57 protein-coding genes and 1 rRNA gene (1 of these 58 running past the window's edge) are annotated in these 57671 nt (G+C 52.3%); 57 read left to right on the top strand and 1 reads right to left on the bottom strand.

Translation table 11 applies throughout. From position 1 onward, the window contains the following. The 5 genes from purR to BM412_RS30665 form a co-directional block, all read left to right on the top strand. Positions 1-683 carry the 3' portion of a pur operon repressor gene (gene purR / locus BM412_RS30685; RefSeq protein ID WP_091225516.1) on the top strand. The gene continues 157 nt to the left of window position 1, outside the view, so 683 of the gene's 840 nt are visible here — the last part of the coding sequence; its start codon lies off the left edge, out of view; its stop codon occupies positions 681-683. Between the two features lie 36 nt (positions 684-719). After that, a complete protein-coding gene (locus BM412_RS30680; protein ID WP_090985915.1) occupies positions 720-1112 on the top strand; it encodes a RidA family protein in 393 nt (130 codons plus the stop codon). 129 nt (positions 1113-1241) lie between these two features. Next, entirely contained in the window at positions 1242-1529 is a 288-nt protein-coding gene (gene spoVG / locus BM412_RS30675) for a septation regulator SpoVG (RefSeq protein WP_091225515.1), read from the top strand. Between the two features lie 230 nt (positions 1530-1759). Beyond that, positions 1760-3151 carry a bifunctional UDP-N-acetylglucosamine diphosphorylase/glucosamine-1-phosphate N-acetyltransferase GlmU gene (glmU, locus tag BM412_RS30670; protein WP_091225534.1) on the top strand — a complete coding sequence of 464 codons (1392 nt, stop codon included), beginning with the start codon at positions 1760-1762 and terminating at the stop codon, positions 3149-3151. Between the two features lie 83 nt (positions 3152-3234). Continuing rightward, on the top strand, positions 3235-3885 hold the full coding sequence (locus tag BM412_RS30665; protein ID WP_091225514.1) for a 50S ribosomal protein L25: 651 nt from the start codon (positions 3235-3237) through the stop codon (positions 3883-3885). A 45-nt stretch (positions 3886-3930) separates the two neighbouring features. Here the strand turns inward: BM412_RS30665 and BM412_RS30660 are convergent, their stop codons facing one another. After that, positions 3931-4131 carry a hypothetical protein gene (locus BM412_RS30660; RefSeq protein ID WP_091225513.1) on the bottom strand — a complete coding sequence of 67 codons (201 nt, stop codon included), beginning with the start codon at positions 4129-4131 and terminating at the stop codon, positions 3931-3933. Positions 4132-4260: 129 nt separating this feature from the next. Between BM412_RS30660 and pth the strand changes: the two genes are divergently transcribed. From pth to BM412_RS30405, 52 genes are all read left to right on the top strand, one after another. Then, a complete protein-coding gene (gene pth / locus BM412_RS30655) occupies positions 4261-4821 on the top strand; it encodes an aminoacyl-tRNA hydrolase (protein WP_091225512.1) in 561 nt (186 codons plus the stop codon). 55 nt (positions 4822-4876) lie between these two features. Continuing rightward, the gene (locus BM412_RS30650) at positions 4877-5107 is read left to right on the top strand and encodes an anti-sigma-F factor Fin (protein ID WP_090985905.1); all 231 of its coding nucleotides are present in this window, start codon (positions 4877-4879) and stop codon (positions 5105-5107) included. A 167-nt stretch (positions 5108-5274) separates the two neighbouring features. Beyond that, positions 5275-8805: a transcription-repair coupling factor gene (gene mfd / locus BM412_RS30645; RefSeq protein ID WP_091225511.1), complete on the top strand. Its 3531-nt coding sequence runs from the start codon at positions 5275-5277 to the stop codon at positions 8803-8805. Next, complete coding sequence (locus BM412_RS30640; RefSeq protein ID WP_091225510.1) at positions 8792-9886, top strand: peptidylprolyl isomerase; 1095 nt, start codon at positions 8792-8794, stop codon at positions 9884-9886. Before mfd ends, BM412_RS30640 begins: the two co-directional genes overlap by 14 nt. Positions 9887-9960: 74 nt before the next feature. Next, positions 9961-11010: a lactonase family protein gene (locus BM412_RS30635; protein WP_177246169.1), complete on the top strand. Its 1050-nt coding sequence runs from the start codon at positions 9961-9963 to the stop codon at positions 11008-11010. A 1162-nt stretch (positions 11011-12172) separates the two neighbouring features. Next, positions 12173-13417, top strand: a complete 1245-nt coding sequence (urtA, locus tag BM412_RS30625; protein ID WP_091225507.1) for an urea ABC transporter substrate-binding protein — start codon at positions 12173-12175, stop codon at positions 13415-13417. Positions 13418-13538: 121 nt separating this feature from the next. Then, positions 13539-14447: an urea ABC transporter permease subunit UrtB gene (urtB, locus tag BM412_RS30620; protein WP_091225506.1), complete on the top strand. Its 909-nt coding sequence runs from the start codon at positions 13539-13541 to the stop codon at positions 14445-14447. A 35-nt stretch (positions 14448-14482) separates the two neighbouring features. Further along, positions 14483-15574, top strand: a complete 1092-nt coding sequence (gene urtC / locus BM412_RS30615) for an urea ABC transporter permease subunit UrtC (RefSeq protein WP_371264884.1) — start codon at positions 14483-14485, stop codon at positions 15572-15574. Further along, positions 15534-16322 (top strand): urea ABC transporter ATP-binding protein UrtD, encoded by a 789-nt coding sequence (gene urtD, locus BM412_RS30610; protein ID WP_091225504.1) that lies wholly within the window; start codon positions 15534-15536, stop codon positions 16320-16322. Before urtC ends, urtD begins: the two co-directional genes overlap by 41 nt. Next, on the top strand, positions 16300-16995 hold the full coding sequence (gene urtE / locus BM412_RS30605; protein WP_091225533.1) for an urea ABC transporter ATP-binding subunit UrtE: 696 nt from the start codon (positions 16300-16302) through the stop codon (positions 16993-16995). Before urtD ends, urtE begins: the two co-directional genes overlap by 23 nt. A gap of 298 nt (positions 16996-17293) precedes the next feature. Then, entirely contained in the window at positions 17294-18307 is a 1014-nt protein-coding gene (locus BM412_RS30600) for an ABC transporter substrate-binding protein (protein ID WP_091225503.1), read from the top strand. A gap of 5 nt (positions 18308-18312) precedes the next feature. Then, positions 18313-19128 carry an ABC transporter permease gene (locus BM412_RS30595; protein ID WP_091225502.1) on the top strand — a complete coding sequence of 272 codons (816 nt, stop codon included), beginning with the start codon at positions 18313-18315 and terminating at the stop codon, positions 19126-19128. Between the two features lie 75 nt (positions 19129-19203). After that, entirely contained in the window at positions 19204-20046 is an 843-nt protein-coding gene (locus BM412_RS30590) for an ABC transporter ATP-binding protein (RefSeq protein WP_091225501.1), read from the top strand. Positions 20047-20081: 35 nt separating this feature from the next. After that, positions 20082-20237, top strand: a complete 156-nt coding sequence (locus BM412_RS32305; protein WP_177246168.1) for a hypothetical protein — start codon at positions 20082-20084, stop codon at positions 20235-20237. A gap of 242 nt (positions 20238-20479) precedes the next feature. Next, entirely contained in the window at positions 20480-21019 is a 540-nt protein-coding gene (gene spoVT, locus BM412_RS30585; protein WP_091225500.1) for a stage V sporulation protein T, read from the top strand. Between the two features lie 189 nt (positions 21020-21208). Beyond that, the gene (locus BM412_RS30580) at positions 21209-22981 is read left to right on the top strand and encodes a polysaccharide biosynthesis protein (protein WP_177246167.1); all 1773 of its coding nucleotides are present in this window, start codon (positions 21209-21211) and stop codon (positions 22979-22981) included. A gap of 61 nt (positions 22982-23042) precedes the next feature. After that, positions 23043-24524: a bifunctional methyltransferase/pyrophosphohydrolase YabN gene (gene mazG / locus BM412_RS30575; RefSeq protein WP_091225498.1), complete on the top strand. Its 1482-nt coding sequence runs from the start codon at positions 23043-23045 to the stop codon at positions 24522-24524. A gap of 178 nt (positions 24525-24702) precedes the next feature. Further along, entirely contained in the window at positions 24703-24975 is a 273-nt protein-coding gene (locus BM412_RS30570) for an HU family DNA-binding protein (RefSeq protein ID WP_090985878.1), read from the top strand. Positions 24976-24977: 2 nt separating this feature from the next. Then, on the top strand, positions 24978-25262 hold the full coding sequence (locus tag BM412_RS30565) for an RNA-binding S4 domain-containing protein (protein ID WP_090985876.1): 285 nt from the start codon (positions 24978-24980) through the stop codon (positions 25260-25262). A 181-nt stretch (positions 25263-25443) separates the two neighbouring features. Continuing rightward, complete coding sequence (locus BM412_RS30560; protein ID WP_091225497.1) at positions 25444-25677, top strand: hypothetical protein; 234 nt, start codon at positions 25444-25446, stop codon at positions 25675-25677. Between the two features lie 90 nt (positions 25678-25767). Continuing rightward, complete coding sequence (gene yabP, locus BM412_RS30555) at positions 25768-26052, top strand: sporulation protein YabP (protein WP_090985874.1); 285 nt, start codon at positions 25768-25770, stop codon at positions 26050-26052. Then, positions 26049-26690 (top strand): spore cortex biosynthesis protein YabQ, encoded by a 642-nt coding sequence (gene yabQ, locus BM412_RS30550; RefSeq protein WP_256256677.1) that lies wholly within the window; start codon positions 26049-26051, stop codon positions 26688-26690. Before yabP ends, yabQ begins: the two co-directional genes overlap by 4 nt. A 23-nt stretch (positions 26691-26713) precedes the next feature. Next, a complete protein-coding gene (locus BM412_RS30545) occupies positions 26714-27043 on the top strand; it encodes an FtsB family cell division protein (protein WP_090985872.1) in 330 nt (109 codons plus the stop codon). 323 nt (positions 27044-27366) lie between these two features. Further along, on the top strand, positions 27367-27951 hold the full coding sequence (locus BM412_RS30540) for a S1 domain-containing RNA-binding protein (protein ID WP_091225496.1): 585 nt from the start codon (positions 27367-27369) through the stop codon (positions 27949-27951). 414 nt (positions 27952-28365) lie between these two features. Next, a complete protein-coding gene (spoIIE, locus tag BM412_RS30535; protein ID WP_091225495.1) occupies positions 28366-30864 on the top strand; it encodes a stage II sporulation protein E in 2499 nt (832 codons plus the stop codon). A 146-nt stretch (positions 30865-31010) separates the two neighbouring features. Continuing rightward, a complete protein-coding gene (locus BM412_RS32300) occupies positions 31011-31178 on the top strand; it encodes a hypothetical protein (protein WP_177246166.1) in 168 nt (55 codons plus the stop codon). 337 nt (positions 31179-31515) lie between these two features. Beyond that, entirely contained in the window at positions 31516-32241 is a 726-nt protein-coding gene (locus tag BM412_RS30530; protein ID WP_091225494.1) for a vWA domain-containing protein, read from the top strand. Further along, positions 32225-33163, top strand: a complete 939-nt coding sequence (locus tag BM412_RS30525; protein WP_091225493.1) for a protein kinase domain-containing protein — start codon at positions 32225-32227, stop codon at positions 33161-33163. The genes BM412_RS30530 and BM412_RS30525 overlap by 17 nt, the downstream gene beginning before the upstream one ends. A 29-nt stretch (positions 33164-33192) precedes the next feature. Beyond that, positions 33193-34641, top strand: coding sequence for a tRNA lysidine(34) synthetase TilS (tilS, locus tag BM412_RS30520; protein ID WP_256256676.1), 1449 nt, complete (start codon positions 33193-33195; stop codon positions 34639-34641). Positions 34642-34693: 52 nt separating this feature from the next. Then, positions 34694-35233 (top strand): hypoxanthine phosphoribosyltransferase, encoded by a 540-nt coding sequence (gene hpt, locus BM412_RS30515; RefSeq protein WP_091225491.1) that lies wholly within the window; start codon positions 34694-34696, stop codon positions 35231-35233. 104 nt (positions 35234-35337) lie between these two features. Beyond that, positions 35338-37359 (top strand): ATP-dependent zinc metalloprotease FtsH, encoded by a 2022-nt coding sequence (gene ftsH, locus BM412_RS30510; RefSeq protein WP_091225490.1) that lies wholly within the window; start codon positions 35338-35340, stop codon positions 37357-37359. A 378-nt stretch (positions 37360-37737) separates the two neighbouring features. After that, on the top strand, positions 37738-38676 hold the full coding sequence (gene nadA / locus BM412_RS30505; RefSeq protein ID WP_091225489.1) for a quinolinate synthase NadA: 939 nt from the start codon (positions 37738-37740) through the stop codon (positions 38674-38676). 41 nt (positions 38677-38717) lie between these two features. Then, positions 38718-40334 carry an L-aspartate oxidase gene (gene nadB, locus BM412_RS30500; protein ID WP_091225488.1) on the top strand — a complete coding sequence of 539 codons (1617 nt, stop codon included), beginning with the start codon at positions 38718-38720 and terminating at the stop codon, positions 40332-40334. Beyond that, complete coding sequence (gene nadC, locus BM412_RS30495; RefSeq protein ID WP_091225487.1) at positions 40327-41226, top strand: carboxylating nicotinate-nucleotide diphosphorylase; 900 nt, start codon at positions 40327-40329, stop codon at positions 41224-41226. The genes nadB and nadC overlap by 8 nt, the downstream gene beginning before the upstream one ends. Next, positions 41223-41990, top strand: a complete 768-nt coding sequence (locus tag BM412_RS30490) for a type III pantothenate kinase (protein WP_091225486.1) — start codon at positions 41223-41225, stop codon at positions 41988-41990. Before nadC ends, BM412_RS30490 begins: the two co-directional genes overlap by 4 nt. A 16-nt stretch (positions 41991-42006) precedes the next feature. Beyond that, positions 42007-42909 carry an Hsp33 family molecular chaperone HslO gene (gene hslO, locus BM412_RS30485; RefSeq protein WP_091225485.1) on the top strand — a complete coding sequence of 301 codons (903 nt, stop codon included), beginning with the start codon at positions 42007-42009 and terminating at the stop codon, positions 42907-42909. A 17-nt stretch (positions 42910-42926) separates the two neighbouring features. Next, on the top strand, positions 42927-43895 hold the full coding sequence (locus BM412_RS30480; protein ID WP_091225484.1) for a peptidylprolyl isomerase: 969 nt from the start codon (positions 42927-42929) through the stop codon (positions 43893-43895). A gap of 108 nt (positions 43896-44003) precedes the next feature. Next, entirely contained in the window at positions 44004-44942 is a 939-nt protein-coding gene (gene cysK, locus BM412_RS30475; protein WP_091225483.1) for a cysteine synthase A, read from the top strand. 123 nt (positions 44943-45065) lie between these two features. After that, positions 45066-46391 (top strand): spore germination protein, encoded by a 1326-nt coding sequence (locus tag BM412_RS30470; RefSeq protein ID WP_091225482.1) that lies wholly within the window; start codon positions 45066-45068, stop codon positions 46389-46391. Positions 46392-46398: 7 nt separating this feature from the next. After that, positions 46399-47511, top strand: coding sequence for a GerAB/ArcD/ProY family transporter (locus BM412_RS30465; RefSeq protein WP_091225481.1), 1113 nt, complete (start codon positions 46399-46401; stop codon positions 47509-47511). Between the two features lie 5 nt (positions 47512-47516). After that, complete coding sequence (locus BM412_RS30460; protein WP_091225480.1) at positions 47517-48593, top strand: Ger(x)C family spore germination protein; 1077 nt, start codon at positions 47517-47519, stop codon at positions 48591-48593. 138 nt (positions 48594-48731) lie between these two features. After that, positions 48732-50297: an anthranilate synthase component I family protein gene (locus tag BM412_RS30455; RefSeq protein WP_091225479.1), complete on the top strand. Its 1566-nt coding sequence runs from the start codon at positions 48732-48734 to the stop codon at positions 50295-50297. Positions 50298-50316: 19 nt separating this feature from the next. Next, positions 50317-50898, top strand: coding sequence for an aminodeoxychorismate/anthranilate synthase component II (gene pabA, locus BM412_RS30450; protein WP_091225478.1), 582 nt, complete (start codon positions 50317-50319; stop codon positions 50896-50898). After that, entirely contained in the window at positions 50895-51773 is an 879-nt protein-coding gene (locus BM412_RS30445) for an aminotransferase class IV (RefSeq protein WP_091225477.1), read from the top strand. The genes pabA and BM412_RS30445 overlap by 4 nt, the downstream gene beginning before the upstream one ends. Further along, the gene (folP, locus tag BM412_RS30440; protein WP_091225476.1) at positions 51770-52654 is read left to right on the top strand and encodes a dihydropteroate synthase; all 885 of its coding nucleotides are present in this window, start codon (positions 51770-51772) and stop codon (positions 52652-52654) included. Before BM412_RS30445 ends, folP begins: the two co-directional genes overlap by 4 nt. Positions 52655-52686: 32 nt before the next feature. After that, a complete protein-coding gene (folB, locus tag BM412_RS30435) occupies positions 52687-53079 on the top strand; it encodes a dihydroneopterin aldolase (RefSeq protein ID WP_091225475.1) in 393 nt (130 codons plus the stop codon). Further along, on the top strand, positions 53051-53632 hold the full coding sequence (gene folK / locus BM412_RS30430; protein WP_091225474.1) for a 2-amino-4-hydroxy-6-hydroxymethyldihydropteridine diphosphokinase: 582 nt from the start codon (positions 53051-53053) through the stop codon (positions 53630-53632). The genes folB and folK overlap by 29 nt, the downstream gene beginning before the upstream one ends. Further along, a complete protein-coding gene (locus BM412_RS30425; protein ID WP_091225473.1) occupies positions 53584-53793 on the top strand; it encodes a helix-turn-helix domain-containing protein in 210 nt (69 codons plus the stop codon). The genes folK and BM412_RS30425 overlap by 49 nt, the downstream gene beginning before the upstream one ends. A gap of 54 nt (positions 53794-53847) precedes the next feature. After that, complete coding sequence (gene dusB / locus BM412_RS30420) at positions 53848-54885, top strand: tRNA dihydrouridine synthase DusB (protein WP_091225472.1); 1038 nt, start codon at positions 53848-53850, stop codon at positions 54883-54885. Between the two features lie 253 nt (positions 54886-55138). After that, positions 55139-55615, top strand: coding sequence for a transcription elongation factor GreA (gene greA, locus BM412_RS30415; protein WP_091225471.1), 477 nt, complete (start codon positions 55139-55141; stop codon positions 55613-55615). Positions 55616-55757: 142 nt separating this feature from the next. Beyond that, on the top strand, positions 55758-57266 hold the full coding sequence (gene lysS, locus BM412_RS30410) for a lysine--tRNA ligase (protein ID WP_177246165.1): 1509 nt from the start codon (positions 55758-55760) through the stop codon (positions 57264-57266). A gap of 316 nt (positions 57267-57582) precedes the next feature. Next, positions 57583-57671, top strand: a 16S ribosomal RNA gene (locus tag BM412_RS30405); the annotation flags it as partial.

Here is a 57671-nt window from a genome sequence, read left to right as displayed (position 1 = left end):
AAGAAGAAGGACTCGGTGAGCTGCATACGCTGGCAGGAGCTGCCGGAGGCGTGAAATATACGCCGAAGATGGGTCAGGCCGAGGCACTTGGCATCATGAACGGCATTTGTCGTCAGTTGGAGCAATCGGAGCGGGTACTGGCCGGCGGCTACTTGTACATGACGGATATGCTGGGACAGCCAGGGCTGCTCGCAGATGTTGGACGAATGTTTGCAACCGCATTCGCAGCTTCGGATATCGATGTCATCATGACGGTCGAGACGAAGGGGATCCCTCTTGCTTATGCAACGGCGGCTTGTATGAATCTGCCCGTTGTCATTGTACGTCGCGATAATAAAGTGACGGAAGGCTCTGCTGTGAGCATCAATTACGTATCGGGCTCCAATAAGCGTATTCAAACGATGTCGCTTGCACGCCGTGCTTTGAAGGAACATGCACGCGTACTGATCATCGATGATTTTATGAAGGCCGGCGGAACGATTCAAGGCATGATGGATTTGCTGTTCGAGTTTAACGCAAAGGTAGCCGGAGTTGGCGTATTCGTGGAATCCGGCGAATTGGATACCGAGGATCGACTGCTGGAGGATTATGTGTCGTTAGCGAAGCTGACGGCTGTAGATATGAAGACCAAACACACAACCGTTGTACCGGGCAACTATTTCACAACCGGGGCTACTATTTAGCCTAATTAGCAACCAACCGAGGAGGATTACTCGTTCATGAAAGCACAACCTCAAATCGTGGCGACTACTCAAGCGCCTGCAGCAATTGGACCTTACTCGCAAGCCATTAAGCTTGGCAACCTGCTGTTTACCTCCGGACAAATTCCGCTGACGGCGGAAGGCGTTCTTGTTGAAGGCGGCATTGAAGAGCAAACGCATCAAGTATTCCGCAATCTTCAAGCTGTACTAGCTGAAGCGGGAGCAACATTCGCAGACGTGGCGAAGGCGACTGTGTTCATTAAAGATATGAATCAGTTCGCAGCGCTCAACACGATTTATGCTTCTTACTTCGGCGACCACAAGCCGGCTCGCTCTACCGTTGAGGTTGCGCGCCTGCCGAAGGACGTCCTTGTCGAAATAGAACTGATCGTGGCGATTGAAGTCGAATAAAATAGGATAATATTCAGATCGAAAAAATATTTTCAAACTATACAGATATTTTCCAGAATCATGAAGGAATTCGCATTGAAACGTGGAAGTATACACCAAGTCCTTGATAGGCAAAGGTGGTGAACACAGATGCAAATTACCGATGTTAGACTCCGCCGAGTAAATTCCGAAGGCCGGATGAAGGCAATCGCCTCAATTACCATTGACAATGAGTTTGTCGTTCACGATATTCGCGTGATTGACGGTAACAATGGAATGTTTGTGGCAATGCCAAGCAAGCGTACTCCTGATGGAGAATTCCGCGATATCGCACACCCTATTTCTTCGACGACACGGGAGAAAATCCAAGCCGCCGTCCTAGCAGAATACGAACGTGCAGCGACGGAAGAAGATGTAGTAATCGAAGAAGGCGCCTAAATCAAGGTATTAAGACGTCTAGTGAAGAGAGCCCGCTGGGGCTCTCTTTTCTTTTGCCTACAGATACGCTATATTCAGTAGAGCATTTAAGCAAGGTGAATCGGCCGCGGCTATCCGATATGGTGGCGCCGGCGAGGTTCATTTCGGAGAAATATGAGCCGTGGTTAAGGTTTATATTTTGAATAACATAGGGTATAGAAGCTGGGGAGGGACATCCTTTGAAGAAAGTAATGGCAATCGTATTGGCAGCGGGACAAGGGAAACGAATGAAGTCCAAACTATATAAAGTGTTGCATCCGGTCTGCGGGAAGCCAATGGTGGCGCATGTGCTGCAGACGGTACAGGATGCGGCTTGCGAGCGCACGGTCGTCGTTCTTGGCCATGGCGCGGAGACGGTTCGCACGTATCTCGGAGATGGCGTGGAGTTTGTGCTGCAGGAGCAGCAGCTTGGCACGGGCCATGCCGTCCAGCAAGCAGAACCGCTGCTCGGCGAAGAAGCGGGCACGACGGTTATTCTATACGGCGACACGCCGCTCGTGACTTCAGAAACGATTGCGGCGCTGCTTGAGCTGCATACGAAGACCGAATCGGCAGCAACCGTATTGACGGCGATTGTGCCTAATCCGCAAGGACTCGGACGTATCATCCGCGATGAGGCCGGCAATGTTCTGCGAATCGTGGAGCAGAAGGACTGCACCCCTGAACAAGCGGCAATTACGGAGATCAATACAGGCATGTATTGCTTCGACAATAAGAAGCTGTTCCAGGCGCTTAAGAAGGTTACGAACAACAATGCACAAGGGGAGTTCTACCTCACCGACGTGATGGAAATTTTGAAAAATGCGGGCGAGACCGTTGGCGCGTATTGCACGCCGGATTATGCGGAAGGCATTGGCGTCAACGACCGTGTCGGCCTTGGCGAAGCGGAGGCGCTTATGCGTGCCCGGATTAACCGCAAGCATCAAATTAACGGCGTAACGATTATCGATCCTGCTGCAACCTACATTGAAGCGGATGTGGTTATCGGTTCGGACACGATTGTTTACCCGGGCACAGTATTGCGCGGTCGTACTGTAATTGGAGAGGATTGCGTGATTGGTCCTCATGCGGATATTACGGACACGGAGATCGGCAATGGGGTAACGGTGAAGCATTCCAACGCGGTGGAGTCGGTTATTGGCGACGAATGCGCAGTGGGTCCATATGCCTATTTGCGTCCGGGTGCCAAGCTTGGAGCAGGCTGCAAAATCGGTGATTTCGTTGAGATTAAGAACGCCGAGCTCGGCGAAGGTACGAAGGTTTCCCACCTTAGCTATGTAGGGGACGCGAAAGTCGGCAAAGACGTGAATATCGGCTGCGGCGCGATTACCGTCAATTATGATGGCTATAACAAGTCGTTGACCGAAATTGGCGACCGTGCATTTGTGGGCAGTAACGTCAATTTGGTCGCGCCGGTTAAGATCGGCGAAGGCGCTTATGTGGTAGCGGGTTCCACGATTACGCAGGATGTGCCGGACAATGACGTGGCCATTGCTCGCGAGCGTCAGGTTAACAAACCGGGGTATGCAGAGAAGCTGCGCGGACGTGCGAAAGCGAAGAAGGATAGCAAGGCGAAAGGCTGATTGTGAGAAGTTGTTCGTTTATTTCCGGGCCGGAATGGGTATGAATATATGGAAATCACTACACTCTCAGGAGGTTTCCGACTATGGCGATACCATTTCGAGCAGAAGCACGGACGACAGCCACGCAAGGCCAATTGAGACAAATGAGACTGCAGGGCAACATCCCCGGCGTCGTATACGGCACGAAGCTAAGCAAATCGATTTCGATCTCGGTCAATGAGAAGGAGCTGGCGCATCTGCTGCGCTCCCACCCCCATGCCTTGCTTGAACTTGATATTCCGGGCGAAGGCAAGCAGCCGGTTATGCTGACCCAAGTGCAGCGCGAGCCGCTGACGCGCGAACTGCTCCATATTGATTTCCATCAGGTGAACATGAACGAATCCATCAAAACGCCGGTTCGGCTGGAGATGGTCGGCGATTCTACCGGCGTACGCGAAGGCGGAATTCTGCAGGCGATGCTGCATGAGCTTGAGGTGCATTGTTTACCGGATCGTATACCGGAGGTCATCGAGGTTAACGTATCCTCACTCGGTATTGGAGAGAATCTGCTAGTAAGCGATTTGCAGCTGCCATCCGGCGTAACGACCAAAGTGGATGCAGACCAAGTCATCGTGACCATTCTGGCGCCTCAGAAAGATCTGACGGCGGAAGAAGCAGAGGATGCGGCGGTAGAAACGAAGGAAGCGGAGCAGCGTGCACATGAAGCGGAGATGCATGCGGTGAAGTTTGAATAAACGTACGATCGGGGCTGCGGGTAAGAGGCAGCCCTTTACTTTTTTTCAATAGCCGGGTCTGGAAACAAAGGTAAACTGCTTGCGGCTGTAGAAAATATTATTCATCTTGATGTACGAAGGGCTGAAATATTCGACGTAGCCAATATCATGGTGTTCTTTGCCCCAATAGATTTGGACAGGAACTTGATGCTCGTGGTGATCCTGGAAATGATAATCGTCGAAGATATGCTGACCGTTTACATACATCGAAAAATACGCTCCTTTATGTACGAAGTTCGGCTTTTCTGCCGAATCTATATGTATGACAATTGAGGGCGAAGATTCGTTGCATAAAGAAAAAAGAAATTTTGTTGTAGCAGGAGTTGAGGATTCAGCATGAAATGGATAGTCGGATTAGGCAACCCCGGCACCGCGTATCAAGGGACGCGGCATAATGTAGGATTCATGGTCGTGGATGCGCTGGCAAAGCGTTGGGGGATTAGCGTAACGCAGAGCAAATGCAAGGGGCTTATTGGCGAAGGCAATGTGGCGGGAACGAAAGTTGCACTCATTAAACCGATGACCTTTATGAATTTATCCGGTGAAACGGTAAGAGGCTTTATGGATTATTTTAAAGCCGACTTGGAAGATGCCATCATCGTATATGATGATTTGGATACGGAAACAGGCAAAATCCGTCTGCGTTACCAAGGCAGCGCCGGCGGCCATAACGGGATTAAATCCATCATCCAGCATACGGGTACCCAAACGTTCGATCGGATCCGAATCGGCATCTCTCGGCCGCAGCCGGGCATGAGCATTTCGGACTACGTGCTTTCGAATTTTCCGAAGAACGAGCAGGACCTGCTGAAGGTGATGGTGGAAGAGAGCTGCGATGCGGTCGAATTCGCATTGACGAATCCATTCGAACGCACGATGGCCAAATATAACCGTTAAATTTCAGTCGATGCGGGCATACTGAGGGTATAACGACTACTCAGGAGGCATACATATGGCTGTAAATTATATTTGCCGGCATTGCAAATCGCAGATTGGGTCGATCGACAACGCCCAAATTTCAGAAACACAGCTCGGTTTCCATTTCTTGACCCCCGAAGAGCGCAGCGATATAATAGCGTATAATCCGAACGGCGACGTAACGGTTAACGTGGTTTGCGACTATTGCCGCGAGGCGATCGACAGCAACCCGGAGCTGCTGCTTGTATCGAACCCGCTGCAGTAAGTCGGCAGCAGGGAATGAATGAAGAGCCTTGGCGTACGGCTGAGGCTTCTTTTTGTAGTGATTACGAATGGAAAATGGGAATAGCTCCTTTGCTAGAGGACGGCAGGTGCCGTTTCTTATAGATAAAAGTGTTGTCTGGTGTGGAAAGAAACGAGGTGCCGCTAACGTTGAAAGCATTACTGGAAGCTTACGCTGCGGATACGGATTTTCAATCTATCGTATCCGGAATCAAGAAAGGGATGCAGGAGCAGCTGGTATCAGGGCTCGCCGGTTCTTCGAGGCAGGTCATGATCGCTGCACTGAAGCAGGAGTTTGACAGGCCGATGCTCGTGGTTACTCACAACATGTTCGCCGCTCAGAAGATTGCGGAGGATCTGGTGGAGTGCCTGTCCGAGAACGAAGTCCTGCTGTATCCCGCCAATGAATTAGTCGCTGCGGAAGCGGCGATATCGAGCCCGGAAACGCTGGCGCAACGGATGGATGTCCTTATCCGACTGTCGCAAGGGTTTCGCGGGATTGTTGTCGTGCCGTTTTCCGGCGTTCGTCGTTTCCTGCCGATAAGCAGTGTGATGGCCGGTGCTCGTATCGAGCTGCGTGTTGGCGAGACACTATCGTTGGAAGCGTTTTTACGCCAAATGGTAGAGCTTGGCTATGTGCGCGTCGATAAGGTAGAGGGCAAAGGCGAAATGAGCGTGAGGGGCGGAATTGTCGACTTCTTCCCGCTTACATCCGCGCATCCATACCGGGTGGAGTGGTTCGACGACGAAATCGATTCGATCCGTTCCTTCGATCCGACCGACCAACGCTCCATTGAGAAACTGGAGACGTATATCGTACCGCCATGTCAAGAAATTCTGGCCGATGCGAGAAGGTTTGAGAACGCGGCTCAGCATGCCGCGGAGCTGCTGGAGCAGCAGCTGCAGAAGATGACCGACCGCACGGCGAAGGATCGTCTGCGTTCGGAGATCGGTTCCGAGCTTGAGAAGCTGCGGGAGCATGTATATTTTCCGGAAATCTATAAATATATTTCGCTGCTCTATCCGGAGCGGCATACGTTATTTGACTATGTACCTAAAGATACGCTGCTTATTTATGACGAGCCGACAAGGCTGATCGAAACCGGTCGCCAGCTGGAGCGGGATGAATCGGAGTGGGCGCTGCATCTCTTGACGAACGGCAAAGCGCTGCCTTCGCTTGCCCTTGCGCGTCCTTCTGACGACGTGCTGTTCCATCGTCCGTTTCCAACGCTGTTTCTCTCGCTCTTCTTAAGGCAAATTCCGCATACGCAGCCGCAAAATATTTTGAACGTGGTATGCCGCTCCATGCAGAATTTCCACGGTCAAATGAACGTGCTGAAAGCCGAGATGGAACGTTGGCGCAAAACAGGCGCCACGGTTATGATGCTGGCCGGAAACGCGGAGCGGATGGACCGCATGCGCCGGGTGCTGCATGACTATGGCATCGAACCGCCTGTCATCATGGAAGGCAATCTGCAGACGGGCTTCGAGCTGCCTTCGATTCATTTGATTGTGATCACCGAAGGCGAGATGTTCTCGCAGAAACAGCGTAAGGCACGCCGCCTCGATAAGAAGATGGACAATGCGGAGCGGATTAAGAGCTATACGGAGCTGAAGGTCGGCGATTACGTCGTCCATCAGAACCATGGTATCGGCAAGTACATGGGGATCGGTACGCTTGAAATTGCCGGTATCCATAAGGACTACATGCATATCTTGTACGCAGGCGGCGATAAGCTGTCTGTCCCGATTGAACAGATTGACCTGATTCAGAAATATGTCGGCTCCGAAGAGAAAGAGCCGAAGGTATATAAACTTGGCGGCAGCGAATGGACGCGGGTGAAGAGCAAAGCGCAATCGTCGGTTAAAGACATTGCCGATGAGCTCATTAAGCTGTATGCCGATCGCCAGGCTACGACCGGCTTCGCATTCGGTACGGACACTTCGTATCAACAGGATTTCGAGGCGATGTTCCCGTATGACGAGACCGTTGATCAGCTGCGCGCCATTTCCGAAATCAAGAAGGATATGCAAACCGCTCGTCCGATGGATCGCCTGCTCTGCGGGGATGTCGGCTACGGCAAAACCGAGGTAGCGGTAAGGGCGGCTTTCAAGGCTGCTATTGAGGGCAAGCAGGTTGCTATTCTCGTGCCTACGACGATTCTGGCCCAACAGCATTATGAGACCTTCCGCGAACGTTTCTCGGGATTCCCATTCAATGTGCAGGTGCTGAGCCGATTCCGTTCGAAGAAGGATCAGACGGCTACGATGAAAGGGCTGAAGGCGGGCACGGTCGATGTGGTCATCGGCACGCATCGTCTGCTTTCGCAAGATATTATTTTTAAAGACCTGGGACTGCTTATCGTGGATGAGGAGCAGCGCTTCGGCGTGTCGCATAAAGAGAAGCTGAAGCGGCTGAAAACAAACGTCGACGTGTTGACGCTGACGGCTACGCCGATTCCGCGTACGCTTCATATGTCGATGCTCGGTGTGCGGGACTTGTCCGTCATTGAGACGCCGCCGGAGAACCGTTTTCCGGTTCAAACCTACGTGGTGGAATACAGTCCGTCTCTGGTACGGGAGTCCATCGAGCGGGAGCTTGCGCGCGGCGGCCAAGTGTATTACTTATATAATCGCGTACAAGGGATCCACCAGATGGCCGAGCAGATCCATGCGCTTGTGCCGGATGCGCGGGTGGCGGTCGGTCATGGTCAAATGTCGGAGCAGGAGCTGGAGAAGACGATTCTGGACTTCCTGGATGGGGAATCCGACGTGCTTGTCAGTACCAGCATCATCGAGACAGGCGTTGACATTCCGAACGTGAATACACTCATCGTCCACGACGCGGACAAGATGGGGCTATCCCAGCTGTATCAGCTGCGGGGCAGGGTTGGACGTTCCAACCGGATTGCTTATGCATACTTCACTTATCAACGTGATAAGGTACTGACAGAGGTGGCGGAGAAACGGCTGCAGTCGATCAAAGAATTTACGGAGCTCGGCTCCGGATTCAAGATTGCGATGCGCGACTTGTCGATCCGCGGAGCGGGGAACCTGCTTGGCGCGGAGCAGCACGGATTCATTGCTTCTGTTGGCTTTGATCTGTATTCGCAAATGCTGGCCGATGAGATTAAGAAGCGCAAAGCGGACATGGGCGGCGGCGAAGTCGAAGAGCCTGTCAAAGAAGTCAGCACGATCATTGATATGAGCATCGATGCCTACTTGCCGTCTTCCTATATTTACGATAGCATACAGAAGATAGAGATTTATAAGAAAGTGGCCTCGGTTCGTGCCTTCGAGGAAGTGGAAGATTTGCGCGAGGAGCTGATTGACCGGTTTGGCGATTTGCCTCAAGCGGTCGACAACCTGCTTTCTGTAGCTCGTTTGAAGGTGTACGGCGCGATCTGCGGCATTGAGCAAATCGGCGGAAAAGGCGAGGATATCGCCTTGCGTTTCGCGGAACGTGAGAAGCAGCGGTTCGACACGAAGAAGGTTGACATGTTATGCCTGCAGCTGGAAAACCGGTTCAAGCGTTCGACCGGACAAGAGCCTTATCCGCTTATGCAATTAAGGGGCAAAGGGTTGTCGGTCGAGCAGAAGCTTGAGCTGCTGGAACGTTTTTTGATGCACTATAAAGACACCATTCAATCGAAAGGGGAACTACAGAATGTTACGCACTAACTATTGGAGAAAAGCGACTCTGCTCGCACTGGCTGCTGTGCTGGTTGTTGTATTGGCAGCAGGCTGCGGCAAGAAGAAAGAGGAGGGCGCGGCTCCGGGGACGGGCGAAGGCAAGACGATCGCTACGTACACAGACGGCACGGTAACGGATAAAGAGTTTACGAAGTATTCGACATTCTTTGGCATCGTACAGCCTCAAACGGAGATGTATCTCAGCATTCCACAGCTGCAGGAACAATTTCTGCGTGAATATATCGGCTACAAAGTGTTGTACAAGCGTTTAGGCGATGTGAAGCAAGATGATGCAACGAAGAAAGAAGTCGACAATTTCTATACGCAAATGAAGCAGCAAATCGACGGCACGCCGGAAATCAAGAAGAAAGCCGATGACGCTGGTTTGACTGAGACCGATATTAAATACTTCTACTCCATGATCTCTTCCATCATGAAGGATCAAGAGAAGAAAGTTACTGACGATCAAGTGAAGAAGGAATACGATACGACAAAAGACGATTACAATATGATCAGCGTTCGCCACATTCTGATCGGCACGGTAGATCCTACAACAGGTGCCGAGAAGCGTAAAGACGAAGAAGCGCTAAAAATCGCTAAAGAAGTAAAAGCGAAGTTGGATGCAGGCGGCGACTGGAAAGCACTTGCGAAGCAATACTCCGACGATACGGGCTCCAAGGATAACGGCGGTCTGTACGAAGATCAGCAAGCAAAAGGCTGGGTTGCGGAATTTAAAGACGCTGCCAATAAGCAAGAGATCGGCAAAGTAGGCGAACCGGTTAAATCCCAATTCGGTTACCATGTCATGAAGGTTGAGAAACGCACGCCTACGGCATTCGATAAATTAACCGCGGAAGACAAGACGCTGCTGAAGCAAGCGGTTGCCTCGGCTAACCTGAATAAATTCATGACGGACGAGCTTCCTAAGATGATTACGAAGATCGACCTGCCTAAAGCGGAAACGCCTGCTGCAGATGATTCCAAAACGGATGATTCCAAAACAGACAACGCGGACAAAGCAAACAACGATAAAGCGACTGACGATAAAGCAACTAACGACAAGAAGTAAGAAGCAACACAACAAGCTCAGCCCCATGGCTGGGCTTGTTTTGAACATATCAGCGAAAAATGGGAGGCGTTTCAATGGGACAGCAGCTATTTTTTGTGGGATCTTATTCAGCGAAAGAGCAAGAAGGCATCTCGGGTATGGTCTTACATACGGAGGACGGCGCAATTTCTCGGCTTTCCGGTCAAGCGGGCATTTATAATCCATCTTTTCTAAGAAGCAATGAAGCGGGCACGAGACTTTATGTGGTCAGTGAGACAGGGGCAGAGCCGGGCAGCATTCACAGCTTTGCAATCCATGCGGATAACGGGGAACTGAAGGCTATTAATGAAGTAACAACGCAAGGCGGTTCGCCCTGCCATGTTGAATTCGATGCCACAGGTAAGCTGCTTGTGGTGACCAACTATACAGGAGGCAATTTGGCTGTCTACGGCATCGAGAGTGAGGACGGGGCTCTCGTTCAGGCGGATTTCGCTGTTCATGAGGGAAGCGGGCCGCGGAAGGATCGACAAGAAGCGCCGCATCCGCATTCCTCCATTATTGATCCGGCCAACCGTTATGTGCTGATTGCCGACCTCGGTATTGATCAAATCGTCCATTATGAAATCGATCATACGGCGCAGAAGCTGATTAGACGAAACGAGACGGCGATGCCGGCGGGCGCGGGTCCGCGTCATATGGCATTCCACCCTCAGTCACCGGTGCTGTACGTTATCAATGAGCTGGACAGTACAGTAGGCGTGTACAACTATGAAGCGGAGCAGTCCCAACTGACGGTGAAGCAAATCATATCCACGCTGCCGGAAGAATACGACGGAGCGACGACATGTGCCGACATTCATGTAACGGCTGATGGCCGCTTCCTGTATGCCTCCAACAGAGGGCATGATAGTATTGCCGTATATCGCATCGTTGCCGATGAGAAGCTGGAACTTGTCGAGATTACGCCAAGCGGCGGCAGAACACCGCGAAACTTTGCGATTTCGCCGGACGGACAGTACCTACTGGCGGCTAACCAAGATTCGGATAACATCGTGACCTTCCGCATCGATGAAGCGACGGGCGGGCTGACGCCTACGGGTAACGTCATCGAGACGAGCAAACCGGTTTGTATTTCTTTTGCATAAGTAGAAGCGACGTAAAGTCGGATGGGCACATGGTGCCTGTCCGGCTTTTTTTTGTTTGCGGTGAATTGGGAGGGGCGGAAAAAAGGGGGCGGGATACGCGGGCGGGCACGGGTTCATAGTGTAACCTTTGCTGGCCAGCCGATGTTGCGGACACGGGGTATGACTGACTCCGCACGCTGGATGAGGGTTGCGGTAGGAGCTGGCGAACTGTACGCGCAGGATGTGGATTGCAGAAAGCGCTCTAAAGACCCCTCTGCACGGGGATGCGAGTTGCGGGAAGGTGCGCCAACCAACGATCCCATGCACGCGGGAATATGGTTTGCGGGATGTGTTGGCGAACCGTAACACGCAGGAAGGGAGTTGCGAAATGCGCTAACGAATCGTACAGGGCTTATTTGGGCGAAAAGAGCCTCAAAAAAATTCTAACGAATCATGGAGGTCTTATTTGATGGTTTTGAGGGAGTAGAGAGCTCATTTCGCTCAAATAAGACTCCTACGATTCGTTAGAATTACTAAGCTGCGAAATTGGGTCCAAATAAGACTCCTACGATTCGTTAGAATTTCGCGGAAGGTGGCAAGCGAGTTGAAGGGTGGTGGCAGCACGCGAAATCGCAGTATGAGGCAAGCGGGACGATAGGTGGGTAAGCGCATGAAATCACAGCAGGTGGAAGGGTGGGGTTAAAGAGGCGTGAGCAACGCGCGTGCTCGCCGTTCACGGCAAGTTGATCGGAAGAGTTGGAGCGGAGTGCTGAATCGACGTATGAGTATCACGCGAAATCCAGGCATGATGATGCGAAATATGACATGCGAACGTTTAGCTACGTGAGAGGTGATCGGTAATATATGCACAAAATGCGAGTGCAGGGTAAACCCTGCGCCGTTTTTGATTTTGGACGAGTTGGTATTATCGCGTTATATATATGTTACATATACGGCGGTTTAAACCACGTGTTTTGATTTTTTTAATCATTTAAGTGAGTAAATATAACATAAAATCGACCGATTTCTGAATGTATACGATACCATATTAATATTTCCATCATTTATGTAATCTTTGTTGACATGAAACTTGGGCTAATCTTATAATGAAACCACGAACGATGGTAACTTAATCCAGTAAAACGTTCGGAATAGAGATAAAAAATGGATAGGGAGTGGGAGAATGAGGAAGAACGTATGGAAAAGTGGGGTTTTCATCCTGTTTGCCTGTTGTTTGGTGCTGGCAGGCTGCAGTAAGAACGACAATAAGGCCGCATCGACGAATGCAGCCGGGTCTGGCAGTGACGGCGAAATCAAAGTCGGCATTCTTCATTCTCTTAGCGGCACCATGGCAATCAGCGAAGTATCGGTTAAAGATTCGGAAATGATGGCGATTGACGAAATCAACGCTAAAGGCGGTGTATTAGGGAAGAAAATCGTTCCCGTCGTCGAAGACGGCGCGTCCGACTGGCCGACATTCGCGGAGAAAGCGCGGAAGCTGATCTCGGAGGATGAGGTTGCGACTGTATTTGGCGGATGGACGTCCTCCAGCCGTAAAGCGATGCTTCCGGTGTTCGAAGAGCTGAAGGGCTTACTCTGGTATCCGGTTCAATATGAAGGCTTGGAACAATCCCCGAACATCATGTACACCGGCGCAACGACAAACCAACAAATCGTTCCGGCCGTAACCTGGCTGCTTGAAAACCACGGCAAGAAATTTTTCCTCCTTGGCTCTGACTACGTATTCCCGCGCACCGCTAACAAAATCATCAAAGAACAGCTGAAAGTTGAAGGCGGCGAGCTCACCGGTGAAGAATACACCCCTCTTGGACATACCGACTATACAACCGTAATTGCGAAAATCAAAGAAGCGAAGCCGGATGTGGTATTCAATACGCTTAACGGCGACAGTAACGTAGCGTTCTTCAAACAATTGAAGGATGCAGGCATCTCCTCGAAAGACCTGACGACCTTATCGGTATCCGTAGCCGAAGAAGAAATTCGCGGTATTGGCGTCGATGTGCTGGCCGGTACATATGCCGCCTGGAACTACTACCAAACAACAGACACCCCGGCGAACAAAACCTTCGTTGAAAACTATAAGAAAAAATACGGCGAAGACCGAGTTACGGCCGATCCGATCGAAGCAGGTTATGATGCGGTTTACCTCTGGGCGGCAGCTGTTGAGAAAGCAGGCTCCACGGATGTAGAGAAAGTGAAAGAAGCAGCTAAAGAGCTTGAGTGGGATGCGCCGGAGGGCAAAGTGAAAATCGACGGCGAAACACAACATCTGTACAAAACGGTTCGGATCGGTGAAGTTCAAACAGACGGACAGTTCAAGGAAGTGTGGAACTCCGGCGAGCCGGTTAAGCCAGACCCTTACCTCAAAGGCTACTCATGGGCTGCCAGCTTGAGCGAAAGCAAATAGCAATTCAATAGTCGGGTATTAACGCGAACTGCGCCGCCGCCAGACACAACAAGGCCCGGCAATCGGGCAGCGCTTGGTGTGTTTAGGACGGCGCAGTTTGCATAAGGGGTGAACGCAATCGATGGATGTCATCATACTGCAGTTGTTTAACGGGATCAGCGTAAGCTCGATTCTGCTGCTTATCGCGCTTGGGCTGGCAATTACCTTCGGCCTGATGAAAGTCATTAATATGGCGCATGGCGAGCTCATTATGATCGGCGCCTACACCGCATACGTCGTACAAAACCTTTTTACCTCCTATATGCCTGAATCGGCATTCGGCTGGTACTTTGCGCTTGCCATACCGGTAAGCTTCTGCGTTGCTTTTGCATTCGGCATGGTGCTGGAGATGACGCTCATCCGGTTTCTCTACGGACGGCCGCTCGACAGCTTGCTTGCCACCTGGGGTGTCGGACTGATGCTGCAGCAGATCGCTCGGAGCATCTTCGGTGCGCCGAACGTCGGCGTAACAAGTCCCGAATGGCTCAATGGCGGCATGACTGCGCTTGGGGGCGTTGTATTCCCATACAAGCGATTATTCATTATCGGTCTGGTACTGGTCTGTCTGTTCGTGATGTATCTGTATATCTATCGAAGCCATTCCGGACGCAGAATGCGGGCGGTTATGCAAAATCGTGAAATGGCTGCTTGCCTGGGCATTTCAACGCGCCGAGTAGATGCCATGACCTTCGCGATTGGCTCCGGTATCGCAGGTATCGCAGGCTGTGCGCTAACGCTAATCGGACCGATTGGTCCTTCGATTGGAACGTACTACATCGTGGATGCTTTTATGGTTGTTGTACTCGGTGGTGTAGGGAAGCTCGTAGGTACGGTATTCGGTGCCCTCGGCATCGGGCTGTCGAATACGATCTTCGAATATTGGACGACGGCTTCGCTCGGCAAAGTGCTGGTGTTCCTGTGTATCGTTGCTTTCCTTCAATGGAAGCCGATGGGGCTTGTGGCGATGCGCTCGCGTTCGCTTGATAACTAGATGGGAAAAAGTCGCCCTTGAAAGGTGGAACCATGATGCAGCTTCGAACGATGACGCCTGAGCGAATATGGCTGTTGGCGGGATATGCGGTTGCCGCTGCTGCGTTATTTTGTGCACCGCTTGTATTAAGCGATTTTCGGTTAAATTTGCTGGCGAAGTTTCTGGCCTATGCCATTGTGGCGCTGGGGCTTGATCTAATATGGGGCTATACCGGCATTCTCAGCCTTGGGCACGGTGTGTTCTTCGGCTTAGGCGGTTATGCGATGGCGATGTACCTGAAGCTGGATGCTGGTGGCGGCAAGCTCCCCGATTTTATGGATTGGAGCGGCCTTACGGCGCTGCCTTGGTTCTGGAAACCGTTCGGATCGCTGACCTTTGCCTTGCTGGCGGGGATATTAATTCCGGCGCTGCTGGCGTTGATACTCGGTTACTTTACGTTCCGCAACCGAATTCGCGGCGTGTACTTTACGATTCTGACGCAAGCGCTCGTCATCATTACCGTTACGCTGTTCATTGGACAGCAAGCATATACGGGCGGCACGAACGGCGTGACCGGTTACAGTAAGCTGTTCGGCTTAGCGCTGGCATCGCCGGACACGAAGCGGTACCTGTACTGGGTGACAGTGGTGCTGCTTATCGGGGCTTATCTGCTCTGCCGGTTCATCGTGAAGAGCCGCTTCGGCAAGGTATTGCGAGCGATAAGGGATGGCGAGAATCGGGTACGGTTCATCGGCTATAATCCGGCTGTCTATCAGATGGTCGCTTTTAGCATCTCGGCTGGGCTTGCCGGACTCGCAGGTATGCTGTTCGTGCTGCATGTCGGTATCATATCGCCTTCTATGATGGGCATTGTGCCGTCTATTGAGATGGTGCTTTGGGTAGCCATCGGCGGCCGTGGAACGCTGGCAGGCGCGGTGCTTGGCGCAATTCTGCTCAATTCCGCGAAGAGTGCTTTCAGCGAGTCCTATCCGGATATATGGATTCTGTTCATGGGTGCCTTGTTCGTCGTGGTCGTGGTCTTCTTACCGAAGGGAGCGGCGGGCCTGTTTGGACAATTCAAGTGGTTTAGAAGGAGGAAGGCTGCCGATGAAGGAGCAAAAGGAATCCCCAGTAGTCCTGCAGTGTGACGAGGTAACCGTCGACTTCGACGGGTTTAAAGCGGTACAGGGGATGAATTTCTCCCTTACCCGCGGGGAGCTGCGATTTCTGATCGGGCCAAACGGAGCGGGCAAAACGACGATGCTTGATGTCATCTGCGGCAAAGTAAAGCCGGAGGGCGGAAAGGTGCTCTTCAGCGGAAGCGTGGATATTACGCGGAAGAAGGAGCACCAGATCGCGGAACTCGGTATCGGGCGCAAGTTTCAAACGCCTTCCATCTTCGCATCCCTTACGGTGATGGAGAACTTTGAGATTGCAATGAAGCAGAATCGAGGCGTATTTGCGGCGATGAGAGCGAAGATGCGAGCTGAAGATCGGGATCGGATCCAAGCTCAGCTGGAACTGGTGGGGCTATCGGGAAAAGCGGATTGGCGAGCAGGCGGTCTCTCGCACGGGGAGAAACAATGGCTAGAAATCGGAATGATGCTGCTGCAGGAGCCGGAGATTTTGCTGCTGGATGAGCCTGTTGCCGGGATGACCGATGGCGAGACCGAGAAAACCGGAGAGCTGCTGCAGCATATTCGCAAGACGCAGTCGATTGTGGTTGTGGAGCATGATATGGAGTTTGTGCGCAGCTTCGCGAGCAAGGTGACGGTTATGCATGAAGGGAAACTGCTCAAGGAAGGCTCGATGGAAGAGGTGCAGCGCGATGACCGCGTAGCGGAAGTGTATCTGGGGAAAAGGCGGGATGTCGATGCTAGCCGTTCAACAGCTTGAAGCGGGGTATGGAGAGAGCGTTATTTTGCGGCAGGTTACGCTTCAAGTGCGGCCGGGGCAGGTCGTGTGTTTGCTTGGACGTAACGGAGTCGGCAAAACAACGCTGATGAAGAGCATTATGGGAGTGCTGAAGGCGCGAAAAGGAACGGTGACCTACAAAGGAGCCGATCTGACGAAGCGGGCACCGGGCGAGCGCGCGAAGAAGGGGATCGGATATGTGCCGCAAGGGCGCGAAATCTTCCCGCAGCTTACCGTATTTGAAAATGTGCTGCTTGGTTTGGAAGCGTGCAAAGAGAAAAAACGCGCCATTCCGGAGTCGGCCATTGCGAAGTTTCCCGTGCTGCCCTCGATGTATGATCGCAGAGGCGGCGACTTAAGCGGTGGGCAGCAGCAGCAGCTGGCATTCGCCAGAGCGCTTGCCTCCGAGCCGGAGCTGCTTCTGCTCGACGAGCCGTGTGAAGGCATTCAGCCGTCCATTGTCGATGATATCCGCGATGTTATCCGGTCGATAAAGGCAGGAGGCGAGACGGCAATTCTGCTGGCGGAGCAGAGTCTGGAGTTTGTGAAGAGTGTCGGAGACTATTTCTACATCCTCGAAAAAGGCTCGATTGCATGGGAGGGCGGATTGTCCGATTTGAACGATGAAGTCATCCGTCATTATCTAACTGTTTAACATCTATGTAATAAAACCTGACATAAACATTGACACATTGGCTGTTTCGCTCTTACAATACAAATAAATGTAAGGTTGGCTAACAATTGAATAGCAGTTCTCGGCATTTCTCGGGAACGACAATGCTGTCTAGGGTTCCGTGGTGTCATAACCAGGCTGGTCCAAGAGGCGGCGTATGGAGAATGGCTCACATCACTTTTGGGCCGCGATCTCCGTATAACACGGAAGGACAAAAGCCTGGGAGATCTCTCCTGAGGCTTTTTCTACTTTATAGAGAACTTGATGGGAGTGGGGAGAAATGAAGAGAACGAAACGGACGACGGTTACACTGCTTTTACTTGCCGCAATGCTCACGGCACTGACCGGCTGCGGGGGTTCCAAGGAAGCTTCGTCAGGTGCGGATGACTCACCGATTACGATTGCGCTTAGTCCTTGGCCGGGTTGGTTCTTCTGGTACCTCGTCGACGAGAAGGGGTTCTTCGAGAAACATGACGTGAAAGTCGATCTGAAATGGTTCCCGGTTTACAGCGATTCTCTTCAAGCGCTCTCTACGGGCAAAGTGGATGCCAACAGTCAAACGCTCAGCGATACACTCGCTCCCGCATCCAAAGGAATTGGCCTGAAGGCCGTTCTTGTTAACGACAACTCCTACGGCGGCGATGCAATCGTCAGCAAGTCAAATATCGGCTCCATTGCCGAGTTGAAAGGCAAAACCGTAGCAACTGAGCTAGGTACCGTCGATCACCTGCTGCTGCTGACCGCGCTCGATCAGAACGGAATGTCTGAGAATGACGTCAATTACGTCAACATGACGGTCAACGATGCAGGTCCCGCATTTATATCCGGCAAAACAGATGCTTCCGTGCTATGGGAGCCGTTCCAAACGAAAGCCGTTAAAGAAGGCAAGGGCAAGGTGCTCTTCTCTTCCAAAGATACACCGGGTCTCATCCCCGATCTGCTCGTCTTCCGCGATGAGGTCGTAAAGAACCGTCCGGATGATATTCAGAAGATCGTGGACGCGTGGTTCGAAGCGCTGAATTATTTTAAATCCCATCAGGATGAAGCCATCAAGCTTATGGCGGAGAAAGCGGAAACGACACCGGAGGACTTTAAGCTTGGTCTCGACAGCATTAAACTGTTCACGCCATCGGATAACGTAGAAGCATTCGGTAAGCGCGATGATTACACGTCATTGCCTTACACCGCTCAGAAGACGGCGGATTTCTTGAAGAAGCTGGATATGGTGGATGAAATCAAAGACTTCGATGTCCTCTTCGACTCACGGTTTGTAGAAAAAGCAGCTAAGGAGTGATCGCGATGAAGGCAAATGAGCTTAAAGCCGGGCTTAAGCGTCGGCCGTATCGGTTTCAAATCTTCAAGGATATCGGCGGGAGGCCATTTGCCTTCACCGCAGGATTCTCGTTCGCGCTCTTGTTCATCGTTTGGTCGGCGCTGAGTTACACGGAATCGGTTAACCCGGTCTTCTTGCCAACACCGGATAAAGTATTTGTCGAGATGTTCAAGATGTTGGGTACCGGCGAGTACTGGCATCATATCGGAATTAGCGTGTTCCGTGTATCGGCAGGTTTCCTCCTTGCATGCATCATCGGTATTCCGATCGGTATCTTCGCAGGAACATTCAAGTACGGCGAGGCCTTCGTAGAACCGCCGATGGAATTTATCCGCTACATGCCGGCTGTAGCTTTCATTCCACTCATTATGGTGTGGGCCGGTATTGGGGAATGGGCGAAAATTCTGCTCATCTTCATCGGCTGCTTCTTCCAGCTGGTCTTAATGGTGGCGGACAATACGCGCCGCGTCTCCCAAGATCTGCTTCAAGCGTCTTTCACGCTTGGAGCAGGCCGCTGGAAGGCGATTGAGACGGTGCTTATCCCGGCCATTCAGCCGCAGTTGATGCATACGCTTCGCCTCATTCTTGGCTGGGCATGGACCTATCTCGTTGTTGCCGAGCTCGTAGCAGTCAACAGCGGTCTCGGTTATGCGATTATGAAGGCGCAGCGGTTCCTGAACACGGATCAAATTTTTGTCGGAATTATCGTCATCGGTCTTCTCGGACTCATTAGCGACCGGATTTTCGCTTTCTTAAACCGCAGGTTGTTCCCTTGGGCTTAATCTTAATAAAGTAGGCTCGAGCGGTCTCTTGTGGCAGGCAGGTGCAATGAAATCAGTACAGGGAGTTGATCGCGGATGGAAGCCGTTAAACGTGAAGCTAACTATGATGAGCAATCGGCAAACGCGAAAGGGAGTACTCGTGCCAAGGAGCTGGCGGTAGTGCCGCGCGGTGAAATCGTGATTCGCGGCTTGCAAAAGGTGTATGAAACGAAGAAAAGCCAATTCGAAGCACTGAAGAATATCGATCTAAGCATCGGTACCAATGAGTTCGTCACCATTGTCGGTCCCTCCGGCTGCGGCAAATCGACGCTGCTCCGCATCGTTGCGGGACTTGATGAGCTGACAGACGGATCGGTCACGCTGGATGGCGACGAGGTTGTCGGACCCGGCGCGGAGCGGGGGATGGTCTTTCAAGGGTATACGCTGTTTCCGTGGCTCACAGTACGTGAGAATATTGAATACGGCCCGAAGCTGAAAGGAATTTCGACGTTAGAGCGCCGCGCGATCAGCAATCATTTTCTGAAAGTTATTAAGCTCGAAGCATTCGCAAGCGCCTATCCGAAGCAGCTCTCCGGCGGGATGAAGCAGCGGGTGGCGATTGCAAGGGCGCTTGCGAACCGTCCGAAGGTGCTGCTCATGGATGAGCCGTTCGGCGCTCTCGATGCGCAGACCAAGCTGGAGATGCAGGAGATGCTGCTTGAGGTGTGGGAGAAGGAGAAAACGACCGTTCTCTTCATCACGCATGATATCGACGAAGCGATTTTCCTGTCGCAGCGCATTGTGGTGATGGGCGCCGGTCCGGGACGCATTCTGAAAACCTTCGATGTGGGGCTGCCCGACAAACGGACACCTGAAGTACGCGAGCTGCCGGAATTTCTGGCACTCAAGCGGGAGCTTGGACAGCTGCTGAAGCACTAGAAGCAAGGCAATCATGAGGCGAGGAGCGATCCGGGATGGCGACGCGTGATTCGAAAGAACCTACCGCGAAACGCGGCAGGGTGGAAGGTGCAAGCGGCGGCGATCCGAATCGCTTCAGCAGGAGGCTGCTGGCCGTACTTGGTTTTATCGTGAGAATGATGTTCTTTCGGCATCCCGAAGCTCTTCGTTAGAGCTGCGGGGTGCTTTTTTTTCTGATGGAGCGGGTTATGTGGAAGATACCCCCAACAGCGGTGATTCAAGGCTTTTGTCCCTTTTCCACGTGAATAAGAAAATGGGAGCGGATGAATACTATGGTCAGATCGAAAATCACCTTATTCAAGGATCCTCTCCTCTTGAACGATAGAAATTTAGCAGTTTGCAGTTTGCGTCCAGTCCAATTCAAAACCTTCAAGGAAAGTGGGGCAACTAGAACATGAAAGCAACTGGAATTGTCCGTCGTATCGATGATCTCGGCCGGGTCGTCATCCCTAAGGAAATCCGCCGAACACTGCGCATACGCGAGGGCGACCCGCTGGAAATATTCGTTGATCGCGATGGCGAGGTTATTTTGAAGAAGTATTCCCCTATTGGAGAGCTTGGCGATTTTGCCAAAGAATATGCGGAGTCTTTATCCGAAAGCACAGGCCATATTGCATTGATCACGGATCGGGATAATATTATTGCGGTCGCGGGAGCATCCAAGAAAGATTATTTGGAGAAGCAGATCGGCTCCATGCTGGAGAGCTGTATGGAGAACCGCAAAGCGATCATCGAATCCGGCGGCTCTTACGAGATCGTCAAAGATATCGGAGAGACCTTCAGTGCTTTCGTGGCCGCTCCAATCGTAGCCGGCGGCGATCCAATCGGTACCGTTGTGCTGCTCAGTAAAGACGAGAATGCAAAAATGGCGCAAATGGAAACCAAAATGGCCGAAACCGCAGCGGGGTTTCTCGCCAAGCAAATGGAGCAATAGCAGCGTAGAAGCTTCCTTGAAGAGCATGTCTTCATGGGAGCTTTTTTCTGTAGAGGTCCATTCCGGGACGCGGTTTGGGGTATAATGGGAGCAGGAGAAGAGAGTAGGGCAGGTGCACAGGTTTTGAAAAGAGGGCAAGAGGAGCATGCTGGGACTACGGATGCGGATGAGCGGCGTGCGGAGCTCGGTGTGGGGATTGAAGGTAAGAGTGAGGGCAATCGCTCGGGAAAAGGCGATGGCTTAGGGAATAGCAATGATAAAGGCACAGGAAGCGAAGAAAATGCTAATAGTAAAGATAAAGGCGTAGAAAGCGAAGAAAAAGCTAATAGCAAAGATAAAGGCGTAGGGAACAGGCCTTTGCTGCTTCGCGGCGCAGCGCTCATGGGCGTTGCCATGCTTATTAGCAAGACGCTGGGCACGCTGCAAAAAATCCCGCTGCAAAATATTGCCGGCGATCGTGTCTTTGGGATCTATAACGCGGTTTATCCGCTGTATCAACTGCTGCTTGTGATGGTAACGGCGGGGTTTCCCGTCGCGGTTTCGCTGCTCGTAGCCGAGCGTGAAGCACGAGGGGATACGGGCGGCGCAAGGCGTGTGCTTGGCGCAAGCGCCGGGTTGTTGTTTGCGAGCGGCGCAGTGGGATTTGTGCTGCTGTGGCTGGGGGCTGACCGAATCGCCTTCTGGATGGGCGATGAAGCAACGGCATCCGCGGTGCGTACCGTTTCGCTGGCGCTATGGTTTGCGCCCGTCATGGCTGCGCTGCGCGGCTATTATCAAGGACGGGGACAGATGCTGCCATCGGCTGTGTCCCAGCTGTCCGAACAGACCGTTCGCGTGGCGGGGATGTTGATTCTGCTTGCCATCGGCTGGCATTCTAACTGGTCTGATGCTAAGCTTGCTGCCGGCGCAACCGCCGGTTCGGCCATTGGCGGCGCGGCGGGCCTTGCAGTCATCGCGGCATTCTGGCTGCGGGAGCGGGGCGGCGCAGCGAAACTTCGCCATGCATCAGCAGCCGCCGGCCGGGAAAGTATGGCGGCGCTTATGCGCAAACTGGCGCTACTCGCGGTTCCCGTCACGCTCGGGGCGCTAGCTGTGCCTGCGCTTGGCGTTGTCGATGCGTTCACCGTTCCGCGGCTGCTTCGCGGAACGGGCGTTTCGCAGGCCGAAGCGATGTCGCTCTTCGGCCTGTACAGCCGGGGCCAGCCGCTTGTGCAGCTGGTCGTCCTGGTTGCGGGCGCGATGGGCGCCGCGCTGGTTCCCGCGCTGGCGGCCGCACGCGTGCGCGGTGACGAAACCGCCGTGCGTCAGCAAGCGGCTCTCGTGCTGCGGGCTGCGTGGGGCATCGGCGCCGCCGCGGCTTTAGGGCTCGCGCTGCTGGCCGAGCCCGTCAATGTCATGCTGTACGCGGACGATGTCGGATCGCGCACGTTTGCCCTTGTCGGGTGCACGGCGCTCGCGGGCACCGTTAGCACAATCGCGGCTGCAACGCTGCAGGGGCTGGGGGCCGTCCGTGCCCCTGCGCTGTACATGCTGGCCGCGGCCGCGCTGAAGGCGGCGTTCAACGCCGCCCTTGTGCCGGCGTACGGCACGGCCGGCGCAGCCTGCGCCGGCATCGCTGCGCTCACGGCGGCCGCCCTGCTCGGCACGGGCGCCGTCCGCCGCGCCGCCGGCGCGGCCATGCCCGCGCGGCGCGCCGCGGGCATCGGACTCGCACTCGCGGTCATGGCCGCGGTGCTCGTCCTGGTCGAGCGCGGCGGCGCCCCGCTGCTCGACCTTGCGCTGCCGCCGAGGGCGGCAGCTTGCGCGCTCGCGCTCGGGGGAACCGCCCTCGGCGGAGCGCTCTTCGCCGCCGCCGTGCTGCGCTTCGGCGGCGTGACCGCGCGCGAGCTGCGCGCGCTTCCGGGCGGCGATGAGCTTGCCGCCCGATTGCAGCGTTGGCGCCTGCTGCCCGGCGCCAACTAATCGCCTAGGCGCAAGAACCCGCCGCCGACAATCGCATTCCATAAAGGAGGAACATACATACATGCAAAATCCAACCATAACCGTAGTCGGACTGGGCTCCGGCGACGAAGACCAGCTGACGCTGGGCGTTTGGCGCAGACTGCAAGAAGCGTCCAATCGCTATGTTCGTACGGACAAGCATCCGATGATGAAGCTGTTCAGCGATCATCAATTAGCATACGAGTCCTTCGATTTTCTATACGAGCAGATGGATTCGTTTCCGGATGTTTACGAAGCCATCGCCGAGCAGCTCATCGCGAACGCCTGTACGAAAGGCAGCTTGATCTTTGCCGTGCCCGGTCATCCCATGGTAGCCGAGCGGACCGTTCAGCTGCTGCGCGAGCGTTGCCCGGAGCACAACGTTGAGCTGACCATTCTTGGCGGCGAAAGCTTCCTCGATCAAGCTTTTACAAGGCTGGGATTCGATCCGATCGAAGGCTTTCAGCTTCTGGATGCCGCTGAATTAAAACCTTCCTTGATTCGCACGGAGCTGCATACCGTCATCGGTCAAGTGTATGACGAGTTTACGGCTTCGGATGTGAAGCTGACGCTCATGGAGCTGCTGCCCGATGATCACCCGATCACAATCGGCCACGCGCTCGGCGTACCCGGCGAAGAGCAAATCATCACCGTTCCGCTCTACGAGCTGGACCGGACGCCGGGCTATGGCAACCTCTCGCTGATTTGGCTGCCGCGTTCCACGGACGATATGCTGCGCAATCGCTCCTTCGAGCGTCTGCATGAAATCGTAGCGATATTGCGGAGCCCCGAAGGCTGCCCTTGGGATCGGGAGCAAACCCATCAATCGATTCGCAAGAATTTCATCGAAGAGACCTATGAAGCCATTGAGGCGCTGGATAACGATGATCCGGACGGAATGCGCGAGGAATTCGGAGATGTTATTTTACAAGTGATGCTGCACAGCCAGATGGAAGAAGAGGTCGGTACCTTCTCCGTCTATGATGTCATTCAATCTCTGAACGAGAAGCTGTTGTTCCGTCATCCGCATGTGTTCGGCGATACGAGCGCGGGCAATTCCGAGGAAGCGCTGCGCAATTGGGAGCAGATGAAGGCTGAGGAGAAGCGCCGCAAGGGCATTGATCCTGCCACAGCCTCGCAACTCGATGGCATTCCGCCCGATCTGCCTGCTCTGATGAAAGCTTACAAGATTCAGAAGAAAGCGGCCAAAGTCGGCTTCGACTGGGATCATATCGGCCCGGCGCTCGACAAGGTTGGCGAGGAGCTTCAAGAGCTGCGCGAGGCCATTCAATCCAAGGACGCTGAGGAGCAGGCGGACGAGCTCGGGGACTTGTTGTTTGCGGCAGTCAACGTATCGCGCTTCATCCACGCCGATCCGGAAGAGGCGCTTTCTCGCACCAATTCGAAATTTAAGAAACGATTTTCATATATTGAGGAGCAGCTTCGTATAAGCGGCCGAACCTTTGACCAAACTGATTTAACAGAGATGGATCGTTACTGGGAGGATGCCAAGAAGCTTCCCTAGTAAAAAGGATTGTAGATTCGTCAAAATTCGGCTTATTTCCTCACAAAACGTGAAAATAATTTTCCATTCAGCAGGATTTATTTGCTAATAGGCAGAAGTAGTAGCTGAGGAAACTAAGCTATGCGGCAGTCTAAACACTGCCTACAAGTATAATTGAACTTTTAGGAGGCCATTAACCATGAACAAAACAGACTTGATCAACAACATCTCGGCAAAAAGCGGTTTGACTAAGCGTGATGTAGAATCCGTATTGAACGGCTTTCTGGGCGAAGTAACAGATGCTCTGGCAGGCGGCGACAAAGTACAATTGATCGGTTTCGGTACATTCGAAACTCGTAAGCGTTCCGGCCGTACAGGTCGCAACCCGCAAACGGGCAACCCGATCACAATTGCAGAATCCAAAGTTCCAGCGTTTAAAGCCGGCAATAAATTGAAAGACGCGATCAAGTAATAATGCGTCTGGATAAATTCCTCAAAGTATCGCGTTTAATCAAGCGGCGTACTGTCGCAAAGGACGTGTCCGAACAAGGCCGCGTCTGGATTAACGATCGTGAAGCCAAAGCGAGCAGCACCGTCAAAGCCGGCGACGAGCTCAAAATTCAATACGGCCAGAAGATCGTCACCGTCCGCGTCGAGCGGATCTTGGAGACGACCAAGAAGGACGAGGCTAGCGGGATGTATACTTTGTTGAAAGAAGAAGCGCGCCAGCAAGAGAACAAGCTCGACTGGCAAGCGTAAGCAGCTATTACAGGACAGCCTCAATCGGGGAATACCCGGCGGAGGCTGTTTTTCTTATGCCCGGCAATCTATTGTCCAAGACCCCTACGATTCGTTAACGATTCTGTATCCATATTTTGAATAAAAATGCTATAATCTCACAAACGGCGTATTCTATTTTAGCTAACGAGGTGAACAGACGATGTACGCTCATAAAAACGATGTATTCGGCATTCTGGCCGGGCTTGCGCTGCTTTGTATGAACGATTCGTTGTTCGGTGCCGTCTTTTTAACACTGGCAGAGTCATCGAGCTGCTACCTATTCATCCGAACGGCTATACGAATCATTAGCGCCATCGGCGGAATATGCGTCTTATTCTTTGCGTTTGCGTTGCTCGTTCAAGTCATCAAATCTATGATCCTGCCAAAAACGTAACGCTCTAATCTCGCAGTTCGCAGTTCTAAAACCTGTCCATCCCCCATAGGCTAGTCTCAGTGATAGATGTGCTGAGGAGGGGGACGAGCAATGATCGAGCAAGCGAAGGGACAGAAGCGCCAGGAAATCAAAATGCTTAACCGCAAGATCCTTGAGATTACCGGCGTAATGAATGTGGAGAGCTTCGACAATGAAGAGTTTCTGCTGGAGACCGAGCTGGGCTTTCTGGCGATCCGCGGGCAGAACCTGCATATGAAGCATCTCAGTCTGGAGCAGGGACTGGTCGCCATTGAAGGGCTGGTTCATTCGCTCACTTACTTGGATGGCAATACGGGCAGCAAGTCGAAGGGCTTGTTCGGGAAGATATTCAAGTGAGTCTGACCGTTCAGTGGTGGACCATGATTACGATGCTGCTCTCTGGGATCGGGATGGGCGTCGTATTCGATGGGTATCGTGTCGTATCGGACGAGCTGCGAATCAGCCGGCTATGGATTCCGATCTTCGACTTGCTCTACTGGATTGCGGCTACATTGGTTGTCTTTCAGGTGCTCTCCGCGAGCAACGAAGGAGAAGTGCGGGCCTATGTGTTTATCGGGCTGCTGCTGGGCATCGGCTGTTACTACTGGTTGTTCAGCAAAATCACGATGCAGCTGGTGCATGTCCTGATTCGCACCGTCCGCGCGGTTATCAAATTTGTGATCCGTGCTTTTGATCTGTTGATTATTCGTCCTCTGCTGCTGCTCTATCGAATTGGGAAGCTGCTCTTCGCGTTTTTGAGAGCATTTGCTATTTTCCTTTTCAAAATTGTGGTACAATTGGTACGTCCATTTTGGCTGCTTGCGGCATGGATGACCAAGCCGATTTGGAAGCCGCTGCTTCGCTCTTGGAAACGTTGGGTAAATCCCCTTATAACCAAGTGGCGAATACCGGAACGAGTCACTGCACTTCGGACCGGATTGAACAAGCTATGGCAGCGCTGGAAGAATCGGAAGCAAGAGAAGAAAGACGATTAATCTAACGTCAGGAGGTCCGTGATATGGCGACAACTACAACAAGCTCTCATTCATCCGCTGCGGCGCAATATGCAGGAACGAAGCGCCGGTTGAAGATCTGGGTTGTTTTTATCGTTCTCTTCATGGGCTGGGCGCTATATACGCTGATCTCTCAGCTTGATCGGCAAGGACAAGCTGAGATCAAGCTGGCGAATGCCTCCCAGAAAATCGACGCGGCGGCCAAGCAGGTCGAAGAGCTGAAGCTTGCAGTCGCGCGATTGAGCGATAAGGAGTACATCGGTCAGCTGGCAACGAAGGAACAAGGTATGGTTCGCAAAGGCGAGAAGCGGATTGAGGTCGTTACTCAGCCGTAGATGATTGGTTTGGGGAAGACCTTCGGTCAACCCAGCATTCATCTATGATGATTGGTTTGAACAGACCTCCGGTCGGTTCAGCATTCATCTGTGCGAGATTGGTTTGGGGTGAACTCGGCCAACCCGGCATTCCTCAAGGATGGGCGTAACAACGGGTATCCGTCCTGTTGCCTTGCTTCTCCCATTGGAGTATAATCAGCTTAGTAACCATATTTTTATCGGCTTACCGTAGTCATATCATTATTTTTTTGCTCGCAGCCTCAGGCTGAGAGAACTCGAAGCTAATGGCTTCGCATAACGGTTAGGGAGGAACATTTTTACCTATGGCAATTGAAGTGGGCGCCAAGTTAGAGGGCAAGGTGACAGGCATTACGCATTTCGGAGCATTCGTCGATTTGTCGGGAGGTGTCACAGGGCTAGTTCACATCTCAGAGATTGCCGATAACTACGTCAAAGATGTTAAAGACCATTTGAAACTGGAAGATGTCGTTTCAGTGAAGGTCATTAATGTAGATAAAGACGGGAAAATCGGGCTTTCCATTAAGCAAGCAATCGACCGACCAGAAGGCTCAGCACCTCCTCAGCGTGAACGCAGTGGAGATCGTGGACCAGGCGGAGGCAGCTTCAACCGGACAGGTGCAGGCGGCGGCGGTGGCTTCAATCGTACAGGCGGGCCAGGCGGCGGTGGAGATCGCGGACCAAGCGGTGGCGGTGGTGGTTTTAATCGTCAAGGCGGCGGTGGTGGCGGACGTCCATTCAATAAAGCTGGCGGCGGTAAACCTGCTTACGGCAAACCGTCCTTCGAGGATAAAATGTCACGCTTCCTGAAGGATAGCGAAGAGCGTATGTCTTCGCTGAAGAAGAACACGGAATCCAAACGCGGTGGCCGTGGTGCTAAGCGCGATTAATAGCATAGTATGAGAATCAGGCAGTGCCCCTTGAGGCACTGCCTTTTTTGCTGTCTTTTTCGGTATGAAGGGGCTGTCAACGGTTTATTATGCAGATCGGCTCCGATTTATACCCGCCCATCTCAAAAACTTTTCTCTTGTTCTCACGCAATCCCGACAGGTTCGGACGGCGATTCGTCACGCGCCGGCTTAGCGGAATGAACATTTTTTGTTGAAACGGTGGGTGACGAGATGGCGCATAAGTATGTCGACCCCTTGATAGCGCTAGGATGCCGCAATCCCGACAGAGGGCCGCCCACGACGCGCGAAAATGTCGGAAAAAACTTTTGCATGACAACGCTTTCTGACAAACATTTCTAAAATCGTAAATCTATAATGGGGATACAAATTTGGAATAAGGCGGTGTCATCAGGCATGGTGGACAAACCTAAAGTTGTCATGTTCCCAGGTGTTCAGAAAACAAGCTTCGTCCAATCGACCCTTAGGAAAGGAATGGAACGAACCGGGTTGCTTCGCATAGCAGGGATGCTGGCCTCGCGAAAATGGACGTTTGCGCTGATGGCTGTCGGGTTTCTGCTCGGACGAGCTGTCATCTTGGAGTCGCTGACTCCGTTTGCGGTTGCTTACTTTACAGTTATTTTCTTTCTGCGCCGAGATCTGCTGCTTCCGGTTGCAGCCTCGATTGTAGCAGGCAGTTGGCTCGCTATCTCGCCGGAACCGATGTGGATCGCGATGGAGCTGGCGGTTGTGTACTTGCTGATGAGGGGCCTCGAGGCATATGAACGAGCGGAACTGTCGTACGCGCCGCTGCTCGTTTTCCTCGCTACCATGCTGGTCCGATTGTTCGGCGTTGTGACGACGGACACATTGAACTGGTATGAGCTGATGATGGTTGGCGTGGAGGCATCGCTTGCTTTCGTGCTGACACTGGTATTCGTCCAAGCGATACCGGTGCTGACGCTGACGAAGAAATCCTCGGCACTGAAGAACGAGGAAATTATCTGTCTCATGATTATGCTTGCATCTATTATGACCGGGGCGGTTGGCTGGACTATATATGGCTTGTCCGTTGAACACATCATGTCGAGGTTTATGTTACTGCTCTTTGCGCTTGTAGGCGGCGCACCCCTTGGCGCTTCGGTGGGTGTTGTCGCCGGTCTCATCCTCAGTTTGGCGGATACCAATGCGATTGTGCAGATGAGCTTGCTCGCTTTCGCAGGCTTGCTTGCGGGCTTGCTTCGTGAAGGCGGCAAAATGGCCGTAGCCTTCGGGATGCTGCTTGGTTCCTCCATTCTATCCATCTATGTCGGAAATCAGGCCGATGTGTTGGCCTCGACGTGGGAGTCGGTCATCGCGGCCACTATGCTTATGCTTACCCCAAAATCGATTATTCGCATCATTTCGAAATATGTGCCCGGCACGCAGGAGCATGTAAAATCGCAGCATGAATACGCAAGGCGCGTCCGAGATGTCACGGCACAGCGCGTAAACCAGTTTTCCGAAGTGTTTCGCCAGCTTTCCCGGAGTTTTGGCCAGCTTGGCCAGGAAGCGACGGAGAAGGAAAGGCGAGAAGAAGCTGCCGGCCATTTCATGAATGCGGCCGCAGAGCGAACATGCAATTCCTGCCACAAGCGGGAACTTTGCTGGGAGGGGCGATTCTATGATACGTACAAGATGATGACAAGTATGATGACAGCCGTAGAGGAAGGGCGACGTTTGGGGCCGAAGGAGGTGCCGAGGGAGTGGAGCGTCCATTGCGTCAAGCCGCATCAAGTGCTTGGCGTCATGCAGCAGCAGCATGAGCTGTATCAGCATGATCGGCATTGGCGAAAGCAGCTGAACGATTCACGGCAGCTTGTCGCGGAACAGCTGTCCGGCGTTTCTCAAGTCATGGAAGACTTGGCACGCGAAATCCAGCGGGAGGGGCAGCAGCTGCATCTGCAGGAAGAACAAATCCGGGAGGCGCTCGAGGGGCTCGGTTTATCGATACAAGGCATTGAAATTATTAACTTGGAGGAGGGAAACGTTGAAATCGAGGTGTACCATACGTTTGGCCGCGGGTATGATGAATGCCGCAAAATCATCGCGCCGCTGTTATCCGATATTCTGGGTGAGCCCATTGCCGTGATGTCGGAAACTTACCCGGAGAAGAAGGGAAGTGCTGCGCTCGTTGTTTTTGGGACGGCCAAGGCGTATGAGATTGAAACGGGTGTCGCCGGACTCGCCAAGGGAGGCGATCTGCTGTCGGGAGACAGCTTTAGTACGGTGGAGCTCGGCAATGGCAAGTTTGCTGTTGCGATCAGTGACGGTATGGGCAATGGGGAGCGTGCGAAGCAGGAGAGCAGTACTGCTTTGACGATTTTGCAGCAGCTTCTGCAATCCGGGATGGATGAGAAGCTCGCGATTAAATCGGTGAACTCCGTTCTGCTGCTGCGTTCTTCGGATGAGATATTTGCAACCGTCGATGTTGCGCTTATCGACATGTACTCGGCGAAGACGACTTTTATGAAAATCGGATCAACGCCCAGCTTCATTAAGCGCGGGAACGAAGTGATTCCGATCACGGCCAACAATTTGCCGGTAGGGATTTTGCAGGACATTGACATAGATCTTATCCGCGTGCAGCTGCAGCCGGGAGATACGCTCATTATGATGACCGATGGCATCTATGACGCGCCGGGGCATGCCGTAAATAAGGAAATGTGGATGAAGCGGGTGATTCAAGAAATTCGATCCGATGATCCACAGGAAATTGCCGATGGACTGCTTGAAACAGTCGTGCGGTACCACAAAGGCGACATTGTGGATGATATGACGGTTGTCGTCGCGAGAGTGGACAAACATCAGCCCGAGTGGGCTACATTCCGCTGGCCTGGCGTGACCAAGGTCGAGCGACCAAGGACGGTGAGCTAACCATGTACAGAAAATGGTTGAAGCAAATACTCCAGAAGCGCAAGCAGCGGAAACGTATTCGGCATCCTTCTTCACTGAAACGTGCACCGGCAATTATAAATGATCAATAAGAGAGCGGGAAGATAGAGAGGGCTTGTCATCGCAGAATGTACACACATCAGCCTAAGCGGGCTGCACTCCGCCAATCCGGTATGGCCGGGTTGAGCACTATAGGGACGGTGAGCCGATTTGATGAACATCAACATACGAAACGGACAATTTTCCAAGAGGCGGCGGCAAAAGCAGGAGCGCATACAGGCGTTGAGGCAGCATAAGCGCGGAACGGCGATTATTAAAGATCCTTAGCTACTTATAGAAGTGGATTGGAAGCCTGTCCGGCCGGCAGGCTTCTTTTTTGCGTGCTCTAACTTTGCGATGATCGAGAAATGCTGCTCATCGTGCACTCCCATTCAGCTCTCGTAATTCGCTCCCCCTACACACAAGCCCTCCACGCCGCTCACCAACCAGCCTCGCGCCTCAACCAAACAGGGTTATCCCCTCTCAAAAATGGCAATGCTGATAGAGCTGGTACTAGGGAGGAACTTGCCTGGACGATAGGTACAGGCGGGAATTCATCCGCTGGTAGATTCCAAGGTTTTGGGGGAATGAACGATGAGGCAGATTCTATTAGTAACGGATGGCTGTTCCAATGTAGGCGTTAGCCCGGTCATTGCGGCAGCGCAGGCGCACGCAGTGGGGATCACGGTGAATGTTATCGGCGTTGTGGATCAAGGGGATCTCGCCGAATTCGGTACAACGGAAATTGAAGAGATTGCACGGGCGGGCGGCGGCCTGAGCCGGCTATCGCATACACGGCAGCTGTCGCAAACGGTTCAAATGCTGACGCGCAAGACCGTCGTGCAGACGATACAGCAAGCGGTTCAGCGGGAGCTGAAGCAGGTGCTCGGCACCTCGTCCATCGAAGAGCTTGAGCCGGAGAAACGCGGTGAAGTCGTTCGCGTTATTGACGAGCTGAGCGAGACGAGTAAGCTGCGCGTTGCGCTGTTAATTGATGCCAGTGCCAGCATGAAACCGAAGCTGCACGCGGTAGAAGAGGCCATTCGCGATTTGGCTATCAGCTTGCAGTCGAGACAGGGAGGCAGCGAGATTGCGGTGTTTCATTTTCCCGGCTCTGCCTATGGAGAGGATTGCAAGCTTGACCTTGACTGGACGAGCAACATCAGCGGCGTTAACTCTTTATTCCCGCGGCTGCAGATGCGAGGAACGACGCCAACCGGTCCTGCGATCGTGCATGTCATTGATTTTTATCAAAAAGCCGATTATGGTAGTAGGAAGAATGATGAAACGGACGGGATGATGAGTGACTACGTCGTTTGAATGGACGCTTCCGCGCGGCACGATCATTCGCGGCAAGTGGAAACAGGGCAACTATCGTGTGGAACGGCTGCTCGGCGAAGGAGCCAATGGCAAAGTATTTCTGGTCGAGCGGCAGCGTGAGCTGTACGCGCTGAAGATCGGTTCGGATACCGTGGATTTGCAATCGGAAGTGAATGTTTTACAAACGATCTCGAAGCAGAAACAGAAGAGAGGCACCAAGGGAGGCCTCTTTCTTGTGGATGTGGATGATTTCCGCGGCGCAGACGGCAAAGAGCATCCGTTCTATGTCATGCGCTATATCAAAGGGATGACGCTTGCCGATTATTTGGGTAAACAAGGGAAGGAATGGTTTCCGGTTGTCGCCTTTAACCTGCTTGGTAAATTAGCGGAGCTCAATGAAGCCGGCTGGACGTTCGGAGATTTAAAGGTAGGGAATGTCCTCGTCGGCGATTACGGTCGGCCGGAGCTCGTGGACTACGGCGGCGCTACTGCCTTCGGCAAAGGCGTGCGGCAGTTCACGGAGATCTACGACCGGGGCTACTGGAATGCGGGTACGCGTACGGCGGATGCGCAATACGATTTGTTCTCCTTCGCGGTGCTTTGCATCCAGCTGCATGAGAACCGCCGGCTTGCCCAGCTTTCAGCGGGACTGCTGCCGCAAACGCGAACGCCGGACGAGCTGGCGAAGCTCGCCGCGACCAGCGCGGCATTGAAGCCGCTCAGCGGCTGGCTGCGCAAGGCGCTCTACGGCGAGTTTGCAAGCGCCCGAGAAGCGGCTGCTGCCTGGCAGCAGTGGATGCATCGATCAGGCGCTGGGAAGTCCGTTTCCGCGCCGGCACCTCGCTGGATGAAGGGATTGTTCGCCGCTTCAGCGGCCGTGCTGGCCACTACGATCTATTGGCTGCTGCGCGGCGCATCATAAGAATACGCAACTTGGGAAGGATGAGGAAAGTGGATGATTGGCTAAGCGAGCTGTCCGCGCTAGCTCGGGAAGAGCAGCTGTGGCAGCCGGGGGAGACGGTCGTCGTGGCGGTATCCGGCGGACCGGATTCCATGGCTTTGCTCCATCTGCTCCATCGACTGTCCGGAGAAGAGCGGCTTACTTTGGTTGCCGCTCACGTGGACCATGGCTTTCGCGGCGAGGAATCGGCGAGGGAAGCTGAATCCGTGAGACAATACGCAGCGCTGCTCGGCATCCCTTGCGAAACGGCGCTTTTTAATTTGCCTGCTTATATAGAAGAAACAAGAATGAACGCGCAGGCGGCGGCCCGCGAGAAACGGTATGCCTTCTTGCATCAGGTCGCCCATACATACGGCGCTGCGCGCATTGCGCTCGCCCACCAGGCCGATGATCAAGCCGAAACGGTGCTGATGCGAGTGGTTCGCGGAACCGGGCCCGGAGGGCTTGCAGGAATTGCAATTCGGCGAAAAGAAAAAAACGTGGAACTTATTCGGCCGCTTTTGCGTACATACAAGGCAGACATCCTGCGTTACTGTGAACAGTGGGCGATCCCGTTCAGTCAAGATAGCAGCAATGGGCAGAAGTATTATTTTCGCAATGTGGTCCGCTTGGACGTTCTGCCTTACTTGGCTTCGTTTAACCCGCAGTTTTCCCAGTCGCTTGTCCGATTGGCGGAACTTGCATCGGCTGAAGACGATTGGCTGGAGCAAGAAACTAAGGCAATTTTTGAGCGCCATATCGCGCCTCACAGCGAAGGATGCCAATTGACCCGCAAAGCGCTGCTTGGCCTGCATGTCGCTTTACAAAGGAGATTGATTAAACTAATATTGAGTTATATTGGCTTGGAAACGGAAACCACTTCATTTGAAAGCGTAGAAACGATAAGGATTGCGGCCTCTGATGGCGCAGCTGCAACGTGGAGCTTCGATGTTGGCAGCGGTGTTCGATTTCTGCGTGAGTACGACAGCTTAGTATTTACCCGTGCGAATAAGGGGAGAATGACGCCCGAGCGCAGCGGATATGCTTATGTTGTGACCCGAGATGCGGTACGCCTGGCTTTGCCGGAGGCGGGAGCGGATTTGTCGCTTGAGGAATGGGCCGAGGTCGATGCGCCCAGACCGAATAATCGACATGAAGCCCTGTTTGATGCCGACTCGCTCGAATTCCCGCTGACGGTTCGAAATCGCCGTCCAGGTGACCGAATGCAAGTGCTTGGTTTAAATGGTACCAAAAAGGTACAAGATATGTTCGTTGATGAACGTGTCGCGCCCTCACGTCGTGAGGTGCTGCCGATCGTTGTCGACGCTAACGGAACCGTGCTTTGGATCCCGGGCATTCGAAGATCAAGACATGCTCAGGTGATGGAAACGACGAGCCGTGTTATCAGAATGATGATGCGGGTAAACCTCGACGCTTCCGCGCTGAACCAACTTGAATAAGATGCACTGATCCATTCATAGTATAGGCAAGAACCATTTAGGAGGGCCCGTGTTGCTGAACGACATTCAAGAAGTACTTTACGACGCAGACCAAATTCAGCAGAAAGTAAAAGAACTAGGCGATACCATTAGCCGCGAATTCGAGGGGCGTAATCCACTCGTTATCTGCGTACTTAAAGGCGCTTTTATTTTTATGGCTGACTTGGTTAAGACCATCACAATTCCGGTCGAACTCGACTTTATGGCGGTGTCCAGCTACGGACAATCGACCAAAACAAGCGGTGTTGTGAAAATTATCAAGGACCTTGACACGTCGGTGCAAGGCCGGGACGTACTCATTGTTGAAGATATTATCGACAGTGGACTTACGCTCAGCTACCTCATCGATGTGCTGGAGCGCCGCAATGCCAAGTCCATCACGCTTGTTACGCTGTTTGATAAGCCGGCAGGCCGCAAGGTGGAATTGGAAGCGGACTATAAAGGATTTGTATTGCCGGACGCATTTGTCGTCGGGTACGGGCTTGATTATGCGGAGCATTACCGCAACTTGCCGTTTATCGGCATTTTGAAGCCTGAGGTTTACGAGAAGTAAGGTTAAGTCAGTCCATGCAATCAGCCATGTACCGATGGCTCCCGCATGCGGGGGCTTATCGTGCAAGGTCATCTTATTTTTTGCGTCTTGAGAGGAGGTAGGGGATGAATCGGATCATCCGCAATACTGGCTTTTATTTGATTATTTTTTTGGTGACCGTCGGGATCTTCCAATTTATCAGCAGCCAAAATGACTCCACCACTGAAATCCGTTACGATCAATTTAGGCAGGAACTGGCTAATGACAATGTGAAGCAAGTTGAGCTTCAATTCGACGGCTACTCTTACTTGATCACCGGTGAGTACAAGAACAAACCGGAAAATTCGGATTCAGCCCAATTCTACACCCATTCCAGCGTTGAGGAATACGTCGTTAAAGAAGTAACCGACGCGCAGCTAAAAAACAAATTCGCAATGGAAGTTAAGCCGATGGAAGGACAGAGCATCTGGCTCACCTTCTTGACCTCAATCATTCCATTCGTGATCATCTTTATTTTGTTCTTCTTCCTGATCAATCAGGCGCAAGGCGGCGGCGGCAAAGTGATGAACTTTGGCAAGAGCCGTGCCAGATTGTACAACGAAGAGAAGAAACGCGTTACATTCGAGGATGTGGCAGGCGCCGACGAGGAGAAGCAAGAGCTTGTCGAGGTCGTCGAGTTCTTGAAGGATCCGCGTAAATTCGCAGCCGTAGGCGCTCGTATTCCGAAAGGGGTACTTCTTGTCGGCCCTCCGGGTACAGGTAAAACGTTGCTTGCTCGTGCAGTAGCAGGCGAAGCAGGCGTGCCGTTCTTCAGCATCTCCGGTTCGGACTTCGTTGAAATGTTCGTCGGTGTCGGTGCTTCCCGTGTTCGTGACTTGTTCGAGAATGCGAAGAAGAACGCACCATGTATTATCTTTATCGATGAAATCGATGCCGTTGGACGTCAGCGCGGCGCCGGTCTCGGCGGCGGACATGATGAGCGCGAACAAACGCTCAATCAGCTCCTCGTTGAAATGGACGGCTTCGGTGCAAACGAAGGCATCATTATCGTGGCGGCAACTAACCGTCCGGATATTCTCGATCCTGCCCTTCTTCGTCCAGGCCGTTTCGACCGTCAAATTACGGTTGACCGTCCGGATGTCAAAGGCCGTGAAGCCGTACTGAAAGTGCATGCGCGCAATAAGCCGCTTGCCAAAGACGTGAAACTCGATGTAATCGCGAAGCGGACAACGGGCTTTACCGGTGCGGATCTGGAGAACCTGCTTAACGAAGCAGCCCTTCTTGCCGCCCGCCGCAACAAGAAAGACATCGCGATGACCGAAGTGGACGAAGCGATTGACCGTGTTATCGTCGGTACCGAGAAACGCAGCCGCGTCATCAGTGACCGTGAGAAACGGATCGTGGCTTACCATGAAGCGGGCCATACGATTGCAGGCTATTTCCTAGAGCATGCGGATCAGGTTCACAAAGTTACGATTATCCCGCGCGGACGCGCAGGCGGATATGTCATCATGCTTCCTAAAGATGGCGACCGCATGCTGACGACGAAGCAGGAATTGCTCGATAAAGTAACCGGATTGCTGGCCGGCCGCGTAGCGGAAGAAATCTACATCGGCGAAATCGGCACAGGCGCATACAGCGATTTCAAATCAGCGACGAGCATTGTTCGTGCGATGATTATGGAATACGGCATGAGCGACAAGCTTGGACCGATGCAATTCGGCAGCAGCTCGCAAGGCCAAGTCTTCTTGGGCCGTGACATCGGACATGAGCAGAACTACTCCGATGCCATTGCTTATGAAATTGACCAAGAGATGCAGAGCTTCATTCAAGACTGCTATGCTCGTGCGAAGAAGCTTCTTACGGAGAAGAGCAAGGAAATGCATCTTATTGCACAAACGCTCCTTACCGAAGAAACGTTGGAAATTGAGCAAATCAAGCGTCTGATCGAAAGCGGTACAGCAGAAGGCGGCGAAGGCGAAGGCAGTTCAAACATCGTTTCCGCAGAGCCGAAAGCAGAGCCGATTATCGATACGATTGGCGGCGTGAAGGTTCGCATTGGCTCGAAAGAGGCAGGCGAAGTGGCACCTCCGATTGATCCGGACAACAGAGAAAACGACGACGACGACGGTACGCCGAAGTCCTAGTGAAATAGTAGTCGATAGTCCACAAAGGCTGTCCGTTTGCAGGCAACTGCGCGGGCAGCCTTTTTTGCGAAAGGGCGCTTTAGCGCTATAGTCGGAGGACGAGTAAGCTTGGAGGCTTCGTGACTTCCTTACTTACGAAAACCTTCCGTAGATCGGTTAAAACGGCCTCTTTTGTCTGTTGACAGCGTACACTACCTTGTGTAAATTTAAGGTTAATCCCTTGTAAAGGCTCTTGCGAATCAAGCGGCTTATGACGTGGGCATGATAAGGAATATGAAATACACAGCGGAATAAGGGCATTTTCGATAAATCAGGGTGAACGAACAGCCAAGTTTGTGCATCAGTTCACAAAGTTAGTGAAAAGAGGGGAATTTAGCTATGGAAGCATTGGCTCTCGAAAGGAAAGCGGAACAAAACCGCGAACTACGGGAACGATTGTTGCAATTGAAGAAAGAGCGTAACGCCATTATACTTGCGCATTATTATCAGCGTGATGAAATTCAAGAAGTGGCTGATTTCCGCGGAGACTCCTTCCTGCTGGCGCAGAAGGCTGCGGAAACAGACGCAGATGTAATCGTGTTTTGCGGCGTTCATTTTATGGGCGAAAGCGCTAAAATTCTGGCGCCGAACAAGACGGTCATCATTCCCGATGAGCGTGCCGGCTGTCCGATGGCTGACATGGTCAACGTCGACGGCTTGCGGAAGCTGAAAGCTCAGCATCCGAATGCGAAAGTCGTGACTTATATTAACTCCTCCGCCGAGATCAAAGCAGAGACTGATATTTGCTGTACATCAGCTAATGCCGTGCGTGTTGTGAATTCGGTCGATTCCGATGAAATTATTTGGGTACCGGATAAAAACCTTGGCCATTACGTGCAGCAAAAGACGGACAAAAAAATGATCATCTGGGAAGGCTACTGCAACACGCATGACATGCTGACCGTCAAAGATGTAGAAGAGATGAAAGCGAAATACCCGAACGCGCAGTTCGTCGTTCACCCTGAATGTCGTCCTGAAGTAGTAGCGCTTGGCGATTTCGTCGGCAGTACAACCGCTATTATCAAATATTGTAAAGAATCGGATTGCCAAGAATTTATCGTCGGAACCGAGGATGGCACAGGGTATCAGCTGCGTCTGGACAGCCCGAACAAGACCTTCCATTTCGCAACGAAATACTTGGTTTGCCCGAACATGAAAGTTAACAACCTGAAGAAGCTTGTTAAATGTCTGGAAACGATGCAGCCGCAAATTTACGTACCGGAGCAGGTTGCCAATCAAGCCCGTCTATCCCTGGAGCGCATGTTACAAGTGAAGTAGCATGCGCTACTCTCTTTCCATGAGAAAGGAAAGTTGCACTTATGATTCCACGTTATCTCGTAGATGTTGAACTCGAAGGGCTTCCAGTCATTCATAAAGATGTCATTGTTATCGGGGCCGGCATTGCCGGTCTTTTTACCGCAATTAAAGCCAGTGAAACGAATGATGTGCTCATGATTACGAAGAAGTCGCTGATGGACAGCAATACGCGTTATGCCCAGGGCGGCATCGCAGCCGTTATTTCCGAGGACGACTCCCCGGCTTATCACCGTCAGGATACGCTTATTGCCGGAGCCGGGCTTTGTTCGCATGAAGCTGTCGATGTGCTCGTGCATGAAGGTACGAAAGGCGTAGAGGACTTGGTCCGGATGGGTACGCAGTTTGACCAAGAGAACGGCGAGTTTGCGCTCACCAAGGAAGGTGCGCACAGTCAGCGTCGTATTTTGCATGCCAACGGGGATGCGACCGGTTTCGAAATCGTGCGTGCCTTGTCGGAGAAAGCGATTGCGAATCCGCGCATTGAGGTTTGGGATGACCATTTTGTCATTGATCTGATTACCGATGACGGTGTTTGCGTAGGCGCGTTGGTGCAGAAGCCGGATGGGCAGCGACTGTTCGTGCGCGGCAAAGCAACGATTCTTTGCTCCGGCGGAGCAGGGCAGCTGTATCGTTATACGACCAATCCAGAAGTGGCTACCGGAGACGGCATTGCAATGGCTTATCGTGCAGGTGCTTACATACAAGACGTGGAGTTTATTCAATTTCATCCGACATCGCTTTGTTACCCGGGCGCGCCTAGGTTTCTGATATCGGAAGCAGTGCGCGGCGAAGGGGCGGTACTGCGTAACATTCGCGGTGAGCGGTTTATGGAGAAATACCATGAGCAGCTTGAGCTGGCTCCTCGGGATGTCGTGGCGCGGGCGATCGTAAGCGAGATGGAAGCGACCAAATCCACCTTCGTATATATTGACGTGACGCATGAATCCGCGGATATGGTGAGGCACCGGTTCCCGAACATTTATGAATTCTGTTTGAATTTCGGACTTGATTTGACGTCGGATTGGATTCCCGTAGCGCCTGCGGCGCATTATATGATGGGCGGCGTAAAAACCGACTTGAACGGCGAGACCAATTTGCATCGCTTGTTCGCTTGCGGCGAATGCTCATCGACCGGGGTTCATGGAGCGAATCGATTGGCGAGCAATTCGTTATCCGAAGCGATTGTGTTCGGACGGCGGATTGTGGAGCGTATTAACGCGTTGCATCCGCTTGAAGGGCATACAGATGTTCACTTGAATTCTCTGAAGCGGAGCGAAGCACCGATTCAGGCGGTGGTCGAGAAGCGTTTGAAGCTGCAGAAGACGATGGTGCGTTATGTCGGGCTCAATCGTGATGCTAACGGGCTGAACAGAGGGCTTGAAGAGCTCAAGAAGCTGCGTTCGATTTTCCAATCCGTCATTACGAAGCGAGAAGAATATGAGTTTGCGAATCTGCTGACCTGTGCAATGCTAACGGCAGAGTCTGCCCTGGCACGGGAAGAAAGCCGCGGCGCGCATAGTCGGGAAGATTTTCCGGAGCGAAATGATCAGCTCTGGCGCAAGCATACCGTCCTCCACCGGGAGAACGGGATAACAGAGGAGCGAATTGAAGATGTATGAAGCACAATTTGCAGCGGCGTTCGGGAACAGTGCGGCTGATACGCTGCGGGCCCAAATAAGGGCGTGGCTTGCTGAGGATATCGGTTCTGGCGATATTACCAGCTGGGCGACGATCCCTGCGGGAACGCGTTCGATGGCCGTCATTCATGTGAAGGAGGATGGCATACTGGCAGGTGTGCCGATTGCTCGCCTTGTTTTCGAGGTAGTCGACCCCACACTGGAATTCCGTCCATTGGCAGCGGACGGCGATGCTGTGACGAAAGGCACGATACTGGCTGAAGTCGAAGGCAGTACGCACAGCATTCTCACAGGCGAGCGCTTAGCGCTGAATTTGATGCAGCGGTTGTCCGGCATTGCGACCAAGACCCGCGCTTTTGTCCAAGCCATTGAAGGGCTTCCTGCACGTCTGGTCGATACGCGCAAGACCACGCCGGGGCATCGGCTGCTTGAGAAGTATGCCGTGCGGGTGGGCGGCGGATTCAACCATCGTTTCGGGTTATACGACGCGGTTATGATCAAAGATAATCACATCAAAGGCTCAGGCGGGATTACCGGCGCTGTTCAGGCCGCTCGCCATGCGATTCCCCATACAATGAAAATCGAAGTGGAGACGGAGTCGCTTGCCCAAGTGGAGGAAGCGCTCGCGTGCGGCAGCGATATTATCATGCTCGACAACATGACCAATGACCTCATGCGTGAAGCTGTGGCGCGCATCAAGGCAAGCTCGCCGCATGTCATTGTTGAGGCGTCCGGCGGCGTGAATTTGACTACCATTCGCAGCATTGCGGAGACAGGGGTCGATGTCATTTCCGTTGGCGGGCTGACGTATTCGTTCCAATCCCTCGACATTAGTCTGGATTTGAATGGGAAGAAAGGAGGCCCAGCAGCATGATCGTCGTTGTGGACGTAGGCAATACGAACATTGTGCTGGGCATCTACCAAGCTCGCAAGCTGCTTTACCACTGGCGCCTAAGCACGAATCGTTCGGCAACGGTGGATGAATACGGCATTATGATTCACAATTTGTTTCAAATCGCGGGGGTAAAGCTGGATCAGATCGAGGGCGTTATCATCTCTTCTGTTGTGCCGCCGCTTATGCGTACGTTGGAACAGCTTTGTCAGAAATACCTGCGCCAATCTCCACTGATTGTCGGGCCGGGCATCAAGACCGGACTTAACATTCGTTACGAGAATCCGCGCGAGGTTGGCGCGGATCGCATCGTTAACTCCATTGCAGGCATCGAGAAATATGGCGCGCCGCTGATCGTTGTCGATTTCGGCACCGCTACGACTTTTGATTATATTGACGCAGGCAACAATTATCTGGGCGGTGCGATTGTACCGGGAATCGGCATTTCAACCGAAGCGCTGTACCAGCGTGCCGCTAAGCTGCCTCGTATTGAGCTGGTGAAACCGAAGAGCGTTATCGGACGCAATCCGGTTACCTCGATGCAAGCCGGTATTATTTTCGGCTATGCCGGTCAAGTGGACGGAATCGTGAATCGGATCCGCAAAGAGTTCAGCGTAACGCCGCGTGTTATTGCAACAGGCGGGCTGGCCGACTTAATTGCCGCCGAATCGGAAACCATTGAAGAAGTAGACCCGCTGTTGACCCTTGAAGGTTTACGCATTATTTACGAACGAAACCAAGAATAAACGAGGTATCCTAGACATGACTGAAGAACATAAAGATTATCTGGTACGCGGTACAGCATGGCACGGACAGCTTCGCGTATTTGCCGTCAAGACAACCGGTCTGGTAGAAGAGCTGCGTAAGCGGCATAATACGATGCCGACCACAACGGCAGCGCTTGGACGCACGGCTACGGCAGGTGCGATGATGGGCGCGATGCTGAAGGGCAATGAGAAGCTGACGATTCAAGTCAAAGGCGATGGTCCTGTCGGCCAAATCGTTGTCGATGCCAATGCCAATGGGGAAGTACGCGGTTATGTCGATAACCCGGATGTGCAGCTGCCAAGCAACGCGCTTGGGAAGCTTGATGTGGCGGGCGCTGTCGGCCGTACGGGTTACATCCACATTATCAAGGATCTGGGGCTGAAGGAGCCTTACCGCGGCAGCATTCCGATCGTATCAGGCGAGCTCGCTGAGGATTTCACGTACTACTTCGCGACTTCCGAGCAAACGCCGTCTGTTGTCGGTCTTAGCGTGCTTGTTGATGAATATGGCACGGTCATGAACGCCGGAGGTTTCATCGTACAGGTGTTACCGGGTATCACGGAAGAGAACCTCACGAAGCTGGAACAGGCGATTGCAGCGCTGCCGCCGATTTCCTCTCTGTTTGAACAAGGTGAAACGCCGGAAAGTCTGCTGGGCTTTGTCGTTGGCGACCAAATCCAGCTGATGGACAATGTGGACGTCGTCTTTCAATGCCAATGCTCCATGGAACGTGTAGAACGTACGCTCATCAGCATGGGTGAGCATGAGTTGAAACAGTTAATTGATGAAGACGGACAAGCTGAAGTCGTGTGCCATTTCTGCAACGAGAGCTACGCATTTGACCGCCAGCAGCTTGAAATGCTGCTCGATCAGGCTAAGCCGAAACCGATTCAATAATCGGAGGCCAAGCGATAATGAAGAACGACCGGATGCTGAAGAGCATTGTGCTGATTCAGGCGATCTGTATGATTATTTTAGCTCTCGTGGTGGTGTTCCGGGTACTGCTCCCGCCCAAGGCTGATCCGCAAGCGGCGGTCGATAATTCGCAAGACCAAGAAGGCCCCGCGCCGGCGGAGGAGCCGCTTGCCGCTAAGGTTGGCCATGAGCAGATTACTGCCAAGCAGCTCAGCGATGAGCTGCAACTGCAGTACGGTGATCAGCTGCTGCGTACATTGATGGTCCGTGCCGCTACCCGGCAGGAGGCGGAAGCCTACGGCCTAAGCATCTCGGACACGGAGATGAACGATGAGCTCGAAGCCATGATGACGGGCTATGAGAGTAAGGAACAATATTATGCAACGATGAAAGAGCAGCTTGGCTTAACGCCTGAGGGGATTCGGGAAGATACCGAATACCGGCTGCTGCTTGAGAAAATCGCCGTTCGTTCGGTAGAGGTGACCGAGTCGGAGATTGATGCTTACATAGCAGACAACAAGGAGCAGTTCGCCCCGCGGAAGCAGCTGCATCTGGCTTGGATTGTGCTTGCGACGGAGAAGGATGCCGATGACCTGCTTCAGCAGCTGGAGTCGGGAGAAGATTTTGCCTTAATGGCCAAAAACTACTCGATCGATACCAATACTGCAGATGGCGGCGGGGATTTAGGATTTATTGAAACCGATGATCCGTTTACGGATGATGCCATTCTGGAGGCGGCCAATCAGCTGTCGGTCGGCGAGGTTACCGGACCAATCGAAGTGGAGCAAGGTCAAGCCATCATTCAGCTGCTCGAAACGCATACGGAAGACGTGCCAAGCGAGAGCCGTGTACGGGATCAAGTGAAGCGAGAGCTGGCTTTATCCAAGCTGAACGGGCTTCGTGAAGTGGAGAATTCGCTGCTGCAGAAATATAACGCGGAAGTGCTGCTTAAGCCGTCCGAAGGGTAGCGCTGTAGGCCTTTTGTTCGAAAACTGACTATTGACAACTACTGGGTTTCATTGATAATATGTAAGTAAAACCAACTGATTTAGTCGGAATAAGGAGGAGCACTATTCATGGCTAGAATTGTACAAAGCGTGACCGAACTCATTGGGGATACACCGCTTGTTCGCTTGAACCGTTTGGTACCGGAGGACAGCGCAGAAATTTACGTGAAGCTTGAGTACCAGAATCCGGGCGCAAGCGTTAAGGACCGTATTGCAATCAGCATGATTGAAGTAGCTGAACAGCAAGGTGTCCTTAAACCGGGTGATACAATCGTAGAACCAACTAGCGGTAACACAGGGATCGGCCTGGCAATGGTAGCTGCCGCTAAAGGCTATAAAGCAATTCTCGTTATGCCTGAAACAATGAGCGTTGAGCGTCGTAACCTGCTTCGCGCATACGGTGCTGAGCTGGTGCTTACACCGGGAGCGGAAGGCATGAACGGAGCGGTTCGCCGTGCAGAAGAACTTCAAGCCGAGAATCCTTCTTACTTCATTCCGCAACAATTCAAGAACCAAGCGAACGTGAAAGTACACCGCGAAACAACTGGTCCGGAGATCGTTGAAGCGATCAACTCGCTTGACGGCAAGCTGGATGCATTCGTTGCGGGTATCGGTACAGGCGGCACGATTTCCGGTGCAGGTGAAGTCCTGAAGAAGAACTTCCCGGGCATCAAAGTAGTCGCTGTCGAGCCGGCTGCTTCTCCGCTGCTCTCCGGTGGTAACCCCGGCGGCCACAAAATTCAAGGGATCGGCGCTAACTTCATCCCTGAAATTTTGAATCGCGAGATTTACGACCAAGTTATCACGATTGAGAATGACGAAGCTTTCGAAACAGCTCGCCGTGCAGCGAAAGAAGAAGGTATTCTTTGCGGTATTTCCTCCGGTGCAGCGATCTTCGCAGCGCTGAAGGTAGCCAAAGAGCTCGGTAAAGGCAAACGCGTCGTTGCGATTGTTCCTTCTAACGGCGAACGTTACCTGTCCACGCCGCTGTTCAACTTCGAGAACTAATAGTATTGTAAGCTTACTAATAACAAGAGGGTTCCCTTTCCAAGGGGACCCTTTTTTATTGATAAAACACCCCTTCCAAGGAAAATATAAGAAAACCCTTGGCTGAAGAGAGGTGTTGCAGCAATGACGACCCCTAAGACCGATGATTGGAATACTTATCACCTTGCACTCCAAGAGAGAACCTACCGCATTGAATGGTTGTCCTCGATGGTAGACCAGCAAGTCATGCAGGAACGCTTCTTGCCGATGCTCCAACTGCATAAGCCCCATTCCAGCGAAGAGATGAAACGGATCTTGCCGATTGCCAATATTGAAATCAAGACCTATACAGATAAGCACCATTATCTGCTGCAAGGTTATATCAGTGTAACGATTGAGACGGCAGGTGTTGCCCACCCCGATGTCTTATACCTCCCAAGCAAGAAGAACAATTATCGGGGCATCGAGGCTCCCTTGGAAGAGTTTGCGGAATCCGGGCCGATGGAAGCCTTCACGGAATCACTGGAGTCGAATGTAAACATGATTCGCAGGCGTCTAATGTCCGAGCAGCTCCATATTCGCAATCTTGTTCTCGGCTCCGGCAAGCTTCCGGTCGCCATTCTCAATATGGCTGACAATGTGATGGAAGCCGATCGTTTAACCTACCAAGTCGAACAAGCATCGATCGATCACGCGATAGCGTTGCTCGATATATCTAGTTTTGCCATGCTGCTTCCAAACGGCACGCGTACCTTCTTCTCGCCGTATGATTTTGCAGAGCTGCCTTTGCGTGCGGTACATGCGCTGGAGTCCGGGAAAGTCATTATGCTTATGGAGGGCTCGCGTAAAGCATTGATTGCACCGACCTCGTTCGAGGATTCGTTTACGACCGCTTCCGATTTGTTCTCACCTCGCTATTACGTAATGCTCATTCGAATTCTCCGAGTGGCATGCTTTATTATGGCCTTAATGCTGACGCCGCTCTATGTAGCGGTATCCACCTATAACTTTCAGATGTTTCCGAGTAAGATCATTGAAACCTTGTTAGTTTCGCGTTACCGTGTGCCGTTTTCCCCGTTCGTAGAAGCGTTATTTATGGAAATCCTTGTCCTCATTCAACTGGAGGCCGTTACGCGTCTTCCTAACAAGCTTTCGCAAAGCGCAGGGATTGTTGCGGGCATTGTACTTGGAACCGCAGCGGTGGAAGCGGGCATTGTGAGCAACGTTATGCTTGTCCTGGTGTCCATTTCATCCTTGCTGACACTGGCCTCGGCAACGGTTCAGCTGCGCGGCATGCTGTTTTTTCTTAAAGTACCGTCCTTGATGCTGGCGGTTATGCTGGGACTTCCGGGCATTTGCATGTTCTGGTTTCTGCTGCTGTCCCGATTGTTCGCCGTTCGTTCGCTGGACAAGCCTTTGGCGCTTTTCGGTATTCATCCGCTATCCCGTTATATAAAGGGGAAGGGGTGAACGGAGAATGGGACAGGACCGCATTACGGCGTGGCAGTTCTTCTATATAGCTTGCGGGATTCAGGGAGCCGCAAATTATTATATCGTAACCTGCAAAATCTCCGGTTTTGTAGGCACTTCGAGCTTCATGTATATGCTTGCGATCGCTATCGTCATCGGCATTTTATGCACGCCTTTAGGACAGGCGATGACGGGGAGTAATAACAAAGATTTCGTTGCGAGCCATCTCGCTGCGTTTGGCAAACCGGCGGGCATAGTGCTGCTGATGCTGTTTTTTGCGGCATTGCTTCTGGTTGGAGGCATCATGCTGAATCAGATGGTTTTCCTTCTGGACGACTATCAGACGCCTAACTTCCAGTCTTACTGGGTGATCGTGCTCTTCATGATCTGTGCGATTGTGGCGGCTAAAGGCGGCATCCGCGTCTTTGCGGGGCTCTTCTTCGTTGCTCTTTGTGTGCGCGTGCTGGAATATGTGCTGATCATACTGGGGTCGCTTCCTTATTTTGAAACGCGTTCTATTATGCCTCTTTGGAGCGGACAACCGCAGAGGCTGGGAGGGGCAGCCGGAAGCGGAACAGCTTTGTTTAGCGGGATCGAGCTGCTGGTGTTTCTCAAGTTCTATACGAACGGCCTCAAGGCTTCCGCGATCCGTTACGCTTTATGGGCGTCAATTGGCGTGCATAGTGCGTTCACGCTCATGGCATTGTGGTTGTTGCTTGGTGTGTTTGGCATTGAAATTGTGTCTGCGAACTTCGTAACGACCGTTGATCTGTATAAAGTCATGTCCTTTCCGTTCTTCGAGAGCATCGATCAAGCGGGAGTGAGCTTCCAGCTGTTTCGTCTGCTCCCCATTCTGTCGCTGCTGCTCTGGATCGTTTCATCGTTGCTGCGGAAGACAGTGCTGTGCAAATGGCCGGAAATGGTTCATCTGTGCTTATGCACGCTGCTTTTTCTTGCAACGGCGATGGCCCTCTGGTTTTTGAGGTGTACGCAACTCATTCAGAATTGGCAGCCGCTCTTAACGCTGGTTATGGTGGGGGCTTATATCCCTTTATATGGGCTGCTCAGCCGAAAAGACAATGCATCCGGCAAAGCAATGTCAGTTAAAGAGGGGGGCTAGTGACCATGCCGCGCAAAGGACTGATCGGTATGACGCTGGTGATGATTCTGCTGCTTCCCGGGTGCCATGGCGATTTGCTCGAAAAATTAAGCATTGTTTACGCTATTGGTTATGAAGCGAATGACGAAGCAAAGGATCAAATCTCTGCCACTTATTTGATACCGCTCTATAAGAAAGAAGAGGTGGAGAGCCGGATTGTCCGTACGCAAGGAAATTCTACCATTGAGACACGAAATCTGGCCGCCCTCAAGACCGGAGGCAAGTTTGTCGATGAGAAGACGCAGGTGCTGCTTATTGATCAAGGACTCGCGAAACAAGGGGTTTTCGGCCGCTTAATAACTTACTACGCAAGTAGGCTGAATTTGCCGGGAAATATGTCGCTGACCGTGACGGAGACGTCGCCTTCAAGCCTTCTTGAAATGCCATTGAAGGAAGTCGACCCTGGCACAAGCATTAACAATCTCTTATCTAAGAACGAGAACCAAGGCGTCATTCCGCCAACCAATTTGTTGACCTTCGTCCGGCAGCATGCTAGCAAAGGTCAAGATCCGTATCTCCCTCTTATACGCAAGGATGGAAGTTCACATGCCCAGTTGGTCGGGATTGCCTTGTTTAAAGACGATCGGTTCGTCCTTTCCTTAAAGGGATACCGTAATATGCTGCTGTTCTCCTTGCTGCAGCATTCGGTGATCAATGGCTACTATGACACGGATCAACAAGAGAAGTCGCTTCGCATGCAAATCGAGCATTCTCGTGCCAAGTATGTTTGGGCGGCATCCAGTAAATCAATGAAGATACGAATCAAGATTCACGCAACGCTTCTTCCGATCAACACAAGCCCGCTGGATAAGGCTTTACCGAGTGAAACCGAGCAAATGAAAAAGAAGGCTGAACAGGCGATCGAGCAGCAGATCAGCAAGCTAATCGGACAACTGCAGCAAAGTAATATCGATCCGATCGGATTGGGGGCTATCGCACGATCCCAGGATCGGCATTGGAAAGCAGATGCATGGGATAAGATGTATCCACTGCTGAAGGTTCAGACAACAGTGAAGGTGAATTTCGATTCGGAACGCAGATAGCGTCGGCACTAAGCCAAATGGATCACGAACCTCCTTTTCTTTTTCCCACAATTTCGGTATACTAGCTTGCAAACAAAGAGAGCGCGCAATGGCTGCGAATGGCTCTTTCGATCGGATAGGAAGTGAGGGGCTGCGATAATGGAACGTACAGCCTTTAAGGATTGGTTGATCTGGCAGCGAGAGGGCTATACTTCGCTGCCGTTGCTTACGAAACGCCCGCTTGCCGGCGGTGAGGGGCGCCCGGCCTCTTGGGAAGGGGCTTGGAGAGCGGCTTCGCCGCATTCATTCGTGCTGGAGAGCGGCAAGGATGGCCGTTATACCTATCTCGGCCTTAACCCCGCATCCGTCATTCGGGGAAAAGGGAATGAAGCGGAAGCGGTCGAGTTTAGCGATGGTCGCGTAACGGCGTATCCGGAGAAACCGCTCGAAGCGGTGCGCAGCTGGATGGGCGGCCGCAAGGCGCCGCGGATTCCGGGAGCGCCAAAGTGGACGGGAGGCTGTGCAGGCTTCTGGAGCTATGATGTCATTCGCTCCATCGAGCGCATTCCCGTACAGGCAGCTGATGACCTGGGACTGCCTGATTACTTGTTTATGCGGATGGACGAGCTGTGGATCGTGGATCATCAAGAGGAGCAGGTTTACTGCGCGGTACATACTGCCCTTACCGGGCAGGAATCCATGCAACAACTTGAAGACTTGTATGGAACAGCCTCCGATCGTGCAGACCATATGGCGGAACAGTGGTCCGCTTTCACAGCGGGAGAAGCTGCTGCGGCGGCAGAAGCACTCCGGGCAGCACGCACTCGCTTTATGGAGGACGGTTCCCTTCAAATTGACTTGGATTCGGTTGAGGGGATCACGTCCCCTTTTGCCAAGGAAGCCTTCAAATCGGCCGTGGAGCGGATTCGAAGCTACATCGCGGCAGGGGATGTCTTTCAGGTTAATCTCTCCCAGCGTCAAAGCCGTACGATTCAATCGAGTCCGGAGGAGCTCTACGAATGGCTGAGATTATTCAACCCTTCGCCGTATATGGGCTTTCTGAATTGTCCGGATTTTCAGCTTGTATCGGCTTCGCCGGAGCTGCTGGTGGAACTCTCGGATGGCAAGCTGGCTACGCGTCCCATTGCGGGTACACGCCGCCGCGGGCATACAGAAGAAGAAGACCGCCTAATGGCCGAGGAGCTTCGGAGCAACGAGAAAGAACGGGCAGAGCATATCATGCTCGTCGATCTGGAGCGCAATGATCTCGGCCGTATATCGGCCTATGGCTCGGTTCATGTAGCGGAGCTCATGGTGATCGAATATTACAGTCACGTCATGCATTTGGTCTCCCAAGTTGAAGGCCGCATTGCCGCAGGCAAGGATGCTTACGATGTCATTGGAGCAACCTTCCCCGGCGGTACGATCACTGGTGCGCCTAAGATCCGCACGATGGAAATCATCGAGGAGCTGGAGCCAACGCGGAGGGGACCGTACACCGGATCGCTCGGATGGATTGACTACAACGGAGATATGGAATTTAATATTATTATAAGAACGATGTCGGTGAAGGATGAGGTCGTCCACATTCAAGCCGGAGCGGGGATCGTCATCGATTCCGATCCGGAGCGTGAATACCGCGAATCACTGAGCAAGGCCAAAGCACTGTGGAAGGCGATCGAGTACAGCGAGCAATGGGCAGAAGCAAGCCGCGCGCGGCTGTAATCCAAAGGGGGAAACGCAAATGATATTGGTCATCGATAACTACGACTCATTTACGTACAATTTGGTTCAGTACTTGGGAGAGCTGGGCGAGGAAATCGCCGTGAAACGCAATGATGAGATCGGGCTGGAGGACATTGCGGCCCTTGCACCGGATCATATTCTGATTTCGCCGGGACCATGCAGTCCGAACGAAGCTGGAATCAGCCTTGCGCTTATTGAGCGTTTCAAGGGAATCATTCCGATCTTCGGCGTATGTCTTGGCCATCAAGCGATCGGACAAGCATTCGGAGGAGACGTTGTTCGTGCGGAGAAGCTGATGCATGGCAAAACCTCGCAGATCCATCATGACGGCCGCACGATATTCGAAGGTATTCCTTCCCCGTATACGGCGACGCGTTATCATTCCTTGATCGTAAAGAAAGAGACGCTTCCGGATTGCCTGGAAATCAGCGCGGAGACGGAAGAGGGCGAGATCATGGGACTGCGCCACAAAGAGTATCTCATCGAAGGCGTTCAATTCCATCCGGAGTCGATCATCACCGAGAACGGACTGAAGCTGCTTCGTAATTTCCTGAACATGCGGGCAGGCGCGGTACGATGAAGATTGGATGGAATGGCAGCATCAAGCTACAGGAAGAGGCCGTGATCTCGGTATACGATCACGGTTTTTTATATGGAATGGGTCTCTTCGAGACCTTTCGCACCTATGGCGGCGGTAAGCCGTATTTGCCGGAACGGCACTTGGCACGATTGTCGGCCGGATGTGAATCAATCGGCATTAAGTACAAGCCGGATCAAAGCGAATTGACGAACTGGCTTCGCAAGCTGATGGCCGCTAACGAGCTGGAAGAAGCGTATGTTCGACTGACGGTTACCGCAGGCGAAGGTGTGCTCGGACTGCCGACCGGCGACTATGAAGAGCCCAATGTGCTGCTGCTCGTGAAAGCACTGCCTGCTCCTAACGAAGCGCTTTACCGGAATGGCCGCGAGCTCGCGCTGCTGCGGACTCGGAGGAATACCCCGGAAGGCGAAGTGCGTTTGAAATCGCTGCATTATATGAATAATATAATTGCAAAGCGGGAATTGGCGGCGACTGCCGGCATTGCTCCGGGAGCAGAGGGGCTTATGCTGACGCGGGAAGGCTGGCTTTCCGAAGGCATTGTCAGCAATCTGTTCTTCGCCCGCGCAGGTCAGGTATTCACGCCTGCGATCGAGACAGGAATATTGCCCGGCATTACGCGGCAGCGCGTGATCGAGCTGGCTCGGGAAGCGGGACTAGCCGTGGAAGAAGGATTTTATACGTGGACAGAGCTGTTGGAGGCGGAAGAAGTATGGGTAACGAACTCGATTCAAGAGCTTGTACCTGTGTCTGCCTTAAGAGATGAAGAAGGCCGCCGCACCGAGGTCGGGAGTGGACAAGCCGGCTCCATGGCTTTAAAGCTGCTGGCTGCCTATCGGGAGGATACGAAGTCATGAAAGCATGTATAACAGAAGACACCGTGAAACAGTGGCCTTTCCGGCGGAGCTATGATTTTGCAGGCGGAAGCGTGAAACTTACACTTGGTACACGAACGCTCATTATGGGTATTTTGAATATGACTCCGGATTCCTTCTCTGATGGGGGACGCTACAACGAAGTAGAGGCAGCTGTTCGTCATGCCGAGCAAATGGTTGCAGATGGCGCCGACATCATTGATATCGGCGGGGAATCGACTCGACCCGGATTCGAGCCTGTGCCGGTAGAGGAGGAGCTGAAGCGGGTCATCCCCGTCATTAAGGCGATTCGAGCAGCACTGCCGAACATTCCGCTTTCTATTGATACTTATAAAGCTGAGACAGCCGATCAGGCGTTGCGGGCGGGAGCCCATATCATCAACGATATATGGGGACTTAAAGGTGAGGCGCGAATGGCTGAAGTCGCTGCGGCGCACCGCTGTCCCGTCATTATCAGTCATAATCGGCACACGAGAGATTATTCCGATTTGATCACGGACGTCGTAGTTGATTTGCGCGAAAGCATTAAGATAGCGCGGAACGCCGGCGTGTCGGAAGAGTTGATCTGGCTCGACCCGGGGATAGGATTTGCTAAGACCTACGAGGATAATCTCGCGCTTATGAGTAAGCTTGATCAAGTAGTGGCCGAAGGTTACCCGGTGCTGCTTGGCACCTCTCGCAAGAAGTTTATCCGCGATGTGCTGCAATTAAATGCGAATGAAATCACGTTTGGAACAGCGGCGACGACCGCGCTTGGTATTATGCAGGGCTGTCAGATCGTCCGCGTGCACGATATTCGCGAGAATAAGCAGACCGCATTAATGAGCGACGCCATTGTCTATCCGCGCGCGAAGTCGATATAGGTAGAAAATTGTCGAAGAATGGGGAATGAATCATGGACAAAATGACCTTAAAAGGAATGCGGTTCTTCGGATATCACGGGGTTTTTCCGGAGGAAAACAGACTCGGCCAGCAATTCTATGTCGATTTGTCCCTTCAGATGGACTTATCTCAGGCTGCCATAACCGACGATCTTGAACATACGATTAACTATGCCGAAATTCATGCACGGGTGAAGTCCATTGTAGAAGGACCGCCGTTTAAACTGATCGAGGCGCTCGCGGGTCACGTTGCATCAGCCGTCCTCGACGCTTATACTAGTGTAAATGAAGTGACGGTGTCCGTAACAAAGCCGAACCCGCCATTTGAAATCTTTTTCGACGGCGTGACGGTGGAACTTTGCAGAAAGCGGGATGACTATGGAACCCAACAGCCCGCAAGGCCATAAAGATCTGAATTTCACCGTACAGCCCCATGAGGCTGAAGCTTATATTGCATTAGGCGCTAATGTTGGCGATCGACAGCAGCAGCTCCGGGACGCACTTCATTTGCTGGACAGCCATCCGGCCATAACCGTTGTTCGCGCTTCGGCAATTTACGAAACCGACCCGGTCGGTTATACCGATCAGCCGGCTTTTCTGAATATGGCTGCCGCTCTGCGAACCTCGCTTGAACCCTATGATCTCTTGCATGCGATGCTTGCGATGGAGCAGCGGCTGGGGAGAAAGCGTGATATTCGCTGGGGGCCACGGACCATCGATTTGGATTTGCTTTTATATGAAGGTGTTACGCTTGCGGAAGAGGAGCTTACACTGCCGCATCCTCGTATGATGGAGCGTGCGTTTGTGTTGGTGCCTCTTAGTGATGTACTGGCAGAGGAGCATTCCTTGCAGAAACAAGTGAAAGAAATCGCAAAGCAAGCGCTACAAGACAGAGGGGAAGGAATCGCGCTATGGAATACGATCAATTGGCCGGGCGCGTCCGCGCATTCCGAAAGCTAAAGGGCTATACACAGCAGGAACTGGCTGGCAAGCTTAGCGTTTCTGTTGCCGTGTTGGGATCGCTTGAGCGTGGGACGCGCAAGCCGGATCCTAAGCTGCTGGAGCGAATTTCGGAAACACTCGGTATCAGCTACAGCGAACTGACCGCCGATTTTAAATGAGCGTTACCGCTGGTTTGATGATTGTTTTTAACTCAGAAGGGGGTCTGGACGTCCATGCTTAAAATCGGAAACATCGAGATGAAGAACCAAGTCGTACTGGCGCCGATGGCAGGTGTGTGCAACCCGGCTTTTCGACTGATAGCCAAAGAATTCGGCACCGGTCTGGTTTGCGCCGAAATGGTCAGCGACAAAGCCATCCTGCACGGCAATAAGCGTACGCTGGAAATGCTGTATGTAGATGAACGGGAGAAGCCGCTTAGTCTGCAAATTTTTGGTGGTGACCGCGAATCGCTGGTGGAGGCAGCTAAAGTTGTCGACAAGCAAACGAACGCCGATATTATCGACATCAATATGGGCTGCCCTGTGCCTAAAGTCACAAAATGCGACGCAGGTGCCAGATGGCTGCTCGACCCCAACAAAATCTATGAAATGGTGTCGGCTGTTGTCGAAGCTGTCGATAAACCGGTAACGGTGAAAATGCGGATCGGTTGGGACAGCGAGCATGTATTTGCCGTTGAGAACGCACAAGCCGTCGAGCGCGCGGGCGGCAAAGCAGTCAGCGTTCATGGCCGTACAAGGGAGCAATTGTATACCGGCAAGGCCAATTGGGATATTATAAAGGATGTTAAGCAATCCGTATCCATTCCCATTATTGGTAATGGTGACGTGTTCTCCCCAGAGGATGCACGCAGGATGCTTGACCATACCGGCTGCGATGGCGTCATGATTGGCCGCGGTGCACTCGGTAATCCGTGGATGCTGTATCGGACGATCCAATATCTCCAGTCGGGCGAGCTTCTTCCGGATCCGACGCCGCGCGAGAAGCTGGACGTCGCCATTTTGCATATGGATCGTCTTGTTAAGCTGAAAGGCGAGTCAACAGCCGTTCGCGAGATGCGCAAGCATTTGGCATGGTATCTCAAAGGGATTCCGGGGGCGGCACGCGTTAAAGATGTCATCATGGAAGAAACGACACGCGACAATACGGTGCAGATCTTGGGCCAGTATGTCGAGTCATTAGGCGCACTGAGCGAAGAGCCAACGGCATCCATCACACCTTCCGGTTCGGCGGAAGAAGCCGTATATCACTAATCCAAGCGCAAAGGAGCTCGTAAGCGAGCGCCTTTGCGTTTCGTGGAGTTAAGCGATTACATTTGCTGATTGGCTTTCGTTGACATATAGGGGAACTTGAAATATAATCTTCCAATAACAAACCGTCCGCCTGGTTTATGACTGGTAATTCTCATTCCTGCGCGGTGTCATCAAGGGCATGATGCGTAATATATTAAGTAACAGTGATTCATACACGGTATGAAAAAATGCCACACGACAGGAGAATTGTAACATGAGTGATAAAGAGATTATCCTTACCCAAGACGGGCTTAAGAAGTTGGAAGATGAATTGGAAAACTTGAAGTCCGTCAAACGTCGTGAAGTTGCTGAACGGATCAAAGTGGCTATCGGCTATGGCGATATTAGTGAGAACTCGGAGTATGAGGACGCTAAGAATGAACAGGCGTTTATCGAAGGACGGGTTATCACACTTGAGAAAATGCTTCGCAATGCCCGTATTATCAATAACGATGAAATCAATATCGAAACCGTGAGCATTGGTTCTATTGTAACGGTTGAAGATTTGGAATTCGGTGATACGATGGAGTATGCGATCGTCGGTTCGGCTGAGTCGGATCCGCTTAAGAATAAAATTTCTAATGAAAGCCCGGTTGGCAAAGCTATTCTTGGTAAGAACAAAGGCACGATCGTAGAAGTAAGCGTACCAGCCGGCATCATTCAATATAAAATCGTTGATATCAAAAAATAAACCAGGCATGCCTTTTGAGAAAGCTTCCTTGAGGAAGCTTTTTTCATCATTGTGGAGCAGGAATCTGCTGCTTTGCTCTGGTCGGGCTCATAGGGCAGCGACTGAACCGTCCTGCCTTTCTGGTACAACAAGGAGATGAATCGTGGTGGAGCAAGGAACGCAAGAACAAGAATTAAGCGAGCTTCTGCAAATTCGCAGAGACAAGCTGGACGAGCTCCGCGGATTGGGCATTGACCCTTTCGGCGGCAAATTTGAACGGACTCATCATGCTAAGAACATCGTAGATACGTATGAAGAGGTGAGCAAGGAAGATCTCGAAGCTCAGGCTGTCGAGGTTACCGTTGCGGGCCGCATCATGCAGAAACGCGGAATGGGCAAAGCGAGCTTTGCACATATCCAAGATTTAAGCGGCAAAATCCAAATTTACGCGCGCAAAGATACCGTCGAGGAAGCTCAGTATCAAGCGTTCGATCTTCTGGATCTTGGCGATATTATTGGCGTTCGCGGTGTTGTCTTCAAAACAAACACAGGCGAAACCTCTATTAAAGCAAAAGAAATTACGGTGCTGTCCAAATCGCTTCTGCCTCTTCCGGAGAAATATCACGGCCTCAAAGACGTTGAGCTGCGTTACCGTCAGCGTTATGTCGATTTAATCGTGAATCCGGAAGTACAGCAAACGTTTATCTTGCGCTCCCGTATTATTCAATCCATGCGTCGTTACCTGGATGCGCAGGGTTACTTGGAAGTGGAAACGCCAACTCTGCATTCCATCGCCGGCGGTGCTGCGGCTCGTCCGTTTATCACTCATCACAATGCGCTGGACATGCAGCTTTACATGCGTATCGCAATTGAGCTTCATCTGAAGCGTCTAATTGTCGGCGGCATGGAGAAAGTGTACGAAATCGGCCGCGTTTATCGGAATGAAGGCATTTCGACACGCCATAACCCTGAATTTACAATGATCGAGCTCTACGAGGCTTATGCCGATTATAAAGATATTATGGCTCTAACAGAGGCGGTTATTGCACATATCGCGCAAGAAGTGCTGGGTACCACGAAGATTATGTATCAAGGTACTGAGGTGGATCTGACGCCGGCTTGGCGCCGCGTGTCGATGGTTGATTTGGTCAAAGAAGTGACAGGTGTCGACTTCGGACAGCAAATGACAGACGAAGAAGCGCATGCACATGCCAAAACGCACAATGTGAAGGTTGAGCCGCATATGACATTCGGTCATATCCTTAACGCGTTCTTCGAAGAGTTCTGTGAGCATACGTTGATTCAACCGACATTTGTAACCGGTCATCCGGTAGCGATTTCCCCGCTTGCGAAGAAGAACGATCTCGATCCGCGTTTCACGGATCGCTTCGAACTGTTTATCGTGGCTCGTGAGCATGCGAATGCCTTTACGGAGTTGAATGATCCAATCGATCAACGTCAGCGCTTTGAGTCGCAGCTGCTTGAGAAAGAGCAAGGCAACGACGAAGCGCATGAAATGGATGAGGACTTCATCCGCGCGCTGGAATACGGCATGCCGCCTACCGGTGGTCTTGGTATCGGGATTGACCGCCTCGTTATGCTGCTGACAGATGCACCTTCTATTAGAGACGTGCTGTTGTTCCCGCTTATGCGTGAACGTGCAGGCGAATAATTCATACCTACGGAACCGCCAAGGAGCTAGCAGCCTTGGCGGTTTTCTTTATGGCGATGTTAGAGGGAAATAAGCGTTCCAAAAAGAAATTGAAAAAAGTTTAAAAAAAGGGTTGCAATGTGATTATGGGCTATGATATATTAATCAAGTCGCCGCTGAGACACGGGCGAATGAGTAACAAAAACGAAGTATTTGTTCTTTGAAAACTGAACAATGAGCGACCAGTCAAATGGTCATAAATCGCAGAATTAACGTTCTGCAAGCTAGTATTTTGAATGAGCTAACAAGCGAATTCGTAAACGGTCTTCGGACCACTTTTATGGAGAGTTTGATCCTGGCTCAGGACGAACGCTGGCGGCGTGCCTAATACATGCAAGTCGAGCGGAGTTATTCCTTCGGGGATAG

Origin of the sequence: Paenibacillus sp. BC26 (assembly GCF_900116125.1) — a bacterium.
Classification (GTDB): domain Bacteria; phylum Bacillota; class Bacilli; order Paenibacillales; family Paenibacillaceae; genus Paenibacillus_Z; species Paenibacillus_Z lignilyticus.
The sequence above is the reverse complement of the archived record's forward strand: the minus strand, read 5'-3'. Positions and strand labels throughout refer to the sequence as shown.

Excerpts from the sequence above, each read along its gene's own strand:
- BM412_RS30680 (WP_090985915.1), top strand. The coding sequence starts at position 720 with ATGAAAGCACAACCTCAAATCGTGGCGACTACTCAAGCGCCTGCAGCA.
- spoVG (WP_091225515.1), top strand. The coding sequence starts at position 1,242 with ATGCAAATTACCGATGTTAGACTCCGCCGAGTAAATTCCGAAGGCCGG.
- glmU (WP_091225534.1), top strand. The coding sequence starts at position 1,760 with ATGGCAATCGTATTGGCAGCGGGACAAGGGAAACGAATGAAGTCCAAA.
- BM412_RS30665 (WP_091225514.1), top strand. The coding sequence starts at position 3,235 with ATGGCGATACCATTTCGAGCAGAAGCACGGACGACAGCCACGCAAGGC.
- BM412_RS30660 (WP_091225513.1), bottom strand. The coding sequence starts at position 4,131 with ATGTATGTAAACGGTCAGCATATCTTCGACGATTATCATTTCCAGGAT.
- pth (WP_091225512.1), top strand. The coding sequence starts at position 4,261 with ATGAAATGGATAGTCGGATTAGGCAACCCCGGCACCGCGTATCAAGGG.
- BM412_RS30650 (WP_090985905.1), top strand. The coding sequence starts at position 4,877 with ATGGCTGTAAATTATATTTGCCGGCATTGCAAATCGCAGATTGGGTCG.
- BM412_RS30640 (WP_091225510.1), top strand. The coding sequence starts at position 8,792 with ATGTTACGCACTAACTATTGGAGAAAAGCGACTCTGCTCGCACTGGCT.
- BM412_RS30635 (WP_177246169.1), top strand. The coding sequence starts at position 9,961 with ATGGGACAGCAGCTATTTTTTGTGGGATCTTATTCAGCGAAAGAGCAA.
- urtA (WP_091225507.1), top strand. The coding sequence starts at position 12,173 with ATGAGGAAGAACGTATGGAAAAGTGGGGTTTTCATCCTGTTTGCCTGT.
- urtB (WP_091225506.1), top strand. The coding sequence starts at position 13,539 with ATGGATGTCATCATACTGCAGTTGTTTAACGGGATCAGCGTAAGCTCG.
- urtC (WP_371264884.1), top strand. The coding sequence starts at position 14,483 with ATGCAGCTTCGAACGATGACGCCTGAGCGAATATGGCTGTTGGCGGGA.
- urtD (WP_091225504.1), top strand. The coding sequence starts at position 15,534 with ATGAAGGAGCAAAAGGAATCCCCAGTAGTCCTGCAGTGTGACGAGGTA.
- urtE (WP_091225533.1), top strand. The coding sequence starts at position 16,300 with ATGCTAGCCGTTCAACAGCTTGAAGCGGGGTATGGAGAGAGCGTTATT.
- BM412_RS30600 (WP_091225503.1), top strand. The coding sequence starts at position 17,294 with ATGAAGAGAACGAAACGGACGACGGTTACACTGCTTTTACTTGCCGCA.
- BM412_RS30595 (WP_091225502.1), top strand. The coding sequence starts at position 18,313 with ATGAAGGCAAATGAGCTTAAAGCCGGGCTTAAGCGTCGGCCGTATCGG.
- BM412_RS30590 (WP_091225501.1), top strand. The coding sequence starts at position 19,204 with ATGGAAGCCGTTAAACGTGAAGCTAACTATGATGAGCAATCGGCAAAC.
- BM412_RS32305 (WP_177246168.1), top strand. The coding sequence starts at position 20,082 with ATGGCGACGCGTGATTCGAAAGAACCTACCGCGAAACGCGGCAGGGTG.
- spoVT (WP_091225500.1), top strand. The coding sequence starts at position 20,480 with ATGAAAGCAACTGGAATTGTCCGTCGTATCGATGATCTCGGCCGGGTC.
- mazG (WP_091225498.1), top strand. The coding sequence starts at position 23,043 with ATGCAAAATCCAACCATAACCGTAGTCGGACTGGGCTCCGGCGACGAA.
- BM412_RS30570 (WP_090985878.1), top strand. The coding sequence starts at position 24,703 with ATGAACAAAACAGACTTGATCAACAACATCTCGGCAAAAAGCGGTTTG.
- BM412_RS30565 (WP_090985876.1), top strand. The coding sequence starts at position 24,978 with ATGCGTCTGGATAAATTCCTCAAAGTATCGCGTTTAATCAAGCGGCGT.
- BM412_RS30560 (WP_091225497.1), top strand. The coding sequence starts at position 25,444 with ATGTACGCTCATAAAAACGATGTATTCGGCATTCTGGCCGGGCTTGCG.
- yabP (WP_090985874.1), top strand. The coding sequence starts at position 25,768 with ATGATCGAGCAAGCGAAGGGACAGAAGCGCCAGGAAATCAAAATGCTT.
- BM412_RS30545 (WP_090985872.1), top strand. The coding sequence starts at position 26,714 with ATGGCGACAACTACAACAAGCTCTCATTCATCCGCTGCGGCGCAATAT.
- BM412_RS30540 (WP_091225496.1), top strand. The coding sequence starts at position 27,367 with ATGGCAATTGAAGTGGGCGCCAAGTTAGAGGGCAAGGTGACAGGCATT.
- spoIIE (WP_091225495.1), top strand. The coding sequence starts at position 28,366 with ATGGTGGACAAACCTAAAGTTGTCATGTTCCCAGGTGTTCAGAAAACA.
- BM412_RS32300 (WP_177246166.1), top strand. The coding sequence starts at position 31,011 with ATGTACACACATCAGCCTAAGCGGGCTGCACTCCGCCAATCCGGTATG.
- BM412_RS30530 (WP_091225494.1), top strand. The coding sequence starts at position 31,516 with ATGAGGCAGATTCTATTAGTAACGGATGGCTGTTCCAATGTAGGCGTT.
- ftsH (WP_091225490.1), top strand. The coding sequence starts at position 35,338 with ATGAATCGGATCATCCGCAATACTGGCTTTTATTTGATTATTTTTTTG.
- nadA (WP_091225489.1), top strand. The coding sequence starts at position 37,738 with ATGGAAGCATTGGCTCTCGAAAGGAAAGCGGAACAAAACCGCGAACTA.
- nadB (WP_091225488.1), top strand. The coding sequence starts at position 38,718 with ATGATTCCACGTTATCTCGTAGATGTTGAACTCGAAGGGCTTCCAGTC.
- nadC (WP_091225487.1), top strand. The coding sequence starts at position 40,327 with ATGTATGAAGCACAATTTGCAGCGGCGTTCGGGAACAGTGCGGCTGAT.
- BM412_RS30490 (WP_091225486.1), top strand. The coding sequence starts at position 41,223 with ATGATCGTCGTTGTGGACGTAGGCAATACGAACATTGTGCTGGGCATC.
- hslO (WP_091225485.1), top strand. The coding sequence starts at position 42,007 with ATGACTGAAGAACATAAAGATTATCTGGTACGCGGTACAGCATGGCAC.
- BM412_RS30480 (WP_091225484.1), top strand. The coding sequence starts at position 42,927 with ATGAAGAACGACCGGATGCTGAAGAGCATTGTGCTGATTCAGGCGATC.
- cysK (WP_091225483.1), top strand. The coding sequence starts at position 44,004 with ATGGCTAGAATTGTACAAAGCGTGACCGAACTCATTGGGGATACACCG.
- BM412_RS30470 (WP_091225482.1), top strand. The coding sequence starts at position 45,066 with ATGACGACCCCTAAGACCGATGATTGGAATACTTATCACCTTGCACTC.
- BM412_RS30465 (WP_091225481.1), top strand. The coding sequence starts at position 46,399 with ATGGGACAGGACCGCATTACGGCGTGGCAGTTCTTCTATATAGCTTGC.
- BM412_RS30460 (WP_091225480.1), top strand. The coding sequence starts at position 47,517 with ATGCCGCGCAAAGGACTGATCGGTATGACGCTGGTGATGATTCTGCTG.
- BM412_RS30455 (WP_091225479.1), top strand. The coding sequence starts at position 48,732 with ATGGAACGTACAGCCTTTAAGGATTGGTTGATCTGGCAGCGAGAGGGC.
- pabA (WP_091225478.1), top strand. The coding sequence starts at position 50,317 with ATGATATTGGTCATCGATAACTACGACTCATTTACGTACAATTTGGTT.
- BM412_RS30445 (WP_091225477.1), top strand. The coding sequence starts at position 50,895 with ATGAAGATTGGATGGAATGGCAGCATCAAGCTACAGGAAGAGGCCGTG.
- folP (WP_091225476.1), top strand. The coding sequence starts at position 51,770 with ATGAAAGCATGTATAACAGAAGACACCGTGAAACAGTGGCCTTTCCGG.
- folB (WP_091225475.1), top strand. The coding sequence starts at position 52,687 with ATGGACAAAATGACCTTAAAAGGAATGCGGTTCTTCGGATATCACGGG.
- folK (WP_091225474.1), top strand. The coding sequence starts at position 53,051 with ATGGAACCCAACAGCCCGCAAGGCCATAAAGATCTGAATTTCACCGTA.
- BM412_RS30425 (WP_091225473.1), top strand. The coding sequence starts at position 53,584 with ATGGAATACGATCAATTGGCCGGGCGCGTCCGCGCATTCCGAAAGCTA.
- dusB (WP_091225472.1), top strand. The coding sequence starts at position 53,848 with ATGCTTAAAATCGGAAACATCGAGATGAAGAACCAAGTCGTACTGGCG.
- greA (WP_091225471.1), top strand. The coding sequence starts at position 55,139 with ATGAGTGATAAAGAGATTATCCTTACCCAAGACGGGCTTAAGAAGTTG.